Genomic DNA, 57,671 nt, shown 5'->3' with positions numbered 1-57,671 from the left:
GTGACCCGTTTTCCACCTGAGCCCAATGGCTACTTACATTTGGGTCATGTCAAATCTATTTGTCTCAACTTTGGGCTTGCCAAGGAGTTTGCAGGGCTGTGTAACCTACGGTTTGATGACACCAATCCTGATGCTGAAGATCAGGAGTTTGTCGATAATATCAAAGATGATGTCAAATGGCTCGGTTTTGATTGGGCAGGCGAAGCGCGCTATGCGTCCAGTTATTTTGCTCAGTTATATGATTGGGCGGTGAAATTAATCAAACAAGGCGATGCCTATGTTGATTTGCAAAGTCCTGAGGATATTCGTGAAAACCGCGGCAATTTTGGTCAAGCAGGTAAAAATTCACCTTACCGTGATGCCAGTGTTGAAGAGAATTTGCAACGCTTTGACGATATGAAATCAGGCAAATATGGCAATGGTGAAGCGGTGCTTCGTGCCAAAATCGACATGGCAAGCCCCAATATGAATATGCGCGATCCGATTTTGTACCGTGTCATGCACCAAGCGCATCACCAAACAGGCGATGATTGGTGTATTTATCCCATGTACGATTATGCTCACCCGTTGTCAGATGCAATCGAAGGTATTACGCATTCGATTTGTACCCTAGAATTTGAAGACCACCGTCCGTTTTATGATTGGGTGGTAGATAAAGTGGGCTTTGACAAAGAACCACACCAATATGAATTTGCACGCCTAAACGTAAACCACATTTTGACCAGTAAACGCAAACTCAAAAAACTGGTTGAAGATGACTTGGTGAGCGGTTGGGACGATCCGCGTATGCCGACGATTGCCGGTATGCGCCGCCGTGGTTATACCCCTGAAGGCTTGCGGGATTTTTGTGACCGTGTAGGCGTCAGCAAGTCAGACGGTGTGGTCGATTTTGGCTTACTCGAGTTTAGTATCCGTAACTCATTAGAGCATGTGAATCGTTCCATGGCGGTGCTAAGCCCACTAAAAGTGACCATTACCAATTTTGATGAAGCGGTTGCCAATGTTGAAGCACTTAAAAAAGACAGTGTAAAAACTAAACTCGACAATGGGGTTTTATGGTTGACCCAGCCTAAAAATAGCCATGATGACAGCCAAGGTATGCGTGACATTCCTTTTACCAAAGAAATTTATATTGATAAAGGGGATTTTGAAATCACGCCGCCTGAAGGCTATAAACGTTTGTCACCGCAAAACCCAGAAATTCGCTTACGCAATAGCTATGTGTTAAAGATTGAGGATCACATCACCGATGACAAAGGTGAAGTAGTGGGGTTAACAGCGACTATTGACCCAAAAACGTTGGGCAACAATCCAGAAGGTCGTAAGGTTAAAGGTGTGATACATTGGGTGTCGGCAAGCTTGGGCAAACCTGCCAAAGTCCGTCTGTATGAGCAGCTGTTTAACCAAGAAGACCCCGCCAAAATTGACATCAATAATTTAGCCGCAGAGATTAATCCCAATTCACTACGTGAAGTAGATGCCATTGTCGAGCCTTCTTTATCACAAGTCAATGCAGGCGAGCGTTTTCAATTTGAACGCGAAGGGTTTTTTGTGGCAGATAGTAAAGATTATTCACCAGAGCATTTGGTGTTTAACCGTATTGTGACCTTAAAAGACAGTTTCAAACCATAAATCATCGTTAAATTATAAATTAGCTGGCATAGTAATATGTCAGCTTTTTTATTAAAAGATATCTTAACCTATTGTTACTTATGGTTTTATTATTGTATTAGCTAAACGCTTTTTTTACTTTTTTACATGCGTAACATTTGTACTGTGCTAAACTACTCATCGTAAATTTAAATCAGTCTTGCGTAATCAATCCGTTATTCTTGTTAGATTTTGTAACTTTTAACAGCTTGATTTTAATGGCTATTAGGCTTAAGGTATCGTTGTTCATCTGTTTTTCGTAAATATATTGGTAGTTTTGGTAACTGTATGCTTTATCCAACAGCAAGTTAACCATGATTTGATTGAGAGTGTTGAAATGAAAACATTGTTAAAGAAAACGTTGTTAGGTGCTGTCATTGCACTGGTTGGCGTACAAAGTAATGCTGAATTAAATATGCAGACAGGTAGCCAAGCTAAAGTTAGTTGGGGTGGGCAGGGTAGTTTAGACAAAGCCCGTGCCATCATGTATAACAGCACGCCACAGACGACAAGTTTTAATAGCGGTAATTATAATAGCTATAACAATGCATACAGTGAGGATGATAGCTACAATCCTGCTTGGTCCCAAGATAGCACGCGGGCTTCGGGCAGCTATTTCGCCAATTCCAAAGGTGCTTTGGTAGTGGATGCGTTAACGGGCAATACCATTTATGAAAAAAATGCTGATATCGCCCGTCCGATTGCGTCAATTAGTAAATTGATGACGGCTGTGGTGGTAGCGGAATCAGGCGCTAACATGAGCGAAACATTGACGATTAGTTCATTAGATTTTAAAACCCCAAAGCAATCGGGTAGTGACCGTCTAAAAGTTGGCGATCAGCTTAATCGTGCTGAAATGCTACTGATGATGATGATGAAATCAGAAAATCCCGCGGCTAAAGCATTAGCACGTACTGACCCTATGGGCTATGACAATTTCATCAGCCGTATGAACCAAAAAGCGCGTGAATTGGGGATGACGCAAACCCATTTTTATGACCCATCAGGTCTAGACTCTCGTAATGTGGCATCACCGCGTGATTTGGCAATTCTTGCCCGTTATGCACAAAAGATGAACTTAGTCACCCAGTTTAGTACTACGCCTAGCCGTCAGTTCGGTGTATATAATATCAATTCGGGGTTTCGAACCGTAGCCGCTCGCAGTACCAATTACATGGTGCGTGATGGGTTATATAATATTGGTTTGTCAAAAACAGGGTATATTCGTGAAGCAGGCAACTGTGTTTTATTTGAAACCAATGTCGGTAATCGTCCAGCCATTGTCGTATTACTCGGTGCAAGTGATTCAAAAACCCGCTGGAACGATGCAGAAAACATAATTGCTAACTTAAGCATGCGCCGATTCACCTAAACAAGTCGCAATTTACTGACTGATTTTTTGATAAAAGAGCAAGGATAACTATCCTTGCTTTTTTATGGGTGAAAAAATACCAAAATCAGCTATTTGGCGTATTTGACAAGCTATTTAGCGTGTTTCATACAAGTGGTGGCAAAGGGTACCGCTTCTAAGCGCGCGGGCTCGATTTCTTCACCGCTCACGGTGCAAATACCGTAAGTACCATTTTCGATACGAAGTAAGGCATTATTCACCAATTCAAGGTTTTGCTTGGCTTCGACTAGCAAGTTTTTACGTACATCGTTTTGCTCATTAATCACCGCTTGGTCGTCCCAATCTTGGGTCATATCCGTATCAGGATTTTGCATATCATGTTGGATTTTATGCACGCGAGTTTGGTATTCTTGCTTTAAATCAAGTAATCGTTGTTTTGCTTTGTCAAGATCAACCATAAAGCCTCCAATTTTAGAATAAAATATTGAACGCAGGGCTGCATTCATGTTGTTGTTATTATAAGCTTATCATCAACACCCTTCTTAATAAAGTAGTAATATAGTAGTAATACCGTGTTATCGCCGTGCCCAGCATTAGTTGATAGCATCAATGTTAGTTGATAGCATCAATAATGTTAAAAATACTCAAAATATGCTAATCTACGCGTATTTTTTATTGAATTTTTGTTGTCATGTGACGACGTTTTATCAACCCCTACGGGTCACCATCCTATTGTTAACTTAGAGGTTAATCCATGCAATTTGCTCGTTTAAACGATATTGATGTTTCTGGCAAAACAGTTTTAATTCGCGAAGATTTAAATGTACCGTTAAAAGATGGCAAAATTGCCAATGATGCCCGCTTAAAAGCAAGCTTGCCCACTATTCAGTTGGCTTTAGATAAAGGCGCAGCGGCTATCGTGTGTTCGCATCTAGGTCGCCCAGATCCCTCAAACCCTGAAGCCAAATATTCATTGCAGCCAGTCGCAGATTATTTGGGCGATGCCCTTGGCAAGCCTGTCAAATTAGTAACTGATTATGTCCAAAATAATGTGACAGTAGCCCCAGGTGAAGTTGTGCTACTGGAAAATGTACGTTTTAATGCGGGTGAAAAGAAAAACGATGCGGCTTTATCTGAACGCTATGCCGCTTTATGTGATGTATTTGTGATGGATGCTTTCGGTACGGCTCACCGGGCTGAAGCGTCAACAGAAGGCGTTATCGCCAAAGCAAAAACTGCTTGTGCAGGTCCGTTATTAGCGGCAGAACTTGATGCATTAGCCAAAGCTTTGGATAACCCAGCCAAGCCAATGCTTGCGATTGTTGGTGGCTCGAAAGTTTCTACCAAATTGGATGTGCTTAAATCATTGGCAAAAATCTGTGACCAAATCATTGTGGGTGGTGGTATTGCCAATACATTCTTGGCAGCCAAAGGTGCCAATGTCGGTGCATCGCTATATGAAGCGGACATGGTAGAAACGGCGAAAAGCATTATGCAAGAAACCCATGTATTGCTACCTGACGAAGTGGTCGTCGCCAAAAAATCACAGATTGATTTTGATGATTTTTTGGGCTCGCTAGAATCTGCCGATGCCGTAACCAAATCGGTCGATACCATTGCAGATGATGAAATGATTCTAGACATTAGTGCAAACAGTGCGGCGAAACTTGCCGATGCGATTAAAAATGCCAAAACCATCTTATGGAATGGACCTGTCGGCGTATTTGAAGTCGATAAATTTGGGGAAGGTACCAAAATCGTTAGTGAAGCAGTCGCAGCAAGTGCAGGCTTTAGCATTGCAGGTGGTGGTGATACGCTCGCTGCGATTGACAAATACAAGGTCGCCGATAAAGTAAGCTACACATCAACAGGGGGCGGGGCGTTCTTAGAATTTGTGGAAGGTAAATCGCTACCTGCCGTGCACGCACTGAGCCAACGTGCCTAAATGCTAATAATCATTATCATTAATTCAGCGATTTAAATTTATCATCGCTGAATTAATGTAATGTTAAGTTAATATTTGTATGGTAAACATTGTAGTTAATTGCACCAAAAATATATTGTCGATAAGATATTATGCAAGTATGTATACCCATATGTCTGGCGTTTAAGGAATGAATATGTTAAAACGTAATTTAGTATTGGCAACTTTATTAGCCACTTTATCAATTACTGCGTGTAGTAAAAAAACGGAAGAAGCCGCAGCTAACGGTCAGCCTGAAGCTGCAGCGAGCGCAGCGGGTCAAGACATTAAAGACGCGACTGCAAGTGCCGCCAGTGCAACAGCAAATGCAGGTGACGCAGTTGCCAGTGCTGCTACCACGGGTGCCGCGGTTGCCCAAGGCGCAGCAATCAACGCGACTGAAGCTGTTGCCAATGGTGCCGCCCAAGCTACCGAAAACGTAGCCTCTGCTGTAGCGACTGGTGCAGCCAATGTAGCACAAGGTGCAGAAGCGGTTAAAAACGATGCAGCAAATAGCAACACTGATATCCAAACCACGGTACCAGAAAAACAAAAATATTAATTTTAGCATTTACTCTAAAAGAGCCCCAAAATTATTTTGGGGCTTTTTGATTGGGTTAGGCATGTTGTCATGATATCTATCATCGCAAAGTTATTTTTTTTGAATTCAAATTGTAGTGCACTTCTGTTATACTCAAGCCTTGTCCAACACGGCAAAACCCAGTTTTTCTAAAATTTTCAATTGATTATTAACTTTACTAAGAGAAAGTAATATGGCTTTGATTTCTTTGCGTCAGCTTTTAGACCATGCAGCAGAAAACAACTATGGTGTTCCTGCATTTAACGTCAATAACTTAGAGCAAATGCGTGCCATTATGATGGCAGCTGATGAAACCAACTCACCTGTGATTGTGCAAGCCTCGGCAGGCGCACGCAAATACGCGGGTGCTCCATTTTTACGCCATCTTATTTTGTCTGCTATTGAGGAATGGCCACATATTCCCGTGGTTATGCACCAAGACCATGGTACTAGCCCAGAGGTTTGCCAGCGTTCAATCCAATTGGGTTTTTCATCGGTGATGATGGATGGCTCGTTAAAGAGTGATGGTAAAACCCCTGCAGACTATGATTATAATGTGGCAGTGACGCGTGAAGTAGTAAAACTCTCTCACGCTTGTGGCGTATCAGTAGAAGGTGAAATTGGTGTTTTAGGTAGCCTTGAAACGGGTATGGCTGGTGAAGAAGATGGCGTAGGGGCGGAAGGTAAACTTGATCATTCACAGCTATTAACCAGCGCCGATGAAGCTGAGCAATTTGTTAACGATACCCATGTTGATGCCCTAGCCATTGCAGTCGGCACTAGCCACGGGGCTTATAAATTTACCCGGCCACCTACCGATGATATCTTATCGATTGCCCGTATCAAAGAAATTCATGCCCGTATTCCTAATACTCACCTTGTGATGCACGGCTCTTCAAGTGTGCCACAAGAATGGCTCAAAGTGATTAATGAAAATGGCGGCAATATCGGTGAGACTTATGGTGTGCCAGTTGAGCAAATCGTAGAAGCCATCAAACATGGTGTACGTAAAGTCAATATCGACACCGATTTACGTTTGGCATCAACCGGTGCGATTCGCAAATTCCTCGCTGAAAACCCAGCAGAATTTGACCCACGTAAATATTTTGCCAAAACCATCGATGCCATGAAAGCGGTTTGTATCGATCGCTATACTGCATTTGGTACGGCGGGTAATGCGGATAAAATCCGCCCAATTAGTCTAGAAAAAATGGTTAGTTTCTATAACTAAACACTAGAGCTAAGTTTTAGCAAATGACTAATAAGCATGGCATTCAAGAGAGCATGACATTTAAGTGGGTTGACTGAGGTTGCCCACTTTTTTATTGGATTAAATTATTTGTAGTGAGTCATCAATGATAGGATTAATTCAAGGGCAAGTGCATCATCTAATGGCACCTACGGTAGTGCTGATGACCACAGCGGGCGTTGGGTATGAAATTGAGATGCCGCTCAATGCATTTTGCCAAATACAATTAAATCAGTCCGTCACTTTGTGGACACATTTTTTGGTGCGCGAGGATGCTCAGTTGTTATTTGGGTTTTTAAGCCATAGCGATCGGGAAGTGTTTAGACTGTTGCTTAAAGTCAATGGGGTGGGGGCAAAGATGGCCTTGGCGATGATGTCAACTGTAACGGTGCAGGAATTGCACCAGTTTGTGATGAACAATGATGAGCTGGCATTGACGCGTATCCCAGGGGTTGGCAAAAAAACCGCCCAGCGATTGATTGTTGAATTAAAAGACAAAATCAAACACTTAGGTGATACATCAGGTTTTGCCCCTTCATTGCCACTAGCGACCGATAGCGGTAATGAAGGCATTATTATTGCCGAAGTCGAAGCGGGGTTGATTGCATTAGGTTATCGCGATAAAGAAGCCCAAGCTGCGATAAAACTGGCAAAATCTGCCATTGATTCACCGTTAACCATCCAAAATCTGCTGAAAGCGTCTCTTAAAAATTTGGCGATGAATTAAAATTGCATAAAAAAAAGAGGCTCAAATGACCCTTTTTTTTTAACCGTTAACTTTATTCTTTTTCTGTTTTTGATGTCTCTGGCTGGGATAATAAGTTTTTTTCGAGATAATGAATGTTTTGCGCTTGTGTACAAAATGCCTTGTCTTGCAAAATCACATCGCGATGCAATGGCACATTGGTTTTGATGCCGGTGATAATCAGCTCGTCAAGGGCATGGCGAAGCTTGGCAATCGCTTGTTCACGAGTTTGACCATGACAGATTAATTTGCCAATCAATGAGTCGTAAAAGGTAGGGATGGCATAGTTGGGATAAAGGTGCGAGTCAAAACGTACACCGCTACCATTTGGCATAAAGAAGTGGGTCACCGTGCCGGGTGACGGCATGAAAGTCACAGGGTCTTCGGCATTGATACGGCACTCGATGGCATGACCGCGAATTTCGATTTCGTTTTGACGATACGATAACCCATAGCCAGATGCGATTTTGAGTTGTTCAACCACTACATCAATGCCGGTAATCATCTCAGTGACAGGGTGCTCAACCTGTACGCGGGTATTCATCTCAATAAAGAAAAATTGCTCATCTTCATATAAAAATTCAAACGTCCCTGCACCGCGATAGTTAATTTGCTCACAAGCACGGACGCAAGCTTGCAAAATGGGTTCTTTAATGTCATCAGGAATCTCTGGGGCAGGGGCTTCTTCAAGCACTTTTTGGTGACGACGTTGTAGCGAGCAATCACGATCAAATAAATGAATGGCATTGCCTTCGCCGTCACCTAAAACTTGCACTTCGACATGGCGTGGGTTTTTTAAAAAGCGCTCCATATAAACGCTATCATCGCCAAACCACAATTCGGCTTCTTGTTTGGCGGCTTGCACTTGAGATAGTAACTGCTCAAGGCGTTCAACCACGCGCATACCACGACCACCACCACCAGCTGCCGCTTTGATCAACAGAGGAAAACCAATGGCTCTAGCTTGTTCTTCAGCATTAGCCAGGGTGACGCTACCCACTGAGCCAGGGACGGTAGGCACACCGGCTTTTTTCATGGCGTTGATAGCGGATATCTTGTTACCCATTAAACGAATGTGCTCAGGCGCAGGACCTACGAAGGTCAGCCCTGCCTCTTCCACACGTTCGGCAAATTCGGCATTTTCAGATAAAAATCCATAACCTGGGTGAATGGCATCAGCGCCAGAAATTTCTGCGGCTGTTAAGATAGTATCGATATTGAGATAGCTTTGACTGGCATTTGGCTTGCCAATACAGATGGATTCGTCAACGAATCGAAGGTGCATCAAGTTGTCATCTGCAGTTGAGTAGACACCCACCGTTTGAATGCCAAGCTGCTTACAAGCGCGAACAATGCGAAGCGCAATTTCACCACGATTGGCGATCAGTAATTTTTTTATCATTGCTATCCCTAATTTTTATCGATAATCAAACTTCAAATATAAAAAAAAGTTAAAAATTAAGACTCGTAACGGACAATCGGTTGACCAAATTGCACCACATCGCCGTTTTGTACCAAGATTTCTGCAATGATACCGCTTTGGGTGGCTTCAAGCGGGTTCATGATTTTCATGGCTTCAATAATGCCTAAACTATCGCCTGCTTGTACTTGTTGACCGACCTTGATAAATGGGGCGTCATTAGGACTCGGTGCAACATAATAAACTCCAACCATCGGTGATGTTTCTACCATGCCAGATTTTACAGGGGCAGCATTAGCGGTTGTCGTGGGGGCTGTATTTGCTGTGACGGGTTGAATATTCGCTTGCGGTAAATGGCGTGAAATAGAGACCTTTTTATCACCATCTTGTACGGTTAATTCTGCTAACGTTCGCTCTTCCATTAAGTCAATAAGTTGCTTGATTTTACTTATATCCATATCCTAACTACCTTAAAATTATACGCTTCATAGACAACTAATTCATAGATTGCCGTATTGTAACAAGATTTTTCTAAAATAAATAGATATAGCAGGGTATATTTGTGTACGTTTGTACACTTAAAATTTGCTGCCATGTTGCTATTGATTTTAGGCTAAATTGTGTTGCCACTGATATTTTTGAACCAGATAATTAAACGCTGCGGTATAACCAAAAGCGCCCATGCCACAGATGACGGCTTCAGCTTTGTCGCTAAAATAAGAATGCTGCCGAAATGGCTCACGCGTGTGAATATTGGAAAGATGTACTTCTATAAAAGGTTTATTTACGGCGAGTAAGGCATCGCGAATTGCTACCGATGTGTGAGTAAAGGCAGCGGGATTGATGATAATCGCGTCAATCTGCTCGTCAGGATTTGTGGTCAATAAACCGTGATGATGGATTTTATCAATGAGGGCAGATTCTTGATTTGTTTGAAAACAGGTGAGTTTAACTTGATGATTGCTGGCTAATTGTCTTATATCATCTTCAATGTGTTGTAGGGTTTGAAATCCGTAGATTTCTGGTTCTCGCTTGCCAAGCAAATTGAGATTGGGACCATTTAATACTAACACATGGGTTAGTTGGGTCTTTGCTATTGCTGTCGTTGTCATCATGATGATGCTTCCTTTATCGTGGGTGATTTAAAATTTCCTCAAGTTTTTGCAACCTTAACCTATCAATGGCTTCACCGATCTGTTTGCCCGTCAGCTCGCTTGCCACATCTTTGGCAGAAATTTGCGTTAATTGTGTTTTGATGGTGGCTAACAGCGCGGTTTGTTTGGCCAGTTGATAAAGATGAACGATTCGTAAGGCTTGCTCTAAAAGTGAGGTATCTTTAAGGCTATTAGTTAATCTTAACAGTTCAAATAATGGGTGTGCATTTAAGTGATCGAAATTTTTTAATTTATCAAAATGCTCAACAATAAATAACCCCAAGCGCTCAGCATTTTTTGGTACCTTTAAACCTTGGCAAAATTCTAAATACTCAGTGGTTTGGCTGTTGTGTTGCTGATCAGACTTAAAGCAGGTTGCCACCAAAGCAAACTTCATGACGTTGTCCGCTTGTTGCGCTCCCGCCATTCGCAGGCTAGATAGCATCAATTGCCATTGGCTAGGATTATCATTCGATGCTTGATACAGTTTTGGCATAATGACATCAAGGACATTGAGCTGATAAAGCGTCTCAAAATAAATATCTGACCAAGCCTGCGTTAACGCTTTTGACGTCTCTGACCATACCCGCTCAGCGACAAGATGATTGAGCTCACCTGCGGCTTTTATTTGGCTGGTAAGTTTAGCGGTTGATTCATCGACCGTAAATCCGAGCGGGGCATAACGACTGGCAAAACGGGCAAGGCGTAATACGCGTACCGGATCTTCTGCAAAAGCGGCGGACACATGACGTAATTTTTTTTGGTTAATATCTGCTAAGCCACCATACGGGTCGATGATATCGCGCGCATCAAATTTGCCCCGTTTAAAACCACTGTCAAACAAGCCGTTGACTTGTATGGCCATGGCATTGATGGTGAGATCGCGCCTGACTAAATCCTCTTCTAAGGTGACAGCAGCGTCAGCGTGTACGTGAAAACCAAGATAGCCGTTACCGCTTTTACGTTCTGTGCGAGCCAGTGCATATTCGTCATGGGTGTTTGGATGTAAAAAAACCGGAAAATCGGCACCTACTTGCGAAAATCCCAGTTCCAGCATCTGCTCAGGCGTTGCGCCGACTACCACATAATCTTGTTCAGTGACCTCTCGCGCTAATACATAATCGCGTACCGCACCACCGACCAAATAAACTTGCATGACCACCCCGATGTTTTAACTAAATTAAACCCATAAAAAAACCAGTTTAGAACACTAAACTGGTTTTATCAATCAACACAAAATTATTTTGCCAATTCTTGCGCTTGCGTCACTGCTACAGCAGTCATGTTGACGATACGACGTGCTGTCGCAGAAGATGTCAAGATATGCACAGGTCGTTGCGCTCCCAATAACAATGGACCGACAGTAACACTATTGGTCGCCGTTTTTAGCAAGTTAAATGCGATGTTAGCCGCATCTAAGTCTGGCATGATGAGTAGGTTGGCTGAACCCGTAAGCTTACTAAATGGGAATGAGGCATGGCGGATACGGTCATCAAGCGCGGTATCACCATGCATTTCGCCATCAAACTCAAAATCAACATTCATATCAGTCAGTAAATCATAGACTTGACGCATTTTTTTGGCGCTTTCAAAGTCAGATGAACCAAAGTTTGAATGTGATAACAATGCCACACGCGGTTCAAGACCAAAGCGGCGGACTTCTTGCGCTGCTAATACTGTCATTTCCGCTAGTTGTTCAGCTGTTGGATCTTCATGCACATAAGTGTCAGCGATGAACAAGTTACGACCTTGAATCAATAAGGCATTTAACGCATAAAAATCTTTAGCATCCGCTTGTTTTTTGATCACGTTTTGCACGTAGTTTAAGTGCAAGTGATATGAACCAAACGTACCACAAATCATACCGTCAGCATCGCCACGTTCAACCATTAGCGCGCCAATCAAAGAAGTTTTACGGCGAACATCACGACGTGCCAACTCAACCGTCACACCATTGCGTTTGTTCATCTCATAATAAAACTGCCAGTAGTCTTTGTAACGTGGGTCGCTTTCGATGTTGACTAGGTCATAATTTTCACCCGCCACCATGCGTAACCCCAACCGTTGGATTTGGTTGGCAATAATGGTGGGACGACCGACCAAGATAGGTTTTGCCAAGCCTTCATCCACCACCACTTGCACTGCCCGTAATACGTTTTCATCCTCACCTTCACAATAAACGATACGTTTTGGTTCTTGTTTGGCACGGGTGAAAATAGGTTTCATCAAGAATGCAGAGTTATAAACGAACTCTGAGAGTTTATCGCGATAAGCACGCATGTTTTCGATGGGTAACGTGGCAACGCCAGAATCCATCGCAGCTTTGGCAACCGCTGGTGCAATCTCCAAAATCAAATTTGGCTCTAACGGCCCCGGGATTAAGTATTCACGACCAAAACGTTTGGTTTCATCCACCGTTTTTTGACCTTTTTGTGGGGTGGCTTCCACATGTGCCATGGCAGCAATGGCTCGCACGCAGGCAATTTTCATTTCTTCGTTGACGGTCGTGGCACCGACGTCAAGCGCGCCACGGAAGATATACGGGAAACACAGTGCGTTGTTTACTTGGTTTGGATAGTCAGAGCGACCTGTGGCAATAATCGCATCGGGACGCACCGCTTTAGCGTCTTCAGGTAGAATTTCTGGGTTTGGATTGGCTAGGGCGAAGATAATGGGATCTTGCGCCATGCGTTTTACCATATCTTGGGTCAGCATACCAGCGGCAGATAGACCTAAGAACATATCCGCGCCTTCAATCACATCTGATAAGGTTTTGGCTTCGGTATCGCGGGCATAACGCTGTTTTGACTCATCGAGGTTTGCGCGGTTGCTGGTGATGATGCCTTTTGAATCGCCTACAAAGATGTGTTCTTTTTTTGCACCCAACGCACAAATCAAATCTAAACAAGAAATCGCTGCGGCACCTGCACCAGAGACCACAATTTTAATATCTTCGATTTTTTTGCCGGTAATTTGTAGCGCGTTTAATAACGCCGCAGACGCAATAATCGCGGTGCCATGTTGGTCATCATGGAACACAGGGATATTCATGCGTTTACGCAGTTCTTTTTCGATATAAAAACACTCAGGTGCTTTGATATCTTCAAGATTGATACCGCCAAAGGTAGGCTCTAAAGAGGCAATCGCTTCGATGAATTTATCCGGATCGTTTTGTGCCACTTCAATATCAAACACATCAATGCCGGCAAATTTTTTGAACAGTACGCCTTTACCTTCCATCACAGGTTTTGATGCCAAAGGACCGATATTACCCAGTCCTAGAACAGCGGTACCATTGGTCACCACGCCGACTAAGTTGTTACGAGCGGTATAAAGCGCGGCTTTTTTGGGGTCTTTTTCAATTTCTAGACAAGGTATGGCAACGCCAGGCGAATAGGCAAGTGCCAAATCCCGTTGGTTGGCAAGTGCCTTGATGGGGGTAACAGAAATTTTACCTGGGCGTGGATTGGCATGGTAATGCAAGGCGGCTTGTTCAAATAATTCTTTGTCTGATAAGCCATTGTTGGTCGGCGATAATTTATCCATAATATCCTTCGTTGCGACAGTCGTTTTCGAATCGTAGTGTTCGCTATTCTAGCACTATTGACAGATTGATGACTAGTTGAGTACCGGCAAAAAATAAAACTAGTTAGGTAAAAAATCGCGCTAACGACCTTGCCTCTCACCTCAAGATGAGCAGCTGACGCATATTTCAGGCGCATCTGCCAACGGTGGCTCGGTGTCACTTGGCTTAGCTAATGCACTAACTTGGTAAGGATTAGCCAATAGCTGATACAGTCTATTTACCTCGCTCATGTCATTTTGTTCAGCCAATTCAATGGCTTGCTGTGCCATGCTGTTTCTTAGGACATACACGGGATTGTGGCTCATTACCAACGGCAAAGAATCCTGCTGTAATTTGGTATGGTAGGTAGCAATCCAATCCGCTAAGGTGGCATTGGGTTGACCGTTACCGCTGCTAATTGAAATTTTCAACTGATTAAGTAAATTAAATTCATGTAATAGGTTTAATTTATCATTAGGTTTGGCGTCAGCAACGATTGCTACTAGCGCTCGCAAGCTATTGGTAAAGTCGAGTTTGTTTTGCTGCATGATCTCCAAGTACTGCAAAGCAAAGTCACAGTTTTCTTCACTGATGGCTAAGCCAAATTTTTGGCAGAGACCTTGCTGATAATACTGATAAAAAATCTCACCAAAACTGTCTAAAATGTCGGTCAAATGCTCGCGCGACAAGGTTTCTGGCGGATGATTGGCGGTCAGTTTTTCGCCATTAAGGCGTAAAAATAAGGTAATCAGACGTGACAAATTCCAAAGTCCAATGGAAGGCTGGTTTTGATAAACATAACGCCCGTTGTAATCAGAATGGTTATTGATCCAAATCGGATTAAAGCGCTCCATAAAGCCATAAGGACCAAAATCGATGGTCGCACCTGTGATAGATAAATTGTCGGTATTCATCACCCCATGGGCAAAGCCAATCAGTTGCCAATCCGCCAGGGTTTTGGCAGTTTTATCAACGACCTGTCTCAAAAAATCTTGAATGGGCGTGTCACTGTCAAAACACGGGTTAAAATAGGTTTTGATGACATAACGGGTAAAATACAGCAATAAATCAGGCGCATAATTTGCCACCCATTCAAAATGCCCGAAGCGAATGTGACAATCTGCGGTACGTAGTAGCGCCGCGCCGCGTTCGCGTGTCTCACGGTTGACAGGGGTATCTGAAACCACAAAGCCCAGTGCGTTGCTAGACCGAATGCCCAAGCAATTAAGCGCATGACCCGCCAAATACTCTCGCACTACGCTTCGAATCACCGCACGACCATCCCCCATTCGCGAGTAAGGGGTTAATCCTGCCCCTTTCAGATGTAAATCGGTCAATTGTCCGTCTTTATCGATTACCTGCGCGAGTAATAGACCACGACCATCGCCCAGTTGCCCTGCCCATTGCCCAAATTGGTGTCCAGCATACGCCATGGCTAATGGTTCAAAGCCGTCGGGAACGATGTCACCGCCCAAGATTTCGACCCAATGCTGTGTTAAAAACTCATCATCTGCCCAACCAATTTGGTGGGCGACTTGCGGATTATAATGCCCTGCTTGCGGGTTGGTGAGCGGTTTAGGGGGTTGTTTATGATAAAGCCTTGGATCGAGCGAGGCATACGAGTTTTCGATTTTCATAATTTTTCCATTTTTATAGGCATGACTAATCTGGCGGTTAAATGCCCCCTGTATAGGGCGTTTTAAGTTATTAATTGCGCTATAATAGCGCGTTAACAGCCGGCTGAAAATTTGATTAAGCTTGCTGATGTTTTTTAAAATTTATATTGCTTACTATACCTTTATCCGACGATAGCGTCTGTGCAATAACTGTGCATGAGTCAATGCCGCTGTAAAATTCACTTTTTGCTGTGATAACTTTCTGCTGTCATCAAGTGTTACTTGTTAGAAAATCTGCTTAAAAAAAGCAGTTAAAAAACTATCTAAAAATCCACATACTTAAAGGAAGGTCATGCCTGCGTTAGATCTGAACAATCCCAACAATGTCTATTTGGTTCAGTCGGGGTTTAATGTCCAAGATATCGAAAAATCGCCTACCTTGGTCAATTTGCTCAATCGATTTCAAGGTAACTTACTCATTGATGAGCAAGATACCACCGTTGGTGTCGGCGCAAAAGCCTACGGCAATACCATTCATATTGCTAAAAGTTATAAAAATTTTTTGAACATCGCCCATGAGCTAGGGCACGCAACCGGTCAATACCAACAAATCAATAGTGATAAAGACAATTTGTATCAATTTGATACGCCACAAGCCTATGGAATGGCACGCGCCAAAGCAGAGGGTGAGGCAACTTATTATGAGTTTTTGGTGGCAAAAGAATTGGGGTATCAACGGTTTGTCAAACCCTTGTGGCTTGATAACGCGGCAAAACCGCAAGATAAAGATGTGTTTACTGAAGTCGATGAAATCATGCGCCAAGCAATCAGTGAAAACGACAAAATAACCCAATTGGCAGTCCTTAATCAAAGCATGTTGCCCAGTGGGCAGTTTCACGCGCCACTTTATACGTATGATGAATACAATACCTTGGTGTTCTTGAATAACCGTTTTGCTATTTCGCGTATATCGCAAGATTATCAGCAAGCATTTGGCAAGCCACTGGATTGGAACAGTTATGAAGCCAAATCCCTTGCTAATAAAGCTAACCAGCATTTTGGCACCTTAGCTAATGACGTCCTCATCAATCACCATATTGATGGTTCTGTACTTGGACAGCAGGGTCTCGGGGATTTATTATGGGGTAGTCAGGGGGACGATGTGCTAGTGGGTAATAGCGGTCAAGATAGGCTGCTAGGCGGTGCTGATGATGATGTGCTCATCGGCAATGCCGGTGATGATGTGCTAGTGGGTGGCACAGGCAATGATTTATATTATTTCACCAAAGGATTTGGTCATGATACCATCATCAATGTGGGCGGTGGCAAAGATACGGTTTACCTTGCGGATAGAGGCTATGACGAGCTCAGCTTGGTCACTCAAGAAAAGCAGGACTTAACGCTGGATTTTGCAACTAGTTCGCCCAATAACAATGAGAAAACCCATACGCCGACTGACGATCAACTTACCATCAAAGATTTTTATTTGGGGGGCGATAACGCCAGTTTAGCCATCGGTTTTGCAAAAAGCGGCAACGCCAACCCTGCGACGCTAATGCCAATCAGTCAATTAACCGGTCAATTAACAAATTTTGGCTCAGTCGGGCAGCGTGATATGACTGATTATCAGCCAGTGCTGCAAAAATCCCTTTTACAACTGGGCAAAGTCAATGTTACTGCTACAAACGACAAATAAGCGGTTTGTCACATAAACGCAAAAAGCTACTGCAAGGAAATGCGATGTTACCATTAGAAATTAAATATTTGCAAAACGCTCAATATGAACCTACCCATGCAGCGATGCTGGCACGCGTGTTATCACGTATTGAGCAAAAAAAATCTGCCAGCAGCGAGCAGGCGCAGCTTAGTGCTGATGAGTTATGGATTGTGGATCACGAAAATGTGTTTACATTGGGTCAAGCTGGCAAACCTGAACATATTTTGCAAAGAGATAATACCCCCATCATCCACACCGATCGGGGCGGTCAAGTCACTTGGCACGGTCATGGGCAATTGGTGGTGTATTTTTTATTTGATTTAAATGCGTTGGGGTGGGGCGTGCGCGATTTGGTCAGCAAAGCTGAAAACATCATCATTGATGTCATCACGCCTTATTTGCCGCCAGATTTTTATGCCAAAGCGCGTGCGGATGCGCCAGGGGTGTATGTGTATAACCGAGACGATTTAGAACTTGGTAAAATTGCGTCATTGGGATTTAAGATAAAACACGGCTTTAGTTATCATGGTATCGCCATCAATGTACAAAATGATTTGACCCCGTTTCAAATGATCAACCCTTGTGGCTATGCCGGCATGACCATGTTGCGGCTAGCAGATTTTGCGGACGTGGATTATCAAGCATTTACCCAACAATTTATCAACCGTGTCAACTACGAAAGACAATTTAGCCTAAGCAAATAAAATTTTATTAGAGGCTTAAATATAAGAGCCTTTAATATAAATGTATTCAATTCAACGATTGATTAGAGTAGGTAATGCCCTTAGCTTCATACACTTGGTAAGTCGCCTGCAGTAAATCATCAATATACGGATTGGATTGGTGTGCCAAGATATTCATAAAAATCGGGGTTGTCGCATCTTCGTGACGTAGACGATGATAATGAATTTGCTCGGTACGGACGGTTTTTAAACTATCAGGCACCAAGGTGATGCCTTCACCTGCCGCCACCAAGCCCAAAGCAATTTGGATATCGCGCACTTTGGTGGTCAAATGAGGTGACAACTGATGGCGGGCAAACAAATACATGAGTTGGTCAGTTTCGCCATTCAATAGTGGATTTTGCAAGAGTGGCAAGGGCGTGCGATGATACAAAATAAGCGTATCCTCTAGCAGCTCTTTAAATGCGATGCCGATATCATCCGGGCGTGATGCCAAAGGGTGCGCCATCGGCAGCGCAACCACAAAGCGTTCATGACGTAGAAATATCTGTTGCACAAAGTTGTCATTGTGCCGAAATCTTCCAAACCCTACATCGATGTCTCCCGACTTTAGCGCTGACATTTGCTGCTCTGAATTGATTTCGACCAGCTTGATATCCAAATTGGGATGTCGCTGTTTGACTGTAGAAATAATCTCAGGCAGCAGACCATATAGCACTGAGGCGACAAATCCAATCGTGAGATGATTGCTTCGATGCGGCTGGGCAAAGCGCTGGGTCAACTCACTGGCTTGCTCAAGTTGTAATAATATTGGCTCAATCTGTGCCAAAAAAAAATGACCCGCTGCGGTTAAGGTCATTGGGCGGTGATAGCGATCCAGCAGCTCGACACCCAGCTCGCTTTCAAGTTGCTGGACATGGCGGCTTAGCGATGGCTGCGATATAGCCAAGGTTTTGGCAGCTTGGCTAAAACTACCTGCTTTTGCCACTACCACAAAATAGGTAAGTTGGGAAATATCCATATCAATACTCAATGATCATTACAGCGTTGTGTTATCGAGGTTAAAAACTATTTATTGATTCAATAAATTATTTATGCAACAAATTTGCGATCAAGCCAAACCATTAAATCAAAGTCACTAAATCAATGTTACAAAAAATGTCAAATTTATGTCGCCATTTCAAGATATTCTAACCAATATATTATAAAATTTGTTCGATTACTTATGCTAAAAACATTATGCTGAAAAAACAGTTTAAACCTCTAGATTAAGTTGCTCATTATGGCCATCCGTCTACCAAAGCCAAAAAAAGCCCAGTCCTTACCCCCGATTGAACCCAGTTTCGATAATATGCATCAAGTTGATGAAATGCAACCTGATGAAATAATTGCAACTGAAGCTGGTACGTCTTTTGTCACGCTAACCGAGATACATGAAGGCTTTAATAATCGTCGGTTTTTTGATTGGCACGGTCGGGTTAGCCGTGTTCAGTTTTTAGCGTATTCTACCTTCAATGCGTTGATAGCACTAATGCTGGTCGCTTTGCTCTTTGTGATGATTGGTGGCTTTCAAGGCATGGTAAATGCCAGTAGTGAGCAGTTGCCGATGAGTTTGCTCGGCGCAAGTAGTGTGGGTGTGGCGGTTTTGTTTTATCTACAGCTTGCCGTTAGCAAACGCCGCTTTAATGACCTTAACAAAACAGGGTGGCTTGCGCTATTGATGCTAGTGCCTGGGGTAAATATCTTAGTTTACCTTTACTTGCTAGCAGTCGAGGGGACTGCAGACGCCAATTATTATGGCTTACCTGCTAGACCTGCTACCCAGTTAAAAACGGTACTGATGGTATTGATTCCGCTGTTAGTTATGTCACTTATCGGTTTGCTAACCCAAGTTGTCGTGCCCAGCTATCAGAGTTATCACAGTTATCAAGCGATGAAAAATAGTAGAGATGCTCAAAACAATGTCATTGTGACGGCAACAAACCCTAGCCAATCGGCACAGACATTGCCTGCAACTGCTTCCGCTGTTGCTGCCTCGACCACTCAACCAGAGAATTTAAGAACAGAAGCGGTGGTAATTACCGGTGAGCAATTAGGAAACGGCGTGGCTTCCAGCCCACAACCCACCGCGTCCGCGAATGTCAATCCCGCTACAACTACCAATCAAGTGTCAGACACGCTTGCCAACACGCCAAGTATGACTAATCAGATGCCTGAGGCGCCAACTGACGCCGCTAATCCCGATACCCTAAATCCTAATAGCTCAAATTCCAATTCCCCAAATTCCAATAACCTAAATCAAGGTTCAAATGAGCGCGCGCAGACGGGCGGTAATCCAACAACGAATGCCCCTAATAGTCAAGGAGTGGTTTCTTATGAAGACTTTGTCAAAGCCTCTGAACAACAAATATTTATCGATAGAAGATAATTTGTTTAAAGCTAAGGTTAAATGAATACTTTAATCCTGACCAAAAGTGTAAATTAATTGTCAGTGAGTTTAACTATCTGCGGTTTACAAACGGTTTCAAATCTGCACATTTGCTAATACAAGTTAGCTAAGTATAACAAAACCACAATCAAACCTATGATTAAATAACGGCATGATATCCCTATAATGTTATCTATCAAGAAGGGGTATTTAACATGAAAATTAACAAAACACATGACAGTATAAGGAGTGGCTTAGCATCTCAAAGTTTGGCGTCTCAGTTAGTTTTTGCTAACGTGCTTGAGCATGATTATCGCCAAGCGACCGTCAAATCGGTATTACCGCATTCGCTTAATTCTCAAACTTATTTAGCAGATTACTCATCTAATTTTTTTACCATAAAAGGTGAGGACAATCAATTAACCAGAGACTTACGATTTAAAGATATTTTTAACAAGTCTGCAAAGTTACCAAGAAAACCCGCCATAGAGGATTTGGCGGATGATTTGACAACCGATAACAAAATCGATAATGAATCTTGGCGATATCATCGTAAATGGCTTAGTGTCGTCTTTATTATTTGGTTTTTTTTAGCGGTCGGTCTATTGCTAAATGCTGCCTATTATTAACTACAACTATTAGCAACAACAGTTTTTTAGATGAATCATTGCATTTCACCATGTGATGATTTTTTTTGGCTCAAATGCATGAAAAAAGTTTTATAATGAAGCAATTGTGATAAACCAACCAGTTAAAAGGAAATCGCTTGCTAGTCACTCAAACGGATGCTAATACGTCAACTATCGATTCAACACTCGATAATCAAACTAAAACTAAAAACAAAACCATCATAGACTTGCTTGCGCTTATCACCGATACCATGCCGCATTGGAAAGTGCATCGGTGTCAAGTGACGGATGGGGTTATTTCACAGCACTTGCCTATGAAATTTATTTACCATTATGAGTATTTGTCCGACCTGCTCAAACTGCAACATCCATTAAATGGTCAATTGCTAGCAAGCTTTGATCGATTGCTGACGCGAGAGCAATTTGCGCAAATGCTTGGCATTCATTCCAACCAAGTAATCAATCCTTGGCAAATAAAGTTTGCTGGCAAATTGGTGGTGTTTTACCAACAACCTGATATTGCATTGCGTTTGCATTGGGTGAATACTCGCAAAACATTTGAGCCTATCTACCTCTCATCAAAATTATCTCAAACAGAAGCTTTGCCCTATGCGATTGATAATGCTTTTACCAATTGGCAGATTACGGGGGTGGAAATTATTCAAAAAAATCCACAGGTTGAGCTTGTGTATGACAGCGATGACACCAATGGCAATGGCGTCCAATCCATTTTGCCTTCCACCCAATTTGTGCCTGTGCCTAAGCCGTTAGCCAATTGGATGATGGCATATTTTCAGTCGCATCCTGTCATTGCCAATGAATGGTTGACGCTAATCAAATCAGAAGCGCAATCTTATGCCCAAACACAGCAGTTTATCGCCGAGCCGTGACTTTTATAAGTATATTTTTAGCCTTGGCTTTTAGTCATAGCAGCCATGCAATTATCAATACTAGCAAAGCCCCAAAATTTTTATACGATTAGCCAATGTTATTGGTTACAATATGCTTATGTTAATTCTAGTGCTCGACCTTATAATTGCACTAGTTTTTGGTTTTAATCGGGTATGGCTGGCAGGCTGTTGACAAGCTGGCATCAAAATATGTAGTGATTTATATTTAGTTATTTATATTTAATTATTTAGATGGTTGGGGAAGCATAACTTTATGGAAGGCTCGATTGATCTCGTTAGTTTGGTGACGCATGCCAGTATTTTCGTCAAAATTATCATGGGCATTTTATTATTTGCTTCTTTGTTGTGTTGGGTCACTATTTTTCGTTTAAGCAGTCGTTTGGCAATTGCCACGCGTGCCGATAATTATTTTGAGAAAACCTTTTGGTCAGGGGTTGAATTGCCAACCCTATACAAAGGCGTTCAAGGCAATCCTGATAGAAGTGGACTTGAGCAAATCTTTTTTATTGGCTTTAGTGAGTTTTTAAAACTGCTCAAAAACACCCAAGCCCGTAGCGACGTCATTGAAGGCGTCGAGCGCAAACTTCGCGTTGGCTTAGGTCGTCAACAACTCGAGCTTGAGCAAGGATTGCCGTTGCTAGCAAGTATTGCCTCGGTCTCGCCATATATCGGTCTGCTTGGCACGGTCTGGGGGATTATGACGGCTTTTATGGGCTTATCGACTTCTGCGCAAGCCACACTGGCTGCGGTTGCCCCTGGTATTGCCGAAGCCTTGATTGCCACGGCGCTCGGGTTGTTTGCTGCGATTCCAGCGGCACTGGCTTTCAACCACTTTACCGCAAAAAACGATAAAGTTTATCAAAGTCGTAGCCTGTTCTGTGATGAGATGACAGGCATGTTGTTGCGACAAACTGTGGATACGGCTACCAACTTACCGACGGGGCTCAATTCACCTGCCATGATGCCACCGCTCGCTCGCTAGATAAATGCTAAATGCTAAACGCTAAATGAATGTTAGATAAATTTTATTGAACAACTTGACACTATGAAAGCAAACCCTTACAGCCGTAACCGTCCTCAAAAACTCAATGCAGGTATGAATGTGGTGCCTTATATTGACGTAATGTTGGTGCTGCTGGTCATATTTATGGTGACTGCGCCTATGCTAACGACGGGAGTAGATATTGATTTGCCAAAAGCGCAAACCAAATCACTACAGCAAGGCACGCAGTTACCGGTGATTGTGTCACTAAAATCTGATGGACAATTATATTTAAGTACCCAGGACAAAACCGATGAGCCAATGAGCGAAGCGGCGTTAATTGCGACTTTGAATAACTTACAGTCTCAGCCTCAATACCAGTTCGATGGTAAGCCCAATGTCAATGTGATGATTAATGCCGACCAGAGTAACCAATATGGAGATATTATCCAATTGATGGCAAACTTGCAGCAAGCGGGCATCCAAAAGGTTGGCTTGTTAACCGCACCGCCAAAACCAGCCAGCAAGTAGCCTTTTAATCAAGTGGTTTTTTAATCAAGCAGCTTTTAAATGAAGTAGCTTTTTAATCAAGTAGCTTTCTAATACGATGACCTTTTAATTTTTGATTGAACATTTTTGCTAGAATAAGGAAATACTGAGACGATGTATGCTGAAGTGACCTCAGTCTATGTACCCGTCAAAACACCCGATTACCCGGTATGGGCGATTGTTCTCAGTGCCATTGCCCATGCGTTGGTGGTTGGGTTATTGTTTTTCTTTTATCATAACACCCCGCCAGCGCCCATGGAAACCTCGTTGATTACCCCTGAGCAGTTGTCGGCAATGCAACAGCAAATCAAAGCCAACCAACAAAATGAGCTTGCGCAAAACCAAGCCACGGCTGGCGAGATGGCTGACGCTCACACACCGTCTTTAAATTCGCAAACCCTATCAACTGTGCCAATGAATACGCCCCATTCGACATCAACCAATCAAATTGAAACGGTTAAAAATACGTTAGCCGCCAAGCAGGCGCAATGGGAAAAAGAGCAGGCGCTATTTGCTGAAAAGCTAGACCGAGAAGTAGCAGCTGAAAGACAGAGCGTGATTGATGAATTAAACCAGCGCAATGAAACCCAGCAGCGAAATTTGCAAGATTATAAAATTGCCGAAAGCAATATTGATGAGGTAAAAAACGAAATACGCGCCAACAATGCCGCCTACAATAAAAATCTCAATGCCAATAGCGAGCGGCAAAGTGACAATAATATAAAATCACTGGATTTGGGTAAAGATGGTCAATCTACAGGTGCAGCGCAATCACAATCATCTGGCGGTCAAGGTTCTAACAGACGTGGTGGTGCATCGGGTGGGAGTTCGGCAGGCTATGTCAGCCAAGTCATGGCGATGATTGATGCAAATTGGAATGTACCAACCAATAGTAATGGCAATTCATTAACGGCGTCATTTAGCATTGCTGCGGATGGTACAATTAGTAATATCACTATTCGCGGCAGCAGTGATGCCGCTTTTAAAGCAAGCTTACAACAAGCAATCAACCAATCAAGTCCGCTGCCGCCCCCGCCAAATGGCGCAAGAAGCATGACGGGCAATTTTAGAGCTAAATAGTAAAGTCAAATAGTAAAGCTAAGTAGTAAAGCTAAATAGTGTTGTAGCGCTTAGCCTTATCAAATCTTTTTTGGCGATTAAAACAATGCTATTATTTGAAAACCACTTTTTTAATAATTATAAATATTGCAGGCTAATTATGAACCATACTCTTTTGAAAGCGGCAGTCATTGCCTTGGCTACCACTACGATGCCACCTCTAGTGAACGCTGCCGACAAAGTTGATTTTACCCTAGTCAAGCAGGCACCACGTTCAAACTTGCAAATCGCCATCGTACCATTTGCTGGCGCGGAGAGTATCTCGGGCATCATCACCAATGATTTGACCAATTTGGGGCAATTTACTTTAGATAGCAAGTTGCCAGAGCAGCCTCATAGCAGTAGTGAAGTCAATTTGCCTGTTTGGCAGCATAACGCCGTCCCTTATCTGGTGGTCGGTAATACCCGTAGCAATCGTGGCAATATTGAGATTAACTTTGAAGTCATCAATGTGGCGACAGGTGAGGTGATGCAGGGTCTGCAAACCGTTACCAGCAAAAATAACTCACAAAGTTTGCGTATGGCAGGGCATAAGGTTGCTGACCGTATCTATGAGATATTGACAGGCATCAAAGGCGATTTTTCTGGGCGTATTGCGTATGTGGTGGAAACAGGCAAGCCCAAAAACCGTGTGTCACGTTTGGTCATTTCTGACGTGGATGGGTTTAACCCAAAAGTGATTTATGAGTTTAACGGTACCATTAAAACCCTAAACACCTCTGCTGACAATCAAACCTTTACTTTCCAAGTTCAGCCCGACACGCTAGGCTATCCGCAGGTCATGTCTGCCAATATTGTCAGCGGAGCAGTCAGCAATTTGACGAATTTTAAAGCCATGAATTATGGCGCATCCGTGAGTAAAGATGGTCGCGTGATATTTAGTAGCAGTTTTGAAAACGGCATACCGCAGATTTATTTGGCGCAAGGTGGCAATTCTCGTCGATTGACCAATGACCCTGTGGGGGCTATTTATCCTAGTTGGGCGCCTGATGGGCAATCATTTGTCTATACTTCAGACAGAGCCGGTGGTAAAAAAGGCGGTAATAAAGGTCAAATTTATCTATATAATCTATCAACCGGTAGTGAACAGCGTTTGACGGGCGGCGGACTAAGCAGTATGGGGCGCATCAGCAATGATGGTAAAAAAATGTCCTATTTGTCGGGTGCCAATCAAGGCGTGGTGATGGATCTGGGTTCGCGCTCGGTAACCGCTGTAAATAACGTTGGGTTAAGTGAAGCCCCAGGTGTCTCACCCAATGGACAACACTATATTTATTCCAATAAAAATGTCATTACCATTGTATCAAATGGCAAATCCATCAGTATTAGCCCATCCCAAAATGGCGTACCCAATGGCTTGATTTATGGACCACTTTGGCTCAATCCAGACGCCAATAATGTTTTACCTTAACCAAGCCACAAATAACATGAAGCATGTTTATCTCTTACTCCGTTTATGGTGCGCCGCTGTTATGGCAATTGTCATGGCAATTAGCTTGGCGATGACAGGCTGTCAGACCATGCGCTCGCCATCAACAACCTTATCTAACACCTCCTTGCAAAGTTCGACCTCATTGCCCAAAGTCATAGCGACTGCGCCAACCAATTTGCCGCATATGGATGCTAGACAGCTGTCAGGCAAGTTAATTTTTATTTATTTAACTGGATTTGGGGAAAATCGCCAAGGGCAGCTGATTGAAACCCAAATCGATGGCAGCGACCCAAAGACTTTGTATAAGGTCAATGGTACGATAATGAGCTTATCTGCCAGTCGCTTAGGCGATCGCCTGATTTTTACGGTTCAAGCAGGCAAAAGTTATCCTAAAGTCGTTATCCTTGATAGAGCGACTTTGCAAGTTACTGAGATTTCTGGGGTGTCTGCGGTTTCTGCCAAACGCACCCATAATTTTAGTGGCGCAATCTCCCCCGATGGACGCCAATTGTTACTAGCAAATAGCCAAATGGGCAATCCAGAGATTTTTTTGACCGATAGCAGCGGCAATATAAAACAACAACTGACCCATCAACCAGCGATTGATTTAGCCCCTGTGTGGCTGCCAGATGGTCAATCCTTTATATTTACGTCAGATAAAGCCAAATTTTTACAACCGCAACTTTATCAATACCATTTTGCAAAACAACAATTTTTGCCTTTAAACTTGCCCGGTAAAACCAATGCCATCGCTCGGGTTAGTCCCTCGGGGCGTTTGATCACTTACGTCAGCGATAATAGCCAAGGCAGGCTTACAGATATGGCAACTAAAAAAAATATCGCTATCAATGATGAAGGATTGGCTGAACCTGCCAACTTTTCGCCCGATGGCAACTATTTACTTTATTCGGCAAAAAACCGCATAAAAATCATCCCAGTACCAACCTTTAAACCATTGGCATCACAGCAGTCCCCTGTTAGCTGGACGGTCGAGTTTGCCGATAGCAACCACCAACCATTTACCATTCGAGAACCGATTTGGGTAATACCCTAAAGTCCATAACAATCAATTGAAATTCTATACTACGACCCGATAAAAAAAGTAATAATCATTGATGGAAAATTATAATGAACCTAGAAAAACCAACAGATGCTCACACACCTGACCCAGCCAACCCACAATTTGGTAGTGGGGCGAATGGTTATCCATCAGCGTTACCGCAATACACGCAGCTCAGTCAACACTTACCGGTGACCCAAAGCCAAATCAGTTATAACCACATTACTTATGCGTTGGCGCTGTTTAGTTATTTTACCGCGGGACTGACTTGGATTATTCCGATTGTGATGAATTATTTAAAGCGCGATGAGGCTAGGAACACGTGGCTTTATAGTCACTTTGATTGGCAAATCAAAACATTTTGGTACAGTATATTTTTTTGGGTGATTGGTTTTGTCATGGTGATTTTTGCAACGGGTGGGCTATTTTTTGGCGCTGCCGTTGATAGCAATCATGCGATGGGTGGCAGCTTTATTGTCGGTGCTTTAGGCGGCTTGATAATCGTCGCCACAGTCTTATGGCATCTGTATCGCATTATTCGTGGTTGGATTGCGTTGTCAAATGGTCGAGCCGTGCCTTAGTCTTTGATTATAGGACGTTAAAAGCTAAAATCTGTAATCTATAAGCCGAGTTAAGCTCATATAGTAGTTAATGTAGCAGTGAAGGCAAAGAAAATTGCAGGTGTTTATTTAGCGTCAACACTGATATAATAGCTTTTCTGATTTTGACGAGATAGTCTAGACAGCGCGTCAACGGGTGCTATCTCTCAAGCTAAATAGGTTAGTTCTGCTTGTATAAAGGGCAGAGTCAATTAGATTCACCCATGCAATGTGAGTGCTTATTCAACTATGTATGCCTTTCTTCGTCCGTTCTTATTTAACACCGATCCTGAAAAAGCCCACGAAATCACGTTATCGTTACTCGAAAAATCGCAAAAATTTGGGATGCTCGGGTTTTTGTACGGTAAACAAGAACTAACAACTGAATGTATGGGGTTAACCTTTACCAATCCGGTTGGTTTGGCAGCAGGGCTTGATAAAAACGGCGAATATATCGATGCGTTAGCAGCATTGGGTTTTGGCTACATCGAAATTGGTACGATTACCCCAAAACCACAGCCTGGCAATGACAAACCCCGTCTATTTCGTATCAAAGAAGCCCATGCCATTATCAATCGCATGGGATTTAACAATAAAGGCGTCGATTATCTCATTGAGCAAGTCAAGCGTGCAAAATATCAAGGCATTTTGGGTATTAATATTGGCAAAAATGCCAGCACGCCTGTTGAAAATGCCCTTGATGACTATATTTATTGTCTAGAGCGAGTGTATCCTTACGCGTCTTATATTACGGTGAATATCTCCTCTCCCAATACCAAAAACCTGCGTGACTTGCAAAGTGGTGATGCGCTCACGGCGCTGCTTGATGGTATCAAATCACGTCACAGCCAACTCGCTAGCCAACATCAGTATTATGTGCCATTGGTACTGAAAGTTGCCCCAGATTTGGAAGAAGATCAAATTGATTATATTGCCAAAGAATTGGTGCGTTTTGATATTGATGGGCTGATTACCACCAATACCACCTTAAGCCGCAATGGGGTAGAAGACTACAAAACCAGTCAAGAAGCAGGCGGGCTATCAGGTCGACCACTCAGTCACCGTAGTACCCAAGTTCTTGAGCAGTTTGCCGAACGCTTACCGAGCTCAGTTGCACTTATTGGCGTAGGCGGCATTGACAATGGTCAACGTGCGGTTAAAAAGATTGAAGCAGGTGCGGATTTGATTCAACTCTATAGTGGTTTGATTTATGAAGGGCCAGAGCTCATCCAAACCTGTGTTGAAGCCATTGACGGTTATCGTCTAAGCCAACATTCACCCTCTAATTTGTAAATCCCATGATACGAGCTTGACCCGATGACTTTGTTAGATATGGTAGTGTTGTTTGTATTGTTTATTGGGTTGTGGCAGGGGTTTAATAATGGCTTGATGCGCTCACTGGTGGGCATGTTTGGTTGGCTATTGGCGCTGCTGCTCGCCAGTTATTTGGCAAAACCTTTAGCCCCGTTTTTTGTGTCGCTGACGGGCTCAACCGGCCTTAGTATCATTGCGGCATTCTTGGCAATTGGCTTATTTGTCATCGTGGGACTGCAAATTGTATTATGGGTGATGAGTAAAACCTTGCAGGGGCTTCGGCTGAGCATCCTAGATAAATTGGCAGGCGCAGGGTTTGGCTTGGTCAAAAATTTGGTCATTGTGTTGATGCTGGTGAGTTTATTGGCGCCTTTTGTCAGTCAACGTGACTTTTGGCAGCAGTCTAAGTTTGCCAAGGCGCTACTGCCACTAGCACCTTTTGCGACCCAAATCACCCAACAGCTTGCTGCCAATCTGGGGAAAACCGCTTTCGAAGGAATAGGGCAAATGGGCCAATAGCATTGGTAAGTTTAACTGACGGCTAACATCTTCTAAGCCGCCAAATAAGGTAGTTTCATTCAATTTTCATCAGGTCTCATAGCCATCCGTGAAAAATCAAAGGGGTAAAATATGTGTGGAGTTGTCGGTATAGCCGCTCACAGTCCGGTTAATCAAATGCTATACGATGCGCTGACTATGCTGCAGCATCGTGGGCAAGATGCCGCGGGTATTGTGACATGTCAAGATGGCCGTCTGTTTTTGCGTAAAGAAAATGGCATGGTGCGCGATGTGTTCATGACACGTCATATGATGCGTCTTGTCGGTAATCAAGGCATCGGGCATGTACGTTACCCAACAGCTGGTACGTCTAGCAGTGCGGAAGCTCAGCCTTTTTATGTCAATTCGCCGTATGGTATTACCTTGGCGCATAATGGTAATTTGACCAACGCAGAAGAGATTGCCAAAGAACTGTTTATGGAAGATATGCGCCATATTAATACCGATTCTGATTCAGAAGTCTTGCTCAATGTGCTAGCGCATGAGATGCAAAAACTCGGTATCCAGCATCCAAGCCCCGATGATATTTTTGAAGCGATGACATCCGTCTACAAACGTATCGAAGGCGCGTATGCGGTAGTCGCTATGATTACGGGCTATGGTATTTTGGCATTTCGTGACCCCAATGGCATTCGTCCGCTGATTTTTGGTCAACGATTAGCGGAAAATGGCGGTTTTGAATATGTGGTGGCATCTGAGTCAGTTGCGTTAACTGCATTGGGTTTTGATATCGTTCGAGATGTGAAGCCCGGTGAAGCGATTTTTATTGATGAAAACAATAACTTCTTTAGTCGCCAATGTGTCGAAGCCAAAGAGTTTAGACCTTGTATTTTTGAATATGTCTATTTTGCCCGCCCAGATTCGATTATTGATAATATTTCTGTTTATAAAGCCCGTATGCGTATGGGCGAGTCGTTAGCGCAGAAGATCATCAAAGAATGGGGCGAAGATCACGGGATTGATGTGGTTATCCCTATTCCCGATACCTCACGTACTTCTGCGATGGAACTTGCCCAGCATCTAGGCGTAAAATACCGTGAAGGCTTTATGAAAAACCGTTATATCGGTCGCACTTTTATTATGCCAGGTCAACAGCAGCGCAAAAAATCGGTCCGTCAAAAATTAAGCGCGGTGCCTTTTGAATTTAGAAATAAAAACGTATTGTTGGTCGATGATTCAATTGTACGTGGCACGACTTGCCACGAGATTATCCAAATGGCACGTGATGCAGGCGCCAATAATGTGTATTTTGCCAGTGCCGCGCCACCGGTCAAATATCCCAATGTGTATGGTATTGACATGCCAGCGCGCAATGAGCTGATTGCCTCAGGTCATAGTGTGGAAGAAGTGTGTAAAATCATCGGCGCGGATCGTTTGATATTCCAAGATTTGGATGATTTGATTGAAGCGGTACAAGACAAACACAGCGATGCCAAAAAATTTGACTGTTCGGTATTTGATGGCAAATACATCGCTGGTGGTATTGATGAAGATTATTTGGATGAATTACAGCGTAAACGCAGTGATAAAGCCAAACAGAAAAAATCTGGTATACAAGACGTGGCTGATACGCCTGTGGATATCGTCGGGGTGCAAACCGAGGTATAAATAAGTTATCCTTCATAAAAAAAAGCCCAAGTAGGGCTTTTTTTTATAGCTATTGAAAACCTATCAAATTTAGTAGCCATAAAAATCCATTAAGGCTAGCAATCCCCACCAGCATACTTAGCAGTAATTGCTTTTTCCAATGATAGCTGAGTAACACCACTAAAAGCGCCAATATCTCTGCCACAAGTAAGGGTGATAAGCTTAGACTCATACTTATAGGCTCAGGATGCTGCCAATGCAAAGAAGTTAAAATCAACAGCGTCATCACGGATAATGGCAATGCTTTATTCACCGCGAGCAACAAGGGGGCATCCAATAAACGCTTTGGCAAAATTATCGGGGTCAAGCGGGTGAGAAAAGTCACCAAAGCCATGGCAAAAGTAGCGGCGACTAAATAAACGTTATCAGGTGGTGTGTTCATAATATTCTAACGATTAATGGATAATTTTTTTGGCGGTTGAGCTGTCAGGTAGCTTGTACTATCAGAGAGCTTGCTCATGAGCAGATTTATTGCTCATAAAAAAGTGGATGATAATGAGTCCCAAACTCACGCAAATCGCTGATAGTAAAAGCCAATCGGATATAAAATAAAACGCCGCTGTGAACGCAATGATGGCGATGAAGATGGGATAGTAAGCCTTGACTGCTTTAAACTGCTCGTAGGCTAAAATAGCAAATAAGCACACTAACGCAAAATCCAAATGGGGCACCCAATCATTGAGCCCTTCACCCAGCAAAATGCCCAATATAGTACCGATAACCCAATAACACTGATTGAGCAAACTCACAGGTAGTATCAGCCTTTGGCGTTCATTTTCATGAAGGGTGGTTAACACGGAAAAAGTTTCATCGGTTAACGCAAACAAGCAATAAAATCGACTGATAGGATTGGTTGGTAATTGTTTTAATAAAGGAATGGCATAGAAAGCATGGCGCAAATTTATCGCTAAAGTATTGCTGGCGATGGTTGAGATTCCAACCCCACCCGCTAACAGCGTAATAGAAGCATATTGCGCCGCACCCGCATATAACACCACACTAGATAAAATCGCCGCCCATATAGGAAGTTTTGCTGCCACAAACAACACGCCAAAGGCAATCCCCGCAGGGATATAACCCATTGCCACAGGAAAACTTACTTTAAACGCCTGTTGCCATAACCCATTTTTCATTAATTCATTTGTCATCATTGCTATTCTTGTTTAGATTCTAGCCATAAAAATACCCTAGCAAGTAGGGTATTTTACCGCTCAAATCATTTATTGATTATCTACTACTTTGTTGTCATAGATAGGCGCATTGCGGTCTTCAAAAACCACTTCGTCCTCAACAAATTCTGGTTTGACTTCGACAATAAAGTCTTTGCGCGACATACCGAGCCACAGTGGAATCGCACTGGCAATATACACCGATGAGAAAGTACCTAAAATCAAGCCAATGAGCAATGCTACAGAGAACCAATGTAAGCTTTCGCCGCCAAGCAGCAGCATCGCGACCACCACCAGTAACACCGTTGAAATGGTCATAATAGTACGACGTAGCGTTTCAGTGAGCGATAAATTGACAATTTGCGTTGGGCTCGCACCACGGACACGGCGGAAATTCTCACGGATACGGTCAAAGACGACGATGGTATCGTTAATCGAGTAACCAATCAGTGATAACACCGCGGCAAGCACGGTCAAATCAAACGGCCATCCGAAAAGTGCGAAAATACCCACGGTGATAATACTATCATGAAATAACGCCAACACCGCGCCTAAGGCTAATTTGGCTTGGAAGCGCACCATCACATAAATAAACATACACAGTAATGCCAGTGCCGTTGCCCCCAAGGAGCTGATATAAATCTCATTACCTACTTGACTGCCAACCACGTCAATGTTCTTGATGGTGGCATTGTTATTGGGTAAATCTAACGCCGCATCAAGAGAGTTTGATAACCCTTCGATTTGTTTTTGCGGCGGCAGGCGTACCAAAATTTCTTTGTTACTGCCCAAATATTGCACCACACTGTCATTGATTTTATGGCTCGCTAAGGCTGACTGAACTTGGGCTTGTTGCACCGGTTGCTCATATACAACCGTGGCTGACACACCGCCTGTAAAGTCTAAGCCCAGATTTAAACCTTTGGTTAAAATAGCGACCAAACCCAGAATCGTTAAGATGGCGGATAATATGGCAAAAGGTTTAGATACTTTCAAAAAATTAATGATACGCCGACCGGCAAAGAATTTTTCACCGCCAAAACCCTCTGCCGAAAATTCAGCAGTGGGAGCGTTAGCCACCGCTAACCCAGCGTTTTGGGTTGTCGTATCGGAGGAGTTGGCAGGCTGCTTGACCAAATTTTTATTCACCCCTTTACCATTACGGCGCGGCGTTCTGCGGTGCTGTGTATTTGATACCATTTCATCGCTACGACGTACACCCAGCTCGGAGAGTTTTTGCTCGGGGTTAATGGGTTCTGAGCCGTCTAAACCGTCTAGATCCTCTAACTTGTCATCATTCATTATTCGCTCCTTAACCAATACTTAGGCGTTTGACAGTTTTGCGGTAGCCATAAGCTAACTGTACCAGTGCACGCGTGACGGTCACTGAGGTGAAGATAGAGCTGGCAATACCAATGGCTAAGGTGACAGCAAAACCTTTAATCGGACCTGTACCAATCGCAAATAAAATAAATGCGACAATCAAGGTAGTTAGCTGCGCATCAAAAATACTGGTAAATGCGCGGTTAAAACCCGCCACAATCGCAGATTTAGGTCTGGCGCCGTTGGCAAGCTCTTCGCGGATGCGTTCAAATATCAGCACGTTGGCATCCACCGCCATCCCGATGGTTAACACGATACCTGCGATACCCGGCAATGTCAGGGCAGAACCAATCAATGACATGATGGCTAAAATCATCATTAAGTTAAAAATCAGCGCGATATTGGCAATTAAGCCGAATAAACGATAAAAGATAATCATAAATAAGAACACGAGTAAGTAGCCGACTTGGGTAGAGAACATACCTTTTTGGATGTTATCTTGCCCCAATGATGGACCAATAGTACGTTCTTCAACAAAATACATGGGCGCCGCTAGCGCACCTGCACGAAGTAACAAAGCCAGCTCTGAGGCTTCTGCATTACTATCTAAGCCCGTGATTTGGAAAGTTGAGCCAAAGACGCCTTGAATGGTCGCTTGATTGATAATATGGCTTTCTGCGTAAGGTGTTCTTACTTCTTTATTTTGACCCGTCACTGGGTCTGGCTGGAAGGTGACACGCTGCTTATTTTCAATAAACAGCACCGCCATTTGTTTGCCCACTGATTTTGCTGTGGTGTTTTGCATCAAACGACCACCCGCGTTATCCAGCGTGATATTCACTTGGGGGCGACCATTTTGATCCATCCCTGCTTGGGCGTCTTGTACATTTCGACCGGTGACCACAGCTTGACGTTCCAATAAGGTTTTTTGTGGGCTATCGACTTCACCAAATGAATAGGCTTCAGTGCCTGCAGGCAATACCCCAGATGGATTGGCTTGGAAAGTATTGTTTTGGTCAGACACCATACGAAATTCTAGATTGGCAGTACGACCAATGACCCGTTTGGCTTCTGCGGTATCTTGTACCCCGGGTAATTCCACCACAATACGGTTGGCACCTTGGGATTGCACCACGGCTTCAGCCACGCCTAGCTCATTAATACGGTTTCGTAAAGTCGTCAAGTTTTGGGTGACCGCATCTTGAGATATTTGTGAAATCGTCGACTGGGTCAAGGTCATGTTAATCGCTGGACCCCCCGCATTGATGAGCGGTTGTAATTCGTAATTTGTCCCAAAGCGACTACGTAACACATTAATGGCTTGATCACGCGCGGCATTATCGACAAAGTTTAAAGTCAGATTATTTTGCCCTGCTTGTAAATTGGTCACGGCAATTTTTTGGTTGCGTAGCTCTGTACGGATATCTCGAGTTAAGTTTTCCAAACGCTGAGAGACGGTTTTGCTCATATCGACTTCTAGTACAAACCGTACACCACCCCGCAAGTCCAAGCCTAATTTAATAGGATTGCCGCCAATATTACGTAGCCATGCTGGCGTGGTTTGTGCCAAGTTTAGTGCCACCACGTAATTGTCGCCAAGCTTTTCTTTTAGCACTTGTTGCGCTTTAAGCTGCGTTTCAGTCGACTCATCACCAATTTTTAACAAAGCTGATTTACCATCAAAACTGTTGTTTTTGGTTGGAATATTGGCGGCATTTAGGATGGTTTCCGCTTGCTTTAGCACATCATTGGTCAATGTGGTACTAGCGGAAGCCCCCGTGATTTGAACGGCGGGCTTGTCTGGATAAAGGTTTGGTAGGGCATACAGGGTGCTCAGTAGCAGCACAATGCCGATTAAAAAGTATTTCCAAGCAGGGTAGTGCATAATCTTGACTTCTTAAACTTGATTTTTTTAGGTAACTAGTTGTTCTACTAGGTTTATTAACCGTAGGGCTATTAACCGCGATCAACAAGGCAGTACAATATCATAATAGCCAGTTGGCAACTTAACAGAATGCTAGGTCGCCAACCTGACAGGTGAGCTGCATCAGCAATTATTTAAGACTATCAATGGTACCCACAGGCAATACCGAGATGATTGAGGCACGTTGCACCATCACCTCTTGGGTAGTATTTAATGCTACAACCGCATATTCACCTTGAAGTTTTTTGATTTTCCCCATCAAGCCACCGGCAAATACCACTTCATTGCCTTCTTTAATGGCATCAATCATTTGACGATGCTCTTTGTTACGACGACTTTGTGGTCGGATAATAATGAAGTAAAAAATAGCAAAAAAAGCCAATGGCAATAGCATTTGCATAATGGTGGAAGCACCTGTTCCAGTAGGCGCTGCCGCCGCACCTTCCGCATGGGCAGATTGGATAAATGCTAAAATAGCGGTAAGTAGCATAGTTGAAATACCCTTAAATTGAGATTTAGTAATAAAATGGTGATAAAAACAACCTGTAATGATAACCGATTTAGCCAAATTAATAAATGATTAACCCTTGTTTGCTGAAATAATTCACCGCTGTAAACACGATAATTGATTTGGCGATCCAGCGATTTTGGATGGTTTTGGATAATAAGGTCAAAAATTTTTATCGGAATTATTCACTATTTTATGCTTGATAATTAACAATGACGTAACAATAAAATTAATGGTTATGCTATGCTTAGTTGTAACAAATTATTTCTTTTAGGGTCAAACAATTGGGTGTTACCAATTGAAGGAAAATCTCATGACTATCACGTTAAATTTTCAACCGATTGATAAAATCCGAAAGCAAGTAAAGTCAAAACTATGGCTAGGTGTAGTCATCGCGACTTCGTTAACCGTCCCAACGCTGGCAAACGCTGAAATCACCCAGCGTGATATCGACAATTACGGTACTGCGATGGCGGCTGCAGCAAATGCCAAAAGTATTTCGCGCGTTGCAAACCTAGTAGCAGATGATGCCTTGATATCTGTGTCGCGTAAAAGAAAAACCACCACCTTAAATAAAAGCAATTATTTAAACCTCTTGCAAAACAACTGGTCAAAAGCAACGCAATATGGCTATGATATACAATTAAATAATGTGGTATTTAGCGGTAACCATGCCAAAGCAGATGCCATAACCACAGAAGTCATCGTCGAAAATAACCTGACGACACGTTTAGTAACAACTTCACGTATTACCTTTGCTGAAAGCGGTAACTCGGTGTTATTGTCTAGGGCGATTAGCCAACTTGTGATTGAAAAGCACTAATTTAGTGGTATTAAAAGTGGTGTTAAACAGGGTGGTGCAAAAGTTTTGTGCCACTTTTTTTATGGATTCTAGTATAATTTCAGCCAATATTTAATTTTACGGGCTTGAAATCACAGCCGTTTTTTTATTTATAATGTCAAATTTTAGCTTATATTCGTTCATAGTTTTACGCTATGGGATGGGTATATGTCCTACATCTAAATTGCAAAAAAGAGCTAGGAATCATCATGTTGCTTTCGATAAGCCATTCATCAAAAAAAACTATCAAACCGTTAAGTTTAGCTATTTCCTCTATTATTTTGGCAGCCTGTAGCAGTGCGCCAACCAGTACCACCAGTCCAGCGGGTAAACCCATGATTGGATCATCCAGTCACAGCAAAAGCACGGTGCATAGCGCGCAAGAAAATGCAGCCCTACTGGATATGGATAGTTTGGATGAACTTGAAGGGCTGCTTGAAGCCACCGACATGAGCATGGTAGAGAATAATGCTTTGTTGGTTCAGCGCTATGGTAATCTGTGGGATAGACTGCGCGTCAATTTTCGTATGAACTCCAATGTGTACGATCCGCGTATTGAAGCGCAGAAAAGTTGGTTTATTAGCCGCCAAGACTATCTAAACCGCTTAACAGCGCGTGCTAGCCGCTATTTATACTACACGGTGCGCGAAGCAGAGCGTCGCAATATTCCAACGGAACTGGCATTATTGCCTGTGATTGAAAGTTCTTATGACCCCAATGCCAATAGTAATGCCTCTGCTGCAGGGTTATGGCAGTTTATTCCAAGTACAGGTCGTATTTATGGGTTGAATCAAACCAGCACCTTTGATGGTCGCCGTGATGTGATTGAGTCAACCCGTGCCGCTTATGACTTTTTGACGGCTTTGTATAACCAGTTTGGTAGTTGGGAGTTGGCATTGGCATCCTACAATGCCGGTCCAGGCCGTGTCCAATCCGCGATTAATTACAATGCCGCGCGCGGGCTACCCACGGATTATTGGTCGCTCAAATTACCCACTGAAACGATGAACTATGTCCCTCGGTTTTTGGCTGTGGCGCAAATTGTCAAAAATCCGAGTACCTACAATGTGTATTTACCCGCAATTGCGAACCGTCAGCATTTTAGAAGTGTCCCTGCCAATGTTGGCGTGAGCTTGCACGAAATTAGCAGCCTGACAGGCGTGAGCTACGATGAACTGCGCGCCCTAAATCCTGCGTTAATTGCAGGTACGGTAGATATGTCAGGCCCAAGCCGTATTCTGATTCCCAATGATCTCAATGAGTCAGTTGACCGTAAAATCACCCAATTACGCGGTAATGGTTATATGAGTCAACAAGGTTATTTGGCAAACAATAGCTATGTCACGCCTAAAACTGCTACACCGACTTATAACACACCGACCACAAATTTTGGCAATCAAACCCGAACTACCACCACAAGTCAGGGTGATTCACTCAGTGCCGCCAAACAAGCCTATAGCAAAAAAGAAACAGTTAACTTGCCATCCTCTAGCAGCGATTTGGCGGCAATGGCAACTAGTATGGTTAAAAACCAAACCACGACTTATATCGCCCCCATTCCTAGTACGTCAAGCATTCAAAGCCGTAATACGGTAATCAAAGAACCGCCGATTACCGCCACCGAGCAAAAAATGGTGACCGCTGAAATGCAGTCTAGCAATACACTACCAACGACTTCAGCGATTGTCACTGCCAATAACACCGTTGTGCAAGAACCGCCTTTGTCCAATCAAGAGCGTAACTTGATTGCTAAAGAAATCGAAAAAACCGCACCACAAGTAGAGCAAGCCATTAACCCTGCCGATGGTAATATCAAGCTCAATGCTATTCAGACTCAGCAATCTGTGCTAGAAGCCAAAGGCGAAACCAAAAAACTCAGTTACGAAGAACCGCCAGTGGTGTTGCCAAAAGAGGTCAAAATTACCCAAGCGTCGAGCTTAAATGGCAAAGTCCCAAGCACGGCGCAAGCGACCACGAGCAAATCCAATACCACCAGTGAAAGCAAAGCTGTCACAGTTAGCAAGCAAGCTGCCAAAAAACGTCCAAGTGGCACACGCAGCACCTATCAAGTCAAAGCTGGCGACACCTTGGCAAATATCGCCAGTCGCATGGGTGTAAATTGGCGAGATATCGCTGAATGGAACCAAATTGACCCAAATGCTGCCTTGCTAGCAGGTTCAACACTTTACTTATACAACGCCAAGCCTATCGAACCCAAAGTAGCAGAATCGCCAAAACGTAAAGCCAATAGCTATATCGTGCAAGCGGGGGATACCTTGACAGGCATCGCCGACAAGTTTGATCTAAATGTCAGTGAGTTAGCAAAATTCAATAATTTACCAGTCACTTATCAAGTGCGTACCAACCAAAACTTGTGGTTAATTCCAGACAAAATGCCAGAGCCGCCAGTGGCACAGCCCGCAGCGCAAAAGCCTGCCCCTGCTAGAGCTGAAGTGCAACCGGTATCAAGTCGTTATACGGTTCAGACGGGTGATACCTTGTCGGGTATCGCTGATCGACTGTCCGTATCGCCCAAAGACATTGCCGATGTCAACGGTTTTAACACCAATTATCGTGTGCAAAAAGGACAAGTCATCATCGTGCCTGTCACAGTTGAAAAGGTCAAATATGCGCTAGCTGGCAAATCGATTAACTACACAGTACGCCCAGGTGATAGTTTAGGTAGTGTCGCCAATAACTTTGATTTAACGGTAGCAGACTTGGCGAAAGCCAATTATCTAAAACCCACAGCCAACTTAATTCAAGGGCAAAAACTGGTTATTCCTCAAGCAGGATTGGGTACGGTGGCTAGTGTGACAGCGACCCGCGAACCTACCGTCAAACGCGACTCTGCAAAACCCGAGAGCAAAAAAGAAACAAAAAAAGAGACCAAAGCAGCCAAAGACGCCCAATCAGAGGATGATAACAAGCTAGCGTTAAACCCAGTAAGTAAATATAGTCATGGTGATGCACAAGGCTATCAAGTAAAATCAGGTGATAGTCTGACAAACTTGAGTGCAAAATATGGCGTTTCTAAAAGTGAGCTTGCCGCTTTAAATAACTTAAAAGGTAATGAGTCGTTGTTGATTGGTCAAAACATCAAAATTCCGAAAACCACAACAACCTATAAAGTCAAAGCAGGCGAAGGCTTAATTTCTTTGGCAGGACGCTTTGGCATCAGCCCTAAAGAATTGGCTAGTTTAAATAACTTGTCACCAACAGCGTCGCTAAAAGTAGGTCAAACCATTACGGTGCCAAGATAGGTTATAGTTTATAAAATAAAAAACCACTGTGTAAAAATAGTGGTTTTTTACTTAAGTTTTTGCCCGGTTTTTATAGTTTAGTTTTTATACTTAGCAAGGAAATAATAGGCAATAAAAAAGCGTATTTAATTAAAAATACGCTTTTTTACATATAAAGAGATAAGGGTTAATTAGTTAACGATATCTTTTAAACTTTTGCCTGCTTTAAAGCTTGGGACTTTGCTTGCTGGGATTTGGATTTCTTCTTTAGTTTGTGGGTTACGGCCAGTACGTGCTTGGCGTTCTTTGACACTAAACGTACCAAAGCCAACTAATGACACGGTATCATTAGCTTTCATTGCTTCGCCAATCGTTGCGATAAAGGCATTTAATGCTTCAGTTGATTGGGCTTTAGAAAGGCCACTTTTTTTAGCAATGCTATCAACTAATTCTGACTTATTCATAAGAATATCCTTCAAATTTTTAGGGATGAAAATAAACGTTATATATACAAAGCACACGCTTGGCAATTAATTAGGCTCAAAGCCTTAAGTATCAAGTGCTGCATAAGTAATTATGATTCGATTATAAGTAAACTCCAACGGCTTCACAAGCAGTTTAAGCATAATTTCTGTGGAATTAAGCATTGATTAACGTGTTTTTGCAAAATATAGCGGTTGGCACACCAAACGATAACATTTTATTTCAACAAAAACCGCTAAAAATTGATATATACAGCTATAGTGAGTAAAAGTGGCTAAGAATCAATCTCGCAATGATTTCTTGACTAAGAATCACCGACTGACAGTGTTTTATACCAGACTTACAATAATTAATGTTATTAACAACCTTTTGAAGTTACACTATCGACAAATTACAAAACCCATATTTGATTAATTTTGTGGAAATTTAATGAACGATAATTTTCAAACTTCGACCAATGCCCCAAGCAATATAGCCACGACAGCGCTCAATGTTGTATTAGTGATTATTGAAACCTTGCTGACCCTGTTGCTACGTTTTGACGCAGATCTTCGTAAGGTTGTCTATCCTTTAGCCACTACCAATACCGTCGTCCGTATTCATGCTTATGTCCCAAGCGTCACTTTTTATGTGACCTTTACGGTTAATGGTATTTTGCTAGACAGCCAATTACAGCCTTCTCAGCAGGTCGATGTGACCATCAACGGCTTTACTTGGCAAATTGCACAGAATTTATTTACCAACCAGCCTAAAGCCATCGAGCAGCTACAAATTCGCGGCGAAGCACAAAAGATGGCAGAGGTGAAGGCTTTTTTACATCAAATTGGTATCAATCAGCTATTACAAGTCATCACAAAGGCAGTCAAAGGCGATAAAGACAAGCAAAAAACCAAAAAGCCGATCAAAACCGATGCTGACTACAAACAACAAGTTGAGACACTCAATAGCCAAGTCAACGCCGCAAATCTACAAAAAACAGCGCTTGAAGCACAAATTGTAGAATTAAAAAGTAAAAATCAATGGATGAAACGCGCGGCAATCGCATTTTTTGTATTATTCGTTATTTGCGCGATTGGCTGGGCGGTAAAATAACAACTATTGCCTGCATTCCTTTGATCAAAAATCGTTATCATTAAACAAATAAATCTGAGAAATAAATAAATCCGAGTGTTTTAGTAAGAATTAATCTTGACTAAAAGACTCGGATTTTCATATAATAGTCCTACCAACCATAAAACGCGTTTTCACAATTTACGATGCTTGAACAGATTTAAATTTTTAACTTAAGTGGGGCTATTATGCGATTGACAACCCGAGGACGCTATGCAGTGACGGCGCTGCTAGATTTGGCATTGCAAGAGCAAAAACATGAATTGGCTGTGTCATTGTCTGATATCGCAAAACGTCAAGAGATTTCTATTTCTTATCTTGAGCAGTTGTTTTCAAAGCTGCGTAAAAAAGGTTTGGTGGTAAGCACTCGTGGGGCATCAGGTGGTTACCATATTGCCAAACCCATCAATGAAATCTCAATTATGAGTATTATTTCAGCAGTTGATGAGTCGGTTGATGCCAGAGCTTGCGAAGGTAAAGGTAACTGCCAAGATGGCGCTATGTGTTTAACCCATGATTTATGGAATGGCTTGTCAGAGCAAATTGAAAATTATCTGTCCACCGTGACATTAGATACGCTCATTAATCGTCAAATTATCCGTGAAATTTCTGAGCGTCAAATTTTGATGGTTGAAGACATGCAGGATAAAAATCAGTCTGCGGCAAACCCAATGACAGAAGCACCCGTATTACAACGGGCAAAGCATAGCACCACTAAAGTTAGTAATATTAGTAATAATCATTCATTAGCTGATAACAGCAAAACCTTAAAACAAAATTCTGGGGAGAATTTGTTAGCATGAATAAATTAGTCTATTTAGATTATGCCGCGACCACACCAATTGATGAGCAAGTCGCCCAAAAGATGATGAAATACATGACCTTTGATGGCGTGTTTGGTAATCCTGCCTCACGTTCACATGGGTTTGGTTGGCAAGCGGAAGAAGCGGTTGAAACCGCACGCGAGCAAATTGCAGAATTAATCAACGCCGATCCACGTGAAATTGTATTTACTTCAGGTGCTACTGAGTCAGACAATTTAGCGATTAAAGGGGTGGCACAGTTTTATAGTGGTAAAGGCAAACACATCATTACTAGTAAAATTGAACATAAAGCCGTGCTAGACGTCTGCCGTGAATTAGAAACAGAAGGTTTTGAAATCACTTATCTAGACCCACAGCCAAAGACAGGTCTGATTACAGTTGATCAAGTCAAAGAGGCTATTCGTGAAGATACCATTTTAGTGACCCTGATGATGGTTAATAACGAACTTGGTACCTTAACAGATGTCGCGGCAATTGGTGAAATCACACGTGAAAAAGGTATTATTTTTCATGTCGATGCGGCACAGGCAGCTGGTAAAACTCCGATTGATTTAGAGGAATTAAAAGTTGATTTGATGAGTTTTTCTGGGCATAAAATTTATGGTCCTAAAGGTATTGGTGCCTTATATGTTCGCCGTAAACCGCGTGTGCGTCTAAAATCACAAATGCAAGGTGGTGGTCATGAGCGTGGTATGCGTTCAGGTACTTTGGCAACGCATCAGATTGTAGGAATGGGTGAAGCCTTTGCCATTGCGGGCAAACGTATGGCAGAAGATGAAGCCAGACTGACAAAACTGCGTCAACGTCTATGGGATGGGTTAAAAGAGCTTGATGAGGTTTATCTTAATGGTGACATCAATCACAGCATTCCAAATATCGTCAATATCAGCTTTAACTTTGTAGAAGGCGAATCGTTGATGATGTCATTGAAAGATTTTGCCGTTTCATCGGGTTCTGCTTGTACATCAGCGACGCTTGAGCCTTCGTACGTATTACGCGCGATTGGATTATCAGATGAGCTTGCTCACAGTTCAATTCGTTTTAGTTTGGGACGTTATACCACCGAAGAAGATGTTGACCATGCGGTTGCTGAGATGCGAACCGCGGTTGAAAAATTACGCGCTTTATCACCGCTTTGGGATATGTATAAAGAAGGCGTTGATTTAAATAGTGTGGAATGGAATGAACATTAATTTGAATTAAAAATTAATTTCCATTAAAAATTTATTCAATTGAATTAATAAGTAAAGATTAGTCAGTTACGTTTGACGTAACCAGCCAAAAGGAAAATGAAATGGCCTACAGTGATAAAGTGCTTGACCATTATGAGAATCCACGAAATGTGGGAAACTTAGATAAAGATGCCAAAAATGTCGGTACCGGTATGGTCGGTGCCCCAGCGTGTGGTGATGTGATGCGCCTGCAAATCCAAGTGGGTGATAACGGTATCATTGAAGATGCGCGCTTTAAAACCTATGGTTGTGGTTCAGCCATTGCCTCAAGCTCATTGGTGACAGAGTGGCTTAAAGGCAAAACCCTGGATGAAGCTAGCGCAATTAAAAACAAAGATATCGCAGAGGAGCTGGCATTGCCACCGGTTAAAGTGCACTGCTCAGTGCTGGCAGAAGACGCCATTAAAGCAGCGATTGAAGATTATAAATCTAAAGCCAATGCTTGATTGATTGTACGATTGTCAAAGTCTTATTGACTCATCCTCAATAAGACTTTGGCTCAGTTACTTAAAGTGAGTCGCTTAAAGATTGAAATTAGTAGATGGGGTAGTAAAGTGATTGAATTATCAAACGATGCAGCTGAACATGTACGCGATTTTTTACAAAACCGTGGTCATGGTGAAGGTATCCGTGTGGGTATCCGAACCGCAGGTTGTTCTGGCTTAGCGTATGTGCTGGAATTTGTCGATGAGCCAGACCCTAACGACCAACGTTTTGAAAGCAACGGGGTTAGTGTATTTGTCGATCCAAAAAGCTTGGTTTATCTTAATGGTTTGAAAATGGATTTTGTCAAAGAAGGTCTCAATGAAGGCTTTAAATTTAGTAATCCAAACCAAAAAGGTGAGTGTGGCTGTGGTGAATCTTTCACCGTTTAGTTTTTAATATTTTTTTGTCAGTATATTGATGGCTCGGTAGGGGAAATTGAAAATGGTTAATTATTTTGAGTTGATGAATGTACCCCAACACTATCAAATTGATATAGCCAAGCTTCAGCAGACCCTTCGCCAGCTTCAATCTAAGTTCCATCCTGATACTAATCTTGATGCGTCTATAGCTGAGCAAACCCTTTCGCCATCTGCTAATACGGATAGTTCTTTGCGTGAATCAATCGCTAAGTTATCCTCACTAAAGCCTGAGCAAGCGTCTGCGATTATTAATGAAGCCTACAATACGCTTAAAAACCCCGATTCTCGCGCGTCACATTTATTGGCACTCAAAGGCATTTCACAATCTATTAACCAGCCGATTCGTGATTTGGACTTTTTAGACGATGCCATGTCATTTCGTATCGATTTAGACGATGCTGATAGCCAAAGTATTACCTTGCTTAGCAAAAAACTTACCGAATGGCTAAATAATTATCAACTTGCTTTTGACGAAGTTTATCAAAAAATTGATAACTCAGATGCAGCTGAGGCTAATGATGATGCCTTAACCAAGCAAGCGATAGATATTATTCAAAAACTGCAGTTTTTGGTTAAACTGCAAGTAGATGTGGCAAAAACCACCGATGAATTAGCCAAGCAGAATTTTGATAATGATGACGATCTGTATGTGTAAATCATGATTAAAGGGTAAGTTGTCATAGCGTTGGTTAATTTATTTGGTTTATCATATTTTTAATTTATAATACCATCCGTTTTGACTTTCTATAAAGATATAACCTAAGCTAAAGATATAAACTAAGCTAGTTTTATCTTCAAATTATTTTTTCTATTTGTTAATTGGTCCAATATATGTCGTTATTACAAATCGCTGAACCCAATCAAAGTGCCAAGCCCCATGCGCATCGTTTTGCTTTAGGAATTGATTTAGGAACCACGCGTTCAATTGTAGCGGTAGTCCGTTCAGGCGAGCCACAAGTGATTGGCGATAAAGTTAGCGAATGTCAATCCAGTGACAATAACGCCAATGACGACAGTCAAATTGCTAATCAGGTAAAAGGTATCGATTGCCAAAAGCTTTTACCCTCGGTGGTGTATTTTGGCTTAGATGACAATGGCAATCCAGAAACTTTGGTAGGTAGTCAAGCGGAAGCAATGGCAGAGCAAGCGCCAAGCTACACTGTACGCTCGGTCAAACGGTTTATGGGTCGAAGCATCAAGGATATTAAGTTTAATCATCCCTATGAATTAGTCGGCGATGTCGACGTCATGCCAAGTATCCAAACCCCACAAGGTGCCAAAAATCCTGTTGAAGTATCAAGTATCCTGTTAAAACATCTGTATGATCGGGCAAAATTGGCGTTACCTGACAATAGTATTGTGGGTGCGGTGATTACGGTGCCGGCTTATTTTGATGAAGCACAGCGCCAAGCCACCAAAGATGCGGCTAAATTGGCAGGCATTCATGTGATTCGCTTATTAAACGAGCCGACTGCCGCCGCGATGGCGTATGGGCTGAACCAAGCACAAGACGAAGCGTATCATCTCATTTATGATTTGGGTGGGGGCACGTTTGATGTATCGGTGTTAAAGCTCAATCACGGTGTGTATGAAGTGCTGGCAACGGGCGGTAATAGCGCACTGGGTGGCGATGATATTGACCGCCTGATTGCTAATTGGCTGATTCAACAAACAGGCTTGAATCCATCAACCATTGATAACCATCAAAAACAACTGCTAAACGTACAGGCTCGCACCCTCAAAGAACAGTTGTCAAAAGCAGACCAAGTGACTGCCGAACTTTCACTCAGCGGTCAAGTTTTTGATATTGTGTTAACCCAAAGCAATCTTCGTCAAATCATCCAGCCTGTGACCGACCGTACATTAGCGGTGTGTGCGCAAGTACTACGTGATGCTGGACTTGAAAAGTCCCAGCTTGATGAAGTGGTATTGGTAGGGGGTTCGACACGAATGCCATTGATTCAGCAAATCGTGGCAGAAACGTTTAATCAGCCGCCACTGTCACGCATCAATCCAGATGAAGTCGTTGCGTTGGGCGCAGCCAAATATGCTGACCAATTAATTGGACAACAGCAAAATACGGTGTTGCTGCTTGATGTCACGCCTTTATCCTTGGGGCTTGAGACCATGGGCGGTCTTACCGAAGTGATTATTCCGCGTAACACGCCCATTCCTGTGACGCGCAAACAGGTATTTACAACCTATCAAGATAACCAAAATGGTATGATTATCCATGTGGTACAAGGTGAACGCGATACGGTGGCTGATAATCGCTCATTAGGGCAGTTTAAACTGACTGACATTCCAGCGATGAAAGCAGGATTGGCGCGCATTGAAGTCACTTTTCAAATTGATGCCAATGGCCAATTAACCGTTTGGGCTAAAGAGTTGACAACGGGCAAAGAAAGCCAAATTCAAGTTAAGCCATCTTATGGGTTATCAGAAGATGAGCAGGAAAAACTGCTTAAAGCAGGTTTTGATTTTGCCATGCAAGATCGACTGCAGCGTAGCTTGATTGAAAGTCAAGTAGAAGCAAAACGAGAATTGTTGGCGCTAGCATCCGCGCTTGCAGAATTTGGCTTTTTATTAACCGATGAGCAGAAAAATGCGCTGCAAACCTCGATGGCTGATGTTCAACAGGCAATTGATGGGGCTGAACAAGCCCAGTTAGAAACAGCGAGCGCGCAGCTAAAAATTCATAGTGATGATTTTGCTGCACTTATCATGAACCAAGCGGTCAATGAAACCATGAAAGGTACTTCAACCGCGGATTGGTCAAATTAATTTTGAATACATAAGACTATTAATCGTTAAGAGATTGCTATGCCAAAAATTACTGTATTACCGCATCACCAAATTTGCCCTACTGGCGCAGAAATTGAACTCAATGAAGGCGATAATCTATGCCGTGGTTTGCTAGAAAAAGGCGTGAAAATTGAGCATGCTTGTGATATGTCAAAAGCTTGTACTACTTGCCATGTTATCGTGCGAAAAGGGTTTAATAGCTTGGAGGAAATGGACGATATCGAAGCTGATTTGCTAGATCGTGCTTGGGGGCTAGAGCCAGATTCAAGATTGTCTTGCCAAGTCATCATCGAAGATCAAGATTTGACGATTGAAATTCCAAAATATACCATCAATCACGCCTCTGAAAATCATTAATGCCAATCGATAAAAAAGGCTTACTAATCATCGTTAGTAAGCCTTTTTTGATGGCGCTACGTATCGCTAAATACTCGTTATTGCTAGAGCAAAGCGCTGACTCACTCAGCGCATATGTATTCACAGCATGTTATGGCGCAGCAGTCTGCGGTTTAACCGTGACTTTAGTGATGGATTTTAGGTATGCTAGATAATCCTCAAACTGAGACTGACCGATATTTTCGCGCACGATTTGGGCAGTTTGTTGTTTGACTTCGGGTGTGATTTGCGCATTATCATTGCTGATAACCCCACCAACAATCACGCTAGCACCCGATATAGTAGGGCGGGTCATGACCGCTAGTTGATTGTTAACCGCAGGTTGACTAAATGCCACACCACGCTCGTCATCGCTGAGTTTGCTGTCTTGTCGAGTCACAATCCCCAAATCTTGGAATGGGGTACCCGCCGCCGCAATTGAATTGGCTTGTTTGACTTTGGCAGCGATGGCATTGGCTTGTGCTACAGCTAAACTTTTTGCTTTCTCTTCAATAAGTTTGGCTTTAATAACCGGCTCGGCTTCTGCTTGTGTCATGAGTTTGCTGGTGCGGTGATTGGTTGATTGCAGCCATACCACTTTATCAGAGACATCAATACCGACTGATACACTGCCTTCTTGCAGCGCGAGTGGCTCAAATGCCGCCGCTACAATGGCAGGTTGATTGAGAGCAGACGAGTTATTGGTTTTAGGGTAGTTTTTAATCGATTTGGCGGTTAATTTATAGCGATTGGCAAGCTCAGTGATAGTAGCGCCAGCAACTGCGTCATTATTGATTTTACCAATCAAATCTTGATAGGCGGCTTCACGCTTTTGCGCCATAATTTGTTCGGTTAACACAGGTGCCAAGCTTTCAATGGTTGGTGGGGTTTGACCATTGATTTTTACCAATTTGAATAAATGATAGCCATAGTTGGTTTTGATGGGGCTGGTGACTTGACCGACTTTTAGAGTCTTGATTTGGGTCATGATGGTATCATAATCATTGGGGAACATCGATTGAGTAATCGGACCGATATTGCCGCCATCGTTTTTACTGCCTTCATCTTGCGAGTACTGTTTGGCAAGCGCCGCAAAATCCGCTTGGTTGGCATCAAGTTTACTTTTTAATGAGGTTAAGGTGGCTTGTGCTTGACTGCCATTCATCAAAATCATTGCCAATTCGTATTCGGTCTGGTTGTTGCTATTTTTCAAATAGCTTTGATACTGTTGCTGCAATTCCTGAGCCGTTGGGGCAGCAACAGGCAGGGTATTTTTATTGAGTTCTAAATAAGTTAAATCCACCATATCACTAGATTTAAGTGTCGCTTGGTTTTTTTGATAATAACTTGCAATCTCTTGCGGCGTTACTTGTACCTGCGGCGCAAAGCTGTGCCAGTCCAAACGCAGCACTTGCACAGGGCGAGACTCAGACTGCATTGACATAAGTTTATCAATACTCCCTTGCGCAAAAATCCCTGTATTAATAATACCGCGGCTAAAGGCAGTCACTAACAAGTCTTGACGAACCGAATCAAATAATTGTTCTTTGGTCATGCCGCGACTGGTTAAATAGCTAGCAAACAATTCATTAGAAAATTTTCCGCTAGCGTCTTGAAAGGTTTTTTCAGCCATCAACATTTGGGTGATGGTGGCATCTGACACAGTAAAACCAAGCTGGTTGGCTTGGTTGATAATCAAATAACGGTCAATCAAATTGTGCAGCATTTGCTCACGTAATTTATCGCTATTAAGTAGGCTTGCATCGCCATTCACTTGCTCAAGCAAGGTTTCGCGGCGATTGTTAATCATGGTTTGCAAGGTAGCATTATCGACATTTAACTCTGCAACTTTGGCGACAGCATTGGGGTCATCTCCGCTACGGACAATTGACTCAAACCCCGTGATGGCTAAAGGAAGTAAAAAAAGAACGAGCAAGGCTTTGCCCATCCAACCTTTCAAAAAATTGCGTAAAGATTCCATATTGCTCACTTGCAGTTTAGATGGATTTATTAAGGATAACTAATCAGGCTAAATAATCAAATCAAACACGATATTATAGGGGAACTGTCCACCAAAATCATTATCTTTCATCAAGTTGGGTAGACAGTTTTAAGATATAGCAAAATAGTAAAAAGGCACACTGTTAACAATTTATAAATTTTTAGATAGCGCTTTATAAATTTTTCGATAGCTCGGAAATAATAGCATCAAGGATTTTGAGTCTCGCGGTATATTTATCATCGGTAGCAATCACATACCAAGGGCGTTTTTTATGGTGAGTCAAATGAATCATGTCGGAAGCGGCTTGCACGTACTCATGCCATTTGGCGCGGTTACGCCAATCGTCATCGGTAATTTTAAACTGCTTATTGGGCGTCTCTTCACGCGCCTTAAAGCGTTTAAGTTCTTCTTCTTCACTGATAGCGAGCCAAAACTTGACCACAATGGCATTGCTCTGTACCAAGTCGTTTTCAAAGCGATTGATTTCGCCATAAGCACGTTGCCAGTCTGCCTCTTTTGCAAAGCCTTCAATACGCTCAACGAGTACCCGACCATACCAACTACGGTCAAAAATGGTCACTCGGCTATTATGCACGCGTTGTTTAAGTAAGGCGACGCATTTATTGCGTTTGAATTTTTGCGATAAATACACTATATCCACATCTGCCATTTCATCATGGGGCAGGCGCGTCCAAAAACGCCACAGATAGGCGTGTTTTAATTCATCTTCGGTTGGTGCAGAGATAGCGTGGATGGTAAATTCACGCGGGTCGAGTGGGGCAATGATGCGGCGTATCGCACCGCCTTTGCCTGCCGCATCCATACCTTCAAAGACAAAGATGATATGGCGCTGACCTCGCTCACGAATCAGTTCAGCGAGTATATGTTGTTTGCTATGTAGTTGTTTTTTATAGTCTGCTTTTGCTAATGCTTGGGATTGGACGCTAACCAACTCATTAATCAGAGGGGTGGGTTTAAAAGGCAGCGGGTTGGGTTTAACAGGATTTTCGTCCGTTTTAAGGTGAACCGATTTATCAGTTTTTGCTCGGTTGTCTTGGTCATCATCGGCTGCAGCTAGTTGGTTCATGGTTTGCAGCGCTGCTAATACAACATTCGCAAATTGGATGTTTGAGGCATCAATATCCTGTCCATCTATGTGGTGCCAGCTTGATTGTAACCCCATCAGTCTGCTGCTAAAGCGTTTGAAACGTTTCACGTCTTTTTTTCGAAACCAATCTAAATGGTACAACTGCTCAGGGTCAGGCTCTTCATCGGTCAAGCGTTTTTTTAGCGTTTTATTATCGACCCAAAACAAGCACTTGACGATATCGGTGTTGTTATTGACCAAATCTTGTTCAAACGCCTCAATGTCTTCAATCATTTGCTGTAAGCGCTGTTCATCTATATCATCGCCACAGTCAAACACATAACGAATCAAGTCAGCGTACCAGTTGCCAAAATACACCGCAATCTCACCCTTTCTAGGCAGTTGCCATGTGTGACGTTGCCAAATAGGTTGGTAGCGGCTAGGATGCTGTCCCATGGTGGCGTGAACCTTGATATAGCGTGCGTCCATCCATTCGGTTAGCGCTTTGACCGCTTCGCCTTTGCCTGAATTTTCCATACCATTCACCAAGATTAGTAGCCCGCGCGAGTTTTTGCCAGCCCGTTGCTCGCGTAGGGTGGTTTGCGCGGTAATCAGGTCAAAACTTAATTGGTCTTCAAGCGTTAAAGATGAGGTGTTTTTTTCAAGTTTGGTTACTTTATCGGTGGGTTTAGAAGCGGCTATATCGTTGTTTTTGGAATTGCTGGTGCTGTGTATTGCCATGTGTCCTGCTTAGGGGAATACCCGAAATGATAGGGATGAAGTTTTTATTTTTCTAAAAGATAGCAGTTAAAGCACAGTTGAACAATTTACGATTTGTATTTTTGCTGGATTTACATTAAGGTAATGCGGCACAGAACTTCATTTTACTGTGGGTTTATACAATGGATAAACTGCAGTTTCTCTGTTTTGAATTTAAAAATTTTGCAAAAAAATCGAGGCCCTATGAGCAGCTTAAGCCAATTAGAACAAGATTTAAAACAATTCCGCGCCCTTCCATACCACAGCGATACCCAGTTAGCGCAAAAACTCAGTGAAGTACAAGCCTGGCAACGCGGTCGTATTCATAAAACCCACCAAGCTTTATTTGCCAGCGCCAACAACCATGCGATGGGGGAATTTTTAATTGACCAACTATATGGGGGCGAAAAATTCAACGTGCTCGCTGAACAGCTAGAGCGCATGGTGCAAAAGGCTGAAAAACTAGAAAAATTTATCCCTGCCAATGCCGTGAGCACAGGGGCAGCCGGTATCATCGAAGCGATTAACGCCATTAAGCTTGATCTGCAGCTTGCTCAGTATTTACAAGAAAATCATTTATCCGTGGATGAGCCATCCATGATTAAAGCCTATCGGTCCGTGAATGCAGAGTCGGCAAGACGCCAGCAGATGGCTGACCTCAAGCAAATGTGCTATCGCACGGATAAATATCTTAAATCATTTATCTTACAAAAAGCATTTTCACTCGCCAAAGGCACAGCGTACAAAAAAGGCTTTCAGCCGTTATATGACTTTATCGCTGAAGGTTTTGCTGCCATCAAACCGATTAAAAGTATTGGCGCATTTATTGAGCCATTTTGTGAAAAAGAGTTGCAAATCATTACCAATGTGCATGCTGGCAAAGAACATCCTTTTGATGTTTAATGATAAAATAGAAAAAAATTTGCACCAACTTTGCGCTTTTAACTTTGCCAAGTTTTGATTGGCGATGACCTCACTAGGAAACCACATGAACGACAATAACCATAATTCAATCCAAGACAGCTTGGTAAAAGACAGCCTCCAAGCCAATGACAAGCTCAATAGCCAAGTACAACAGTCACTGACAGCTGACACCACCATCAACCGTCAATTTACTGGCACAGCTGATTTGCCAGAATCTGTGCCGCAAGGTCAGCAGCTCACTCGCCCTGCAACCGCTACCCCAAATGACGCTATCCCCAATGAGTCGTCAGCGCAATCCCATAGCGGTTTTGATAAATCAGCTATCTACAATCCGCATACCGAAGCCACTGATGGCAATGAAGAAACTCATTTTGGCTACAAAACCGTCAAAAAAGCTGAAAAACAACAAAAAGTAGCAGAAGTATTTACCTCTGTTGCCAAAAAATACGACATCATGAATGATTTAATGTCACTGGGTATTCATCGTCTGTGGAAACGCTATGCCATCAGCCTAACGGGCGTGCGTGCAGGTCAACGGGTGCTAGATATCGCAGGGGGCACAGGTGACTTGGCAAAAGCCTTTAGTAAAGAGGTGGGTCGCACAGGTCATGTGGTATTATCCGATATCAATGAAGCGATGCTAGAGGTTGGTCGTGAGCGTCTGCTCAATGCAGGCTGTAGTAATGTCGACTTTGTACTAGCCAACGCTGAGACGCTGGCACCATTTGAAGATGAAAGTTTTGATTTGGTGACCATCAGCTTTGGGCTACGCAACGTCACCGACAAAGACGCGGCACTGCGCTCGATGTATCGGGTGCTCAAAAAAGGTGGTCGCTTGTTGATTTTGGAATTTTCAAAACCGGTGTTTGAGCCATTTGGTAAAGTCTATGATTTGTACTCGTTTACCGCATTGCCACTCATGGGTAAATTGGTGGCGAATGATAGCGAAAGCTATCAGTATTTGGCAGAGTCTATCCGTATGCACCCAGACCAACGCACCCTAAAAGGCATGATGGAAGACGCAGGCTTTGTCAATTGTGACTATCACAACTTAACAGGCGGTATCGTGGCGGTACATCGTGGGTTTAAAAAGTAACTGATGAAACAGGAACTTTTTGTTGATTTACCGAGTATAAAAAAAATTAATCAACGAATTACCTTTTATATGACTGTAGGGTTAATGGTCTTGCAAGTTATTTTGCTGACCATTTCGGAAACTAACAAAGGGTTTTCGATACTTGTATTTTTAGTTGCTATTTTTAGTTTAATTGGAATTTGGACGAGTTATTTTAAAAAAGTTAAACTGTATAAAAATCAACCTTATATCGTGCTAGACGACTTTGGTATCAAAGTTTTTAACCGTCATAAAACTGAGTACGCAAAATGGCAAGATGTACAAGCAATCCACCTGTATTTTCGTACATCGATAAATAACTATTATTTCATTCAAGCAGATACATATATTAGATTAGATAACAGTTTAATTAATTTAGACATGATAAAATTGCTAAAGAGAACTGCTCAAAATTATACTATCCCAGAATTTATCCCTTAACTTAAAAGGTAAAAAATGTTTACAGTTTTATTGCTTGCAGGCATTGAAAAAGTGGTTAATCTAGCCATTGCCACTGACCCCATCACCCAAGCAGGGTTACAACCGTTATCGGGTAAAGTTTTGCGCCTAGTGATGGCAGAGCCCGCCATTGAATTTGATACGATTTTTAATGATGACCATATCCGCTTTGAGCCTGTGACGGTTGATGTTTTTGAACCTAAGGGTAGCGCTGTGGTAAGCAAACCTGATTGTATGGTCAAGGTAGACAATCCTGTGCATTTGCTCAATTTGATGGGTGACCCACAAGGCAATCTGCCGATTGAGGGCGATTATAAAGTGCTGATGCAAGTCAAACAATTAGTCGCTGGGTTTGACCTTGATATCATTGGTAAACTGCAACCTTTGATTGGTCTGCCGATGGCAAGTCAATTGTCTAATCTGTTAGCCAACCTAAAAGGCACAATCGCTGCACCTGCCAAAGAGATGTTTGCCGATATTGCCAATATCAGAGAGTGGAAAACCAACGGTGCAAATACTGATGACAATACAGGCAATGAGTTAAAACAACAGCTACTAAAACTGCGGGCGGATATTGAACGTGAACAAGCCAGACTCGATGCCATCAAGCAAGAGCAAGCGGCTTTATTGCAAAAGTAGATTGGAAAAGTAAATTTATTGCAAAAGTTACTTTTGCACACTCAAAATGACGGGTTAAATCCCCGTCTTTTTTTTAACCATTAAAAAATTGCTTATATCATGCTAGAATTCCCACCATTGATAAGCTTTCTAACGAGTTGCCAACGTGTTACTAAATCATCGCAAACGTCTTTTACAACTGTGGCGCATTGCCGCTCATTATCGTGTTGATACCCATCTACCTATTGAAGAGACGCCGCAGCTTGAGCCCATTGCCAAACTTATCCGTATGCACCCTGCCAGCTATTTTCAAAAACCGCATCCAGACGGGGTAAGGCTGGCGCTTGAAGAGATGGGCACGCTGTTTTTAAAATTAGGGCAGCTGCTTTCCACCCGTCGTGATTTGGTCACCCCTGAGATTATTGAGCAGTTGGTGCACCTGCAAGACAGGGTAAAACCCTTTAGTGTCGATACGGTTATCAAGCAAATTGAACAATCAACAAAAAAAGGCGGTTTGGGGCAAACTATCAATCAGCTATTTGCTAGATTTGATGGCACACCGTTAGCGGCGGCATCCATCGCCCAAGTACACACCGCACGCCTGCATGATGGGCGTGAAGTGGTAGTTAAAGTAGTTCGCCCAACCATCCGTGAACAGATTATTGAAGATTTTGAATTATTGCGCGATTTGGCAGGATGGGCATCGGCACGGATTGAAGCGGCGCGTGCGGTACATATTATCGATATCGTTGAAGATTATCGGCAAGTCTTGCTCAATGAGCTTGATTTAACTCTTGAAGCTGCCAATACCACCCAAATGCGCAACAACTTTTTGGGTTCATCGATGATGTATGTGCCTGAAGTATATCAAGCCAGCAAAAATATCATGATTATGGAGCGCATTGTTGGGGTGCCGATTTCGCAAACCCAAGTATTTGATGCGCTTGGATATGATAGGGCGGCACTTGCGGCAAAAGGATTAACGATTTTTTTCACCCAAGTATTTCGGGATAATTTCTTCCATGCTGATATGCACCCAGGCAATGTGTTTGTTGAAACGCTGCCAGCCGATACCCCAAATCCCAATCCCCGCTATATCGCCCTTGATTGCTCAATCGTGGGCGAGCTATCTAAAGCTGACCAAATGATTGTGGCAAGGCTTTTATTATCGGTAATGAACAATAACTTTACCGGTCTAGTGGATATCATCGCGCGAGCAGGCTGGATTCCACCCAATACCGATAAATACGCCCTCATGCGCGATATGCGCCGCACCGTGTCACCGATGATTAGTAAGCCAATCAACGACATTGATTTTGCAGGCGTGCTCATGTCGGTGCTCGATATTGCTCGTCGCTATCATTTGGATATACCGCCGCAATTAATGTTACTGCTTAAAACGCTCGTGCATGTGGAAGGTTTAGGACGGGATTTATACCCTGAGCTTGATATCTGGTCGCTCGCCAAACCGATTTTGACAGGCTGGGTAAAGCAGCAATTTGACCCGATGCAAAAAATTGGCGAGCTACGCAAGCAATTACCTGAACTGTTACTGAGTCTCAATGACATGCCACAATTGCTAGATAATAGTTTGCAAAGTCTGTCAAATCTGGGTGGCCACCAAGACCAGCAGCTGCGTGAAATACAGCAAATTCGCTCAGATATGCTCAAAAGTCGCCAGCAGGATTGGCTTGCGCTGCTTGGGTTTGTGGGTTCGTTATTTATCGCGCAAATGATTGCCAGTCATGCCGTCTGGCAGGTGAGTAGTTGGCTTGCACCAATTTTTTATGTGATTGCCGTGCTGTTTGTATTGTGGCGGTTGTTAAATTAGCGACTTAAACATGCTTCATATAATGATCGGTTAGCAGTTTGACAATCGTAGGGATAAAGGGTTTTGCCAAATCATGTCCCATATCCTTTATCAAATGAAACTCACTGTGCGCAATCGCTTTGGCAATCGCCCGACCATGCGCCGGTGGCACCAGTCCATCTTTTTCCCCATGAATGATAATAGTTGGCTGTTTGATTTTTTGGTCGAATTTAACAATAGAGCCAGTGGCTAATATTGCTTGCAGCTGCTGAAGCGCGCCACGTGGGTGATAACTACGTTCAAACCGCAAACGAATGAGTCGTTCTACTTCCTCTTCATCCACATGATTGGGTGAGCCGATACGCTGCATACACCACACGCCATATGCGACTACGTCATCAATTTGGGTGGTTTTGGGATGTGACAGTAGGGTTTGTAGCTGCTTTGGCTTGGTGGGTGGTAAAAATGGCTTGTTATTACTGGTAAACATGAGACCCAGTGTCGACACGCGTTTTGGGTATTTGGCAGCCAAAATTTGCGCAATCATCCCGCCCATAGATGCCCCCACCACATACACATTGTTCAGTGCTAACTTATCAAGCAAGCGGCGGGTATCTTCGACCATGTCAAATAAGTTATACGCCACAGGAAAATGACGGTTAGTCAAACCCACTTGCATACGCAGCATCATTTTGACATTGTTGACGGGAAAACGCGGGAAGGGTCGGGCGATTTTTGATGATAACCCGATATCACGATTGTCAAAACGAATCACAAAAAAGCCTGCGTCAATCAAGCCTTTGACAAAACTATCGGGCCAAAACACTAACTGCGAGCCTAAGCCCATGATCAGCAGCAAGGGCGGATGATCAGGATTACCACCAACTTCAACACACAGTTGTAATTCATCACCAATATCAATGATGGCACTTTGCATAAAGTCGGTAATCACTGAGGGTTGAAAATTAAATTTGGCTAAATCCATAATTTATTCCAAAAATATCAATCTGCTAGTGGGGTGTTGAATGAACTTGCCGCATTAGATGACCCGTTGCACGAGCGTGGCAACTAAGATAGTTACTAAGACAGCCAATCCGCCACTTGCTTGGTTAACGTTAAGCGCTGTTTTGCTGCTTCTTTACCGGCTAATACAAACCCTAAGATGCTATGAGGATCATCTTTTGGATGGGCGGTCATGACCATTCCATCAGCGGTTGGGGTCGTTTGCCAATACAG

At 42.9% G+C, this 57,671-nt stretch carries 52 protein-coding genes and 1 pseudogene (2 of these 53 running past the window's edge); 35 read left to right on the top strand and 18 right to left on the bottom strand.

The window, feature by feature from the left end:
* Both RTS10_RS00705 and RTS10_RS00700 read left to right on the top strand, forming a co-directional pair.
* A protein-coding gene (locus RTS10_RS00705; RefSeq protein WP_312538732.1) for a glutamine--tRNA ligase/YqeY domain fusion protein crosses the window boundary here: on the top strand, nucleotides 1-1,632 show its 3' portion. 120 nt of this gene lie to the left of the window's left edge; the window shows 1,632 of its 1,752 coding nt (coding positions 121-1,752); its start codon lies beyond the left edge, outside the window; its stop codon occupies nucleotides 1,630-1,632.
* A gap of 355 nt (nucleotides 1,633-1,987) precedes the next feature.
* Nucleotides 1,988-3,022: a D-alanyl-D-alanine carboxypeptidase family protein gene (locus tag RTS10_RS00700; protein WP_219331209.1), complete on the top strand. Its 1,035-nt coding sequence runs from the start codon at nucleotides 1,988-1,990 to the stop codon at nucleotides 3,020-3,022.
* Between the two features lie 110 nt (nucleotides 3,023-3,132).
* Here RTS10_RS00700 and RTS10_RS00695 read toward each other — a convergent pair whose 3' ends face one another.
* The gene (locus tag RTS10_RS00695) at nucleotides 3,133-3,459 is read right to left on the bottom strand and encodes a TraR/DksA family transcriptional regulator (RefSeq protein WP_138019235.1); all 327 of its coding nucleotides are present in this window, start codon (nucleotides 3,457-3,459) and stop codon (nucleotides 3,133-3,135) included.
* A 296-nt stretch (nucleotides 3,460-3,755) separates the two neighbouring features.
* On the opposite strand from RTS10_RS00695, the gene RTS10_RS00690 reads away from it, so the two are divergent.
* The 4 genes from RTS10_RS00690 to ruvA all read left to right on the top strand — a co-directional run bounded on the left by RTS10_RS00690 (nucleotide 3,756) and on the right by ruvA (nucleotide 7,520).
* A complete protein-coding gene (locus RTS10_RS00690; RefSeq protein WP_312538731.1) occupies nucleotides 3,756-4,946 on the top strand; it encodes a phosphoglycerate kinase in 1,191 nt (396 codons plus the stop codon).
* 175 nt (nucleotides 4,947-5,121) lie between these two features.
* Complete coding sequence (locus RTS10_RS00685) at nucleotides 5,122-5,526, top strand: hypothetical protein (RefSeq protein ID WP_007116727.1); 405 nt, start codon at nucleotides 5,122-5,124, stop codon at nucleotides 5,524-5,526.
* A 211-nt stretch (nucleotides 5,527-5,737) separates the two neighbouring features.
* On the top strand, nucleotides 5,738-6,775 hold the full coding sequence (gene fba / locus RTS10_RS00680) for a class II fructose-bisphosphate aldolase (RefSeq protein WP_007116726.1): 1,038 nt from the start codon (nucleotides 5,738-5,740) through the stop codon (nucleotides 6,773-6,775).
* 124 nt (nucleotides 6,776-6,899) lie between these two features.
* Nucleotides 6,900-7,520: a Holliday junction branch migration protein RuvA gene (gene ruvA / locus RTS10_RS00675; protein WP_312114489.1), complete on the top strand. Its 621-nt coding sequence runs from the start codon at nucleotides 6,900-6,902 to the stop codon at nucleotides 7,518-7,520.
* Nucleotides 7,521-7,572: 52 nt separating this feature from the next.
* Here ruvA and accC read toward each other — a convergent pair whose 3' ends face one another.
* From accC to RTS10_RS00645, 6 genes are all read right to left on the bottom strand, one after another.
* Nucleotides 7,573-8,940, bottom strand: coding sequence for an acetyl-CoA carboxylase biotin carboxylase subunit (gene accC, locus RTS10_RS00670; protein WP_312538730.1), 1,368 nt, complete (start codon nucleotides 8,938-8,940; stop codon nucleotides 7,573-7,575).
* Nucleotides 8,941-8,996: 56 nt separating this feature from the next.
* Entirely contained in the window at nucleotides 8,997-9,416 is a 420-nt protein-coding gene (gene accB / locus RTS10_RS00665) for an acetyl-CoA carboxylase biotin carboxyl carrier protein (protein ID WP_065252617.1), read from the bottom strand.
* Between the two features lie 150 nt (nucleotides 9,417-9,566).
* Complete coding sequence (gene aroQ, locus RTS10_RS00660) at nucleotides 9,567-10,073, bottom strand: type II 3-dehydroquinate dehydratase (protein WP_065252618.1); 507 nt, start codon at nucleotides 10,071-10,073, stop codon at nucleotides 9,567-9,569.
* A 13-nt stretch (nucleotides 10,074-10,086) separates the two neighbouring features.
* Nucleotides 10,087-11,268 carry a tRNA nucleotidyltransferase/poly(A) polymerase-related protein gene (locus RTS10_RS00655; RefSeq protein ID WP_312538725.1) on the bottom strand — a complete coding sequence of 394 codons (1,182 nt, stop codon included), beginning with the start codon at nucleotides 11,266-11,268 and terminating at the stop codon, nucleotides 10,087-10,089.
* Between the two features lie 83 nt (nucleotides 11,269-11,351).
* On the bottom strand, nucleotides 11,352-13,658 hold the full coding sequence (locus RTS10_RS00650) for an NADP-dependent malic enzyme (protein WP_312538724.1): 2,307 nt from the start codon (nucleotides 13,656-13,658) through the stop codon (nucleotides 11,352-11,354).
* Nucleotides 13,659-13,799: 141 nt separating this feature from the next.
* Nucleotides 13,800-15,314, bottom strand: coding sequence for a protein adenylyltransferase SelO (locus RTS10_RS00645; protein WP_312538722.1), 1,515 nt, complete (start codon nucleotides 15,312-15,314; stop codon nucleotides 13,800-13,802).
* A gap of 331 nt (nucleotides 15,315-15,645) precedes the next feature.
* Here RTS10_RS00645 and RTS10_RS00640 point away from each other — a divergent pair, with 331 nt between their 5' ends.
* On the top strand, nucleotides 15,646-16,989 hold the full coding sequence (locus tag RTS10_RS00640; protein ID WP_312538721.1) for a calcium-binding protein: 1,344 nt from the start codon (nucleotides 15,646-15,648) through the stop codon (nucleotides 16,987-16,989).
* 44 nt (nucleotides 16,990-17,033) lie between these two features.
* The gene (gene lipB, locus RTS10_RS00635; protein WP_159374651.1) at nucleotides 17,034-17,714 is read left to right on the top strand and encodes a lipoyl(octanoyl) transferase LipB; all 681 of its coding nucleotides are present in this window, start codon (nucleotides 17,034-17,036) and stop codon (nucleotides 17,712-17,714) included.
* Nucleotides 17,715-17,760: 46 nt separating this feature from the next.
* Here lipB and RTS10_RS00630 read toward each other — a convergent pair whose 3' ends face one another.
* Nucleotides 17,761-18,714: a LysR family transcriptional regulator gene (locus RTS10_RS00630; protein WP_312538719.1), complete on the bottom strand. Its 954-nt coding sequence runs from the start codon at nucleotides 18,712-18,714 to the stop codon at nucleotides 17,761-17,763.
* A gap of 261 nt (nucleotides 18,715-18,975) precedes the next feature.
* Here RTS10_RS00630 and RTS10_RS00625 point away from each other — a divergent pair, with 261 nt between their 5' ends.
* The 12 genes from RTS10_RS00625 to purF all read left to right on the top strand — a co-directional run bounded on the left by RTS10_RS00625 (nucleotide 18,976) and on the right by purF (nucleotide 30,882).
* Nucleotides 18,976-20,121 (top strand): DUF805 domain-containing protein, encoded by a 1,146-nt coding sequence (locus RTS10_RS00625; protein WP_312538718.1) that lies wholly within the window; start codon nucleotides 18,976-18,978, stop codon nucleotides 20,119-20,121.
* A gap of 215 nt (nucleotides 20,122-20,336) precedes the next feature.
* Nucleotides 20,337-20,750 (top strand): hypothetical protein, encoded by a 414-nt coding sequence (locus RTS10_RS00620; RefSeq protein WP_007116714.1) that lies wholly within the window; start codon nucleotides 20,337-20,339, stop codon nucleotides 20,748-20,750.
* A gap of 137 nt (nucleotides 20,751-20,887) precedes the next feature.
* Nucleotides 20,888-21,640, top strand: a complete 753-nt coding sequence (locus tag RTS10_RS00615; RefSeq protein WP_312538717.1) for a hypothetical protein — start codon at nucleotides 20,888-20,890, stop codon at nucleotides 21,638-21,640.
* Between the two features lie 274 nt (nucleotides 21,641-21,914).
* Complete coding sequence (gene tolQ, locus RTS10_RS00610; RefSeq protein ID WP_065252629.1) at nucleotides 21,915-22,643, top strand: protein TolQ; 729 nt, start codon at nucleotides 21,915-21,917, stop codon at nucleotides 22,641-22,643.
* Between the two features lie 63 nt (nucleotides 22,644-22,706).
* Entirely contained in the window at nucleotides 22,707-23,174 is a 468-nt protein-coding gene (tolR, locus tag RTS10_RS00605; protein ID WP_312114470.1) for a protein TolR, read from the top strand.
* 132 nt (nucleotides 23,175-23,306) lie between these two features.
* On the top strand, nucleotides 23,307-24,272 hold the full coding sequence (gene tolA, locus RTS10_RS00600) for a cell envelope integrity protein TolA (protein WP_065252630.1): 966 nt from the start codon (nucleotides 23,307-23,309) through the stop codon (nucleotides 24,270-24,272).
* A gap of 139 nt (nucleotides 24,273-24,411) precedes the next feature.
* Nucleotides 24,412-25,722 carry a TolB periplasmic receptor gene (locus RTS10_RS00595; protein WP_312538715.1) on the top strand — a complete coding sequence of 437 codons (1,311 nt, stop codon included), beginning with the start codon at nucleotides 24,412-24,414 and terminating at the stop codon, nucleotides 25,720-25,722.
* A 61-nt stretch (nucleotides 25,723-25,783) separates the two neighbouring features.
* Nucleotides 25,784-26,797: a hypothetical protein gene (locus RTS10_RS00590; RefSeq protein WP_312538714.1), complete on the top strand. Its 1,014-nt coding sequence runs from the start codon at nucleotides 25,784-25,786 to the stop codon at nucleotides 26,795-26,797.
* 74 nt (nucleotides 26,798-26,871) lie between these two features.
* Nucleotides 26,872-27,384: a DUF4870 family protein gene (locus RTS10_RS00585; protein WP_083106207.1), complete on the top strand. Its 513-nt coding sequence runs from the start codon at nucleotides 26,872-26,874 to the stop codon at nucleotides 27,382-27,384.
* 267 nt (nucleotides 27,385-27,651) lie between these two features.
* Nucleotides 27,652-28,695 carry a quinone-dependent dihydroorotate dehydrogenase gene (locus tag RTS10_RS00580; protein WP_065252633.1) on the top strand — a complete coding sequence of 348 codons (1,044 nt, stop codon included), beginning with the start codon at nucleotides 27,652-27,654 and terminating at the stop codon, nucleotides 28,693-28,695.
* Between the two features lie 24 nt (nucleotides 28,696-28,719).
* Nucleotides 28,720-29,235: a CvpA family protein gene (locus RTS10_RS00575; protein WP_312383542.1), complete on the top strand. Its 516-nt coding sequence runs from the start codon at nucleotides 28,720-28,722 to the stop codon at nucleotides 29,233-29,235.
* Nucleotides 29,236-29,346: 111 nt separating this feature from the next.
* Nucleotides 29,347-30,882 carry an amidophosphoribosyltransferase gene (gene purF, locus RTS10_RS00570; protein ID WP_007116700.1) on the top strand — a complete coding sequence of 512 codons (1,536 nt, stop codon included), beginning with the start codon at nucleotides 29,347-29,349 and terminating at the stop codon, nucleotides 30,880-30,882.
* Between the two features lie 49 nt (nucleotides 30,883-30,931).
* Here the strand turns inward: purF and RTS10_RS00565 are convergent, their stop codons facing one another.
* From RTS10_RS00565 to yajC, 5 genes are all read right to left on the bottom strand, one after another.
* The gene (locus RTS10_RS00565) at nucleotides 30,932-31,303 is read right to left on the bottom strand and encodes an AzlD domain-containing protein (RefSeq protein WP_060995019.1); all 372 of its coding nucleotides are present in this window, start codon (nucleotides 31,301-31,303) and stop codon (nucleotides 30,932-30,934) included.
* Nucleotides 31,304-31,364: 61 nt separating this feature from the next.
* The gene (locus RTS10_RS00560; RefSeq protein ID WP_062330425.1) at nucleotides 31,365-32,072 is read right to left on the bottom strand and encodes an AzlC family ABC transporter permease; all 708 of its coding nucleotides are present in this window, start codon (nucleotides 32,070-32,072) and stop codon (nucleotides 31,365-31,367) included.
* A gap of 69 nt (nucleotides 32,073-32,141) precedes the next feature.
* Entirely contained in the window at nucleotides 32,142-33,392 is a 1,251-nt protein-coding gene (gene secF, locus RTS10_RS00555; protein ID WP_409455564.1) for a protein translocase subunit SecF, read from the bottom strand.
* Between the two features lie 10 nt (nucleotides 33,393-33,402).
* Nucleotides 33,403-35,298: a protein translocase subunit SecD gene (gene secD / locus RTS10_RS00550; protein ID WP_060995021.1), complete on the bottom strand. Its 1,896-nt coding sequence runs from the start codon at nucleotides 35,296-35,298 to the stop codon at nucleotides 33,403-33,405.
* A 169-nt stretch (nucleotides 35,299-35,467) separates the two neighbouring features.
* Complete coding sequence (yajC, locus tag RTS10_RS00545; protein ID WP_081454568.1) at nucleotides 35,468-35,812, bottom strand: preprotein translocase subunit YajC; 345 nt, start codon at nucleotides 35,810-35,812, stop codon at nucleotides 35,468-35,470.
* Between the two features lie 346 nt (nucleotides 35,813-36,158).
* Here yajC and RTS10_RS00540 point away from each other — a divergent pair, with 346 nt between their 5' ends.
* Together RTS10_RS00540 and RTS10_RS00535 are read left to right on the top strand one after the other, a co-directional pair.
* Nucleotides 36,159-36,668, top strand: coding sequence for a hypothetical protein (locus tag RTS10_RS00540; protein WP_203171848.1), 510 nt, complete (start codon nucleotides 36,159-36,161; stop codon nucleotides 36,666-36,668).
* A 227-nt stretch (nucleotides 36,669-36,895) separates the two neighbouring features.
* On the top strand, nucleotides 36,896-39,949 hold the full coding sequence (locus tag RTS10_RS00535; protein ID WP_312538713.1) for a lytic transglycosylase: 3,054 nt from the start codon (nucleotides 36,896-36,898) through the stop codon (nucleotides 39,947-39,949).
* 170 nt (nucleotides 39,950-40,119) lie between these two features.
* On the opposite strand, the gene RTS10_RS00530 is transcribed toward RTS10_RS00535, so the two are convergent.
* The gene (locus tag RTS10_RS00530) at nucleotides 40,120-40,392 is read right to left on the bottom strand and encodes an HU family DNA-binding protein (RefSeq protein ID WP_099808014.1); all 273 of its coding nucleotides are present in this window, start codon (nucleotides 40,390-40,392) and stop codon (nucleotides 40,120-40,122) included.
* A 448-nt stretch (nucleotides 40,393-40,840) separates the two neighbouring features.
* Here RTS10_RS00530 and RTS10_RS00525 point away from each other — a divergent pair, with 448 nt between their 5' ends.
* The 8 genes and pseudogenes from RTS10_RS00525 (at nucleotide 40,841) to fdx (ending at nucleotide 47,644) form a co-directional block, all read left to right on the top strand.
* Nucleotides 40,841-41,503: a hypothetical protein gene (locus RTS10_RS00525; RefSeq protein ID WP_099808015.1), complete on the top strand. Its 663-nt coding sequence runs from the start codon at nucleotides 40,841-40,843 to the stop codon at nucleotides 41,501-41,503.
* 206 nt (nucleotides 41,504-41,709) lie between these two features.
* Nucleotides 41,710-42,141: pseudogene (locus RTS10_RS00520) on the top strand (Rrf2 family transcriptional regulator); the annotation flags it as partial.
* Nucleotides 42,142-42,320: 179 nt separating this feature from the next.
* Complete coding sequence (locus RTS10_RS00515) at nucleotides 42,321-43,538, top strand: IscS subfamily cysteine desulfurase (protein WP_312538711.1); 1,218 nt, start codon at nucleotides 42,321-42,323, stop codon at nucleotides 43,536-43,538.
* A gap of 101 nt (nucleotides 43,539-43,639) precedes the next feature.
* The gene (gene iscU, locus RTS10_RS00510; RefSeq protein ID WP_050324430.1) at nucleotides 43,640-44,023 is read left to right on the top strand and encodes a Fe-S cluster assembly scaffold IscU; all 384 of its coding nucleotides are present in this window, start codon (nucleotides 43,640-43,642) and stop codon (nucleotides 44,021-44,023) included.
* A gap of 108 nt (nucleotides 44,024-44,131) precedes the next feature.
* Nucleotides 44,132-44,452, top strand: coding sequence for an iron-sulfur cluster assembly protein IscA (gene iscA, locus RTS10_RS00505; RefSeq protein WP_050324431.1), 321 nt, complete (start codon nucleotides 44,132-44,134; stop codon nucleotides 44,450-44,452).
* Nucleotides 44,453-44,504: 52 nt separating this feature from the next.
* A complete protein-coding gene (locus RTS10_RS00500) occupies nucleotides 44,505-45,137 on the top strand; it encodes a Fe-S protein assembly co-chaperone HscB (RefSeq protein ID WP_144917636.1) in 633 nt (210 codons plus the stop codon).
* A gap of 176 nt (nucleotides 45,138-45,313) precedes the next feature.
* Nucleotides 45,314-47,266, top strand: a complete 1,953-nt coding sequence (hscA, locus tag RTS10_RS00495) for a Fe-S protein assembly chaperone HscA (protein WP_095355458.1) — start codon at nucleotides 45,314-45,316, stop codon at nucleotides 47,264-47,266.
* 39 nt (nucleotides 47,267-47,305) lie between these two features.
* A complete protein-coding gene (fdx, locus tag RTS10_RS00490; RefSeq protein ID WP_036597564.1) occupies nucleotides 47,306-47,644 on the top strand; it encodes an ISC system 2Fe-2S type ferredoxin in 339 nt (112 codons plus the stop codon).
* A gap of 130 nt (nucleotides 47,645-47,774) precedes the next feature.
* Here the strand turns inward: fdx and RTS10_RS00485 are convergent, their stop codons facing one another.
* Both RTS10_RS00485 and RTS10_RS00480 read right to left on the bottom strand, forming a co-directional pair.
* Nucleotides 47,775-49,643, bottom strand: coding sequence for a SurA N-terminal domain-containing protein (locus tag RTS10_RS00485; protein ID WP_050324434.1), 1,869 nt, complete (start codon nucleotides 49,641-49,643; stop codon nucleotides 47,775-47,777).
* 193 nt (nucleotides 49,644-49,836) lie between these two features.
* Nucleotides 49,837-51,492, bottom strand: a complete 1,656-nt coding sequence (locus RTS10_RS00480; RefSeq protein WP_312538710.1) for an ATPase — start codon at nucleotides 51,490-51,492, stop codon at nucleotides 49,837-49,839.
* A gap of 222 nt (nucleotides 51,493-51,714) precedes the next feature.
* On the opposite strand from RTS10_RS00480, the gene RTS10_RS00475 reads away from it, so the two are divergent.
* The 5 genes from RTS10_RS00475 to RTS10_RS00455 all read left to right on the top strand — a co-directional run bounded on the left by RTS10_RS00475 (nucleotide 51,715) and on the right by RTS10_RS00455 (nucleotide 56,456).
* Complete coding sequence (locus RTS10_RS00475; protein WP_099808023.1) at nucleotides 51,715-52,413, top strand: DUF8198 family protein; 699 nt, start codon at nucleotides 51,715-51,717, stop codon at nucleotides 52,411-52,413.
* 85 nt (nucleotides 52,414-52,498) lie between these two features.
* Entirely contained in the window at nucleotides 52,499-53,530 is a 1,032-nt protein-coding gene (gene ubiE / locus RTS10_RS00470; protein WP_186303368.1) for a bifunctional demethylmenaquinone methyltransferase/2-methoxy-6-polyprenyl-1,4-benzoquinol methylase UbiE, read from the top strand.
* A 3-nt stretch (nucleotides 53,531-53,533) separates the two neighbouring features.
* Nucleotides 53,534-53,989, top strand: a complete 456-nt coding sequence (locus RTS10_RS00465) for a hypothetical protein (protein ID WP_312538709.1) — start codon at nucleotides 53,534-53,536, stop codon at nucleotides 53,987-53,989.
* 15 nt (nucleotides 53,990-54,004) lie between these two features.
* Nucleotides 54,005-54,646: a hypothetical protein gene (locus RTS10_RS00460; protein WP_312538708.1), complete on the top strand. Its 642-nt coding sequence runs from the start codon at nucleotides 54,005-54,007 to the stop codon at nucleotides 54,644-54,646.
* Nucleotides 54,647-54,791: 145 nt separating this feature from the next.
* Nucleotides 54,792-56,456, top strand: a complete 1,665-nt coding sequence (locus tag RTS10_RS00455; protein WP_312538707.1) for an ABC1 kinase family protein — start codon at nucleotides 54,792-54,794, stop codon at nucleotides 56,454-56,456.
* Between the two features lie 4 nt (nucleotides 56,457-56,460).
* Here RTS10_RS00455 and RTS10_RS00450 read toward each other — a convergent pair whose 3' ends face one another.
* Together RTS10_RS00450 and RTS10_RS00445 are read right to left on the bottom strand one after the other, a co-directional pair.
* Nucleotides 56,461-57,423 carry an alpha/beta fold hydrolase gene (locus RTS10_RS00450; RefSeq protein WP_409455570.1) on the bottom strand — a complete coding sequence of 321 codons (963 nt, stop codon included), beginning with the start codon at nucleotides 57,421-57,423 and terminating at the stop codon, nucleotides 56,461-56,463.
* A gap of 92 nt (nucleotides 57,424-57,515) precedes the next feature.
* Nucleotides 57,516-57,671 carry the 3' portion of an FAD-dependent oxidoreductase gene (locus tag RTS10_RS00445; RefSeq protein ID WP_312538705.1) on the bottom strand. 1,296 nt of this gene lie beyond the right edge of the window, so 156 of the gene's 1,452 nt are visible here — the last part of the coding sequence; its start codon lies beyond the right edge, outside the window — the gene reads right to left on this strand; it ends in the stop codon at nucleotides 57,516-57,518.

This window comes from Moraxella sp. CTOTU47616 (assembly GCF_032017465.1).
GTDB classification, from domain to species: Bacteria; Pseudomonadota; Gammaproteobacteria; order Pseudomonadales; family Moraxellaceae; genus Faucicola; species Faucicola tetraodonis.
Note: the sequence above shows the minus strand (reverse complement) of the source record. Positions and strands in the feature narration are given on the sequence as shown.

Coding starts and splice junctions, on each gene's coding strand:
- RTS10_RS00700 (WP_219331209.1), top strand. CDS start 1,988: ATGAAAACATTGTTAAAGAAAACGTTGTTAGGTGCTGTCATTGCACTG.
- RTS10_RS00695 (WP_138019235.1), bottom strand. CDS start 3,459: ATGGTTGATCTTGACAAAGCAAAACAACGATTACTTGATTTAAAGCAA.
- RTS10_RS00690 (WP_312538731.1), top strand. CDS start 3,756: ATGCAATTTGCTCGTTTAAACGATATTGATGTTTCTGGCAAAACAGTT.
- RTS10_RS00685 (WP_007116727.1), top strand. CDS start 5,122: ATGTTAAAACGTAATTTAGTATTGGCAACTTTATTAGCCACTTTATCA.
- fba (WP_007116726.1), top strand. CDS start 5,738: ATGGCTTTGATTTCTTTGCGTCAGCTTTTAGACCATGCAGCAGAAAAC.
- ruvA (WP_312114489.1), top strand. CDS start 6,900: ATGATAGGATTAATTCAAGGGCAAGTGCATCATCTAATGGCACCTACG.
- accC (WP_312538730.1), bottom strand. CDS start 8,940: ATGATAAAAAAATTACTGATCGCCAATCGTGGTGAAATTGCGCTTCGC.
- accB (WP_065252617.1), bottom strand. CDS start 9,416: ATGGATATAAGTAAAATCAAGCAACTTATTGACTTAATGGAAGAGCGA.
- aroQ (WP_065252618.1), bottom strand. CDS start 10,073: ATGATGACAACGACAGCAATAGCAAAGACCCAACTAACCCATGTGTTA.
- RTS10_RS00655 (WP_312538725.1), bottom strand. CDS start 11,268: ATGCAAGTTTATTTGGTCGGTGGTGCGGTACGCGATTATGTATTAGCG.
- RTS10_RS00650 (WP_312538724.1), bottom strand. CDS start 13,658: ATGGATAAATTATCGCCGACCAACAATGGCTTATCAGACAAAGAATTA.
- RTS10_RS00645 (WP_312538722.1), bottom strand. CDS start 15,314: ATGAAAATCGAAAACTCGTATGCCTCGCTCGATCCAAGGCTTTATCAT.
- RTS10_RS00640 (WP_312538721.1), top strand. CDS start 15,646: ATGCCTGCGTTAGATCTGAACAATCCCAACAATGTCTATTTGGTTCAG.
- lipB (WP_159374651.1), top strand. CDS start 17,034: ATGTTACCATTAGAAATTAAATATTTGCAAAACGCTCAATATGAACCT.
- RTS10_RS00630 (WP_312538719.1), bottom strand. CDS start 18,714: ATGGATATTTCCCAACTTACCTATTTTGTGGTAGTGGCAAAAGCAGGT.
- RTS10_RS00625 (WP_312538718.1), top strand. CDS start 18,976: ATGGCCATCCGTCTACCAAAGCCAAAAAAAGCCCAGTCCTTACCCCCG.
- RTS10_RS00620 (WP_007116714.1), top strand. CDS start 20,337: ATGAAAATTAACAAAACACATGACAGTATAAGGAGTGGCTTAGCATCT.
- tolQ (WP_065252629.1), top strand. CDS start 21,915: ATGGAAGGCTCGATTGATCTCGTTAGTTTGGTGACGCATGCCAGTATT.
- tolR (WP_312114470.1), top strand. CDS start 22,707: ATGAAAGCAAACCCTTACAGCCGTAACCGTCCTCAAAAACTCAATGCA.
- tolA (WP_065252630.1), top strand. CDS start 23,307: ATGTATGCTGAAGTGACCTCAGTCTATGTACCCGTCAAAACACCCGAT.
- RTS10_RS00595 (WP_312538715.1), top strand. CDS start 24,412: ATGAACCATACTCTTTTGAAAGCGGCAGTCATTGCCTTGGCTACCACT.
- RTS10_RS00590 (WP_312538714.1), top strand. CDS start 25,784: ATGGCAATTGTCATGGCAATTAGCTTGGCGATGACAGGCTGTCAGACC.
- RTS10_RS00585 (WP_083106207.1), top strand. CDS start 26,872: ATGAACCTAGAAAAACCAACAGATGCTCACACACCTGACCCAGCCAAC.
- RTS10_RS00580 (WP_065252633.1), top strand. CDS start 27,652: ATGTATGCCTTTCTTCGTCCGTTCTTATTTAACACCGATCCTGAAAAA.
- RTS10_RS00575 (WP_312383542.1), top strand. CDS start 28,720: ATGACTTTGTTAGATATGGTAGTGTTGTTTGTATTGTTTATTGGGTTG.
- purF (WP_007116700.1), top strand. CDS start 29,347: ATGTGTGGAGTTGTCGGTATAGCCGCTCACAGTCCGGTTAATCAAATG.
- RTS10_RS00565 (WP_060995019.1), bottom strand. CDS start 31,303: ATGAACACACCACCTGATAACGTTTATTTAGTCGCCGCTACTTTTGCC.
- RTS10_RS00560 (WP_062330425.1), bottom strand. CDS start 32,072: ATGATGACAAATGAATTAATGAAAAATGGGTTATGGCAACAGGCGTTT.
- secF (WP_409455564.1), bottom strand. CDS start 33,392: ATGAATGATGACAAGTTAGAGGATCTAGACGGTTTAGACGGCTCAGAA.
- secD (WP_060995021.1), bottom strand. CDS start 35,298: ATGCACTACCCTGCTTGGAAATACTTTTTAATCGGCATTGTGCTGCTA.
- RTS10_RS00540 (WP_203171848.1), top strand. CDS start 36,159: ATGACTATCACGTTAAATTTTCAACCGATTGATAAAATCCGAAAGCAA.
- RTS10_RS00535 (WP_312538713.1), top strand. CDS start 36,896: ATGTTGCTTTCGATAAGCCATTCATCAAAAAAAACTATCAAACCGTTA.
- RTS10_RS00530 (WP_099808014.1), bottom strand. CDS start 40,392: ATGAATAAGTCAGAATTAGTTGATAGCATTGCTAAAAAAAGTGGCCTT.
- RTS10_RS00525 (WP_099808015.1), top strand. CDS start 40,841: ATGAACGATAATTTTCAAACTTCGACCAATGCCCCAAGCAATATAGCC.
- RTS10_RS00515 (WP_312538711.1), top strand. CDS start 42,321: ATGAATAAATTAGTCTATTTAGATTATGCCGCGACCACACCAATTGAT.
- iscU (WP_050324430.1), top strand. CDS start 43,640: ATGGCCTACAGTGATAAAGTGCTTGACCATTATGAGAATCCACGAAAT.
- RTS10_RS00500 (WP_144917636.1), top strand. CDS start 44,505: ATGGTTAATTATTTTGAGTTGATGAATGTACCCCAACACTATCAAATT.
- hscA (WP_095355458.1), top strand. CDS start 45,314: ATGTCGTTATTACAAATCGCTGAACCCAATCAAAGTGCCAAGCCCCAT.
- fdx (WP_036597564.1), top strand. CDS start 47,306: ATGCCAAAAATTACTGTATTACCGCATCACCAAATTTGCCCTACTGGC.
- RTS10_RS00485 (WP_050324434.1), bottom strand. CDS start 49,643: ATGGAATCTTTACGCAATTTTTTGAAAGGTTGGATGGGCAAAGCCTTG.
- RTS10_RS00480 (WP_312538710.1), bottom strand. CDS start 51,492: ATGGCAATACACAGCACCAGCAATTCCAAAAACAACGATATAGCCGCT.
- RTS10_RS00475 (WP_099808023.1), top strand. CDS start 51,715: ATGAGCAGCTTAAGCCAATTAGAACAAGATTTAAAACAATTCCGCGCC.
- ubiE (WP_186303368.1), top strand. CDS start 52,499: ATGAACGACAATAACCATAATTCAATCCAAGACAGCTTGGTAAAAGAC.
- RTS10_RS00465 (WP_312538709.1), top strand. CDS start 53,534: ATGAAACAGGAACTTTTTGTTGATTTACCGAGTATAAAAAAAATTAAT.
- RTS10_RS00460 (WP_312538708.1), top strand. CDS start 54,005: ATGTTTACAGTTTTATTGCTTGCAGGCATTGAAAAAGTGGTTAATCTA.